General features: G+C 47.3%; 55 protein-coding genes and 1 pseudogene (1 of these 56 running past the window's edge). 19 read left to right on the top strand and 37 right to left on the bottom strand.

What is annotated here, in order from left to right; translation table 11 throughout:
- The 3 genes from ACFVTB_RS07940 to ACFVTB_RS07930 form a co-directional block, all read right to left on the bottom strand.
- Window positions 1-129, bottom strand: the start of a protein-coding gene (locus tag ACFVTB_RS07940; RefSeq protein WP_387747207.1) for a glycosyltransferase. It extends 525 nt beyond the left edge of the window; 129 of the gene's 654 nt are visible here — the first part of the coding sequence; the start codon lies at window positions 127-129; its stop codon lies beyond the left edge, outside the window.
- A gap of 111 nt (window positions 130-240) precedes the next feature.
- Complete coding sequence (locus ACFVTB_RS07935; RefSeq protein ID WP_387747205.1) at window positions 241-777, bottom strand: hypothetical protein; 537 nt, start codon at window positions 775-777, stop codon at window positions 241-243.
- Window positions 778-815: 38 nt separating this feature from the next.
- Window positions 816-1,265: a hypothetical protein gene (locus ACFVTB_RS07930; protein ID WP_387747203.1), complete on the bottom strand. Its 450-nt coding sequence runs from the start codon at window positions 1,263-1,265 to the stop codon at window positions 816-818.
- A gap of 645 nt (window positions 1,266-1,910) precedes the next feature.
- On the opposite strand from ACFVTB_RS07930, the gene ACFVTB_RS07925 reads away from it, so the two are divergent.
- Together ACFVTB_RS07925 and ACFVTB_RS07920 are read left to right on the top strand one after the other, a co-directional pair.
- On the top strand, window positions 1,911-4,910 hold the full coding sequence (locus ACFVTB_RS07925) for an amidase family protein (RefSeq protein ID WP_387747201.1): 3,000 nt from the start codon (window positions 1,911-1,913) through the stop codon (window positions 4,908-4,910).
- A 141-nt stretch (window positions 4,911-5,051) separates the two neighbouring features.
- Complete coding sequence (locus tag ACFVTB_RS07920) at window positions 5,052-5,594, top strand: TetR/AcrR family transcriptional regulator (protein ID WP_387747199.1); 543 nt, start codon at window positions 5,052-5,054, stop codon at window positions 5,592-5,594.
- A gap of 52 nt (window positions 5,595-5,646) precedes the next feature.
- Here the strand turns inward: ACFVTB_RS07920 and ACFVTB_RS07915 are convergent, their stop codons facing one another.
- From ACFVTB_RS07915 to ACFVTB_RS07880, 8 genes are all read right to left on the bottom strand, one after another.
- A complete protein-coding gene (locus ACFVTB_RS07915) occupies window positions 5,647-6,969 on the bottom strand; it encodes an NtaA/DmoA family FMN-dependent monooxygenase (RefSeq protein WP_387747197.1) in 1,323 nt (440 codons plus the stop codon).
- Between the two features lie 31 nt (window positions 6,970-7,000).
- The gene (locus ACFVTB_RS07910) at window positions 7,001-8,020 is read right to left on the bottom strand and encodes an LLM class flavin-dependent oxidoreductase (protein WP_387747195.1); all 1,020 of its coding nucleotides are present in this window, start codon (window positions 8,018-8,020) and stop codon (window positions 7,001-7,003) included.
- 62 nt (window positions 8,021-8,082) lie between these two features.
- Window positions 8,083-8,499 carry a MarR family winged helix-turn-helix transcriptional regulator gene (locus ACFVTB_RS07905; protein WP_387747193.1) on the bottom strand — a complete coding sequence of 139 codons (417 nt, stop codon included), beginning with the start codon at window positions 8,497-8,499 and terminating at the stop codon, window positions 8,083-8,085.
- Window positions 8,500-8,773: 274 nt separating this feature from the next.
- Window positions 8,774-11,071: an S-layer homology domain-containing protein gene (locus ACFVTB_RS07900; protein WP_387747191.1), complete on the bottom strand. Its 2,298-nt coding sequence runs from the start codon at window positions 11,069-11,071 to the stop codon at window positions 8,774-8,776.
- Window positions 11,072-11,194: 123 nt separating this feature from the next.
- Window positions 11,195-11,698 (bottom strand): DUF3600 domain-containing protein, encoded by a 504-nt coding sequence (locus ACFVTB_RS07895; RefSeq protein ID WP_387747189.1) that lies wholly within the window; start codon window positions 11,696-11,698, stop codon window positions 11,195-11,197.
- The gene (locus tag ACFVTB_RS07890; RefSeq protein WP_387747187.1) at window positions 11,688-12,251 is read right to left on the bottom strand and encodes a sigma-70 family RNA polymerase sigma factor; all 564 of its coding nucleotides are present in this window, start codon (window positions 12,249-12,251) and stop codon (window positions 11,688-11,690) included. The genes ACFVTB_RS07895 and ACFVTB_RS07890 overlap by 11 nt, the downstream gene beginning before the upstream one ends.
- Before the next feature lie 224 nt (window positions 12,252-12,475).
- A complete protein-coding gene (locus tag ACFVTB_RS07885) occupies window positions 12,476-12,712 on the bottom strand; it encodes a DUF6953 family protein (protein ID WP_387747184.1) in 237 nt (78 codons plus the stop codon).
- Window positions 12,713-12,731: 19 nt separating this feature from the next.
- Complete coding sequence (locus ACFVTB_RS07880) at window positions 12,732-13,058, bottom strand: hypothetical protein (RefSeq protein ID WP_387747181.1); 327 nt, start codon at window positions 13,056-13,058, stop codon at window positions 12,732-12,734.
- Between the two features lie 177 nt (window positions 13,059-13,235).
- On the opposite strand from ACFVTB_RS07880, the gene ACFVTB_RS07875 reads away from it, so the two are divergent.
- Window positions 13,236-13,961, top strand: a complete 726-nt coding sequence (locus ACFVTB_RS07875; protein WP_387747178.1) for a YheC/YheD family protein — start codon at window positions 13,236-13,238, stop codon at window positions 13,959-13,961.
- A gap of 569 nt (window positions 13,962-14,530) precedes the next feature.
- Here the strand turns inward: ACFVTB_RS07875 and ACFVTB_RS07870 are convergent.
- From ACFVTB_RS07870 to ACFVTB_RS07860, 3 genes are read right to left on the bottom strand one after another with little or no spacing between them, the layout of a single operon-like run.
- Window positions 14,531-15,931, bottom strand: coding sequence for a hypothetical protein (locus tag ACFVTB_RS07870; RefSeq protein ID WP_387747175.1), 1,401 nt, complete (start codon window positions 15,929-15,931; stop codon window positions 14,531-14,533).
- A 30-nt stretch (window positions 15,932-15,961) separates the two neighbouring features.
- The gene (locus tag ACFVTB_RS07865; RefSeq protein WP_387747172.1) at window positions 15,962-16,582 is read right to left on the bottom strand and encodes a hypothetical protein; all 621 of its coding nucleotides are present in this window, start codon (window positions 16,580-16,582) and stop codon (window positions 15,962-15,964) included.
- A gap of 39 nt (window positions 16,583-16,621) precedes the next feature.
- Window positions 16,622-17,695, bottom strand: coding sequence for an ankyrin repeat domain-containing protein (locus ACFVTB_RS07860; protein ID WP_387747169.1), 1,074 nt, complete (start codon window positions 17,693-17,695; stop codon window positions 16,622-16,624).
- Window positions 17,696-17,850: 155 nt separating this feature from the next.
- Between ACFVTB_RS07860 and ACFVTB_RS07855 the strand changes: the two genes are divergently transcribed.
- From ACFVTB_RS07855 to ACFVTB_RS07845, 3 genes are all read left to right on the top strand, one after another.
- Window positions 17,851-18,285: a LytTR family DNA-binding domain-containing protein gene (locus ACFVTB_RS07855; RefSeq protein WP_387747166.1), complete on the top strand. Its 435-nt coding sequence runs from the start codon at window positions 17,851-17,853 to the stop codon at window positions 18,283-18,285.
- 16 nt (window positions 18,286-18,301) lie between these two features.
- Entirely contained in the window at window positions 18,302-18,748 is a 447-nt protein-coding gene (locus ACFVTB_RS07850; RefSeq protein WP_387747163.1) for a DUF3021 family protein, read from the top strand.
- 443 nt (window positions 18,749-19,191) lie between these two features.
- The gene (locus ACFVTB_RS07845) at window positions 19,192-19,692 is read left to right on the top strand and encodes a CcdC family protein (RefSeq protein ID WP_387747160.1); all 501 of its coding nucleotides are present in this window, start codon (window positions 19,192-19,194) and stop codon (window positions 19,690-19,692) included.
- Between the two features lie 126 nt (window positions 19,693-19,818).
- Here ACFVTB_RS07845 and ACFVTB_RS07840 read toward each other — a convergent pair whose 3' ends face one another.
- On the bottom strand, window positions 19,819-21,744 hold the full coding sequence (locus tag ACFVTB_RS07840; RefSeq protein WP_387747157.1) for a hypothetical protein: 1,926 nt from the start codon (window positions 21,742-21,744) through the stop codon (window positions 19,819-19,821).
- 257 nt (window positions 21,745-22,001) lie between these two features.
- Here ACFVTB_RS07840 and ACFVTB_RS07835 point away from each other — a divergent pair, with 257 nt between their 5' ends.
- The 10 genes from ACFVTB_RS07835 to ACFVTB_RS07790 are packed head-to-tail and all read left to right on the top strand — an operon-like array spanning window position 22,002 to window position 32,644.
- Window positions 22,002-23,306, top strand: a complete 1,305-nt coding sequence (locus ACFVTB_RS07835; protein ID WP_387747154.1) for an AMP-binding protein — start codon at window positions 22,002-22,004, stop codon at window positions 23,304-23,306.
- On the top strand, window positions 23,303-23,581 hold the full coding sequence (locus ACFVTB_RS07830) for a phosphopantetheine-binding protein (RefSeq protein WP_387747151.1): 279 nt from the start codon (window positions 23,303-23,305) through the stop codon (window positions 23,579-23,581). Before ACFVTB_RS07835 ends, ACFVTB_RS07830 begins: the two co-directional genes overlap by 4 nt.
- A 3-nt stretch (window positions 23,582-23,584) precedes the next feature.
- Window positions 23,585-24,586, top strand: coding sequence for a Gfo/Idh/MocA family protein (locus ACFVTB_RS07825; RefSeq protein ID WP_387747148.1), 1,002 nt, complete (start codon window positions 23,585-23,587; stop codon window positions 24,584-24,586).
- A 2-nt stretch (window positions 24,587-24,588) separates the two neighbouring features.
- Entirely contained in the window at window positions 24,589-25,707 is a 1,119-nt protein-coding gene (locus ACFVTB_RS07820) for a DegT/DnrJ/EryC1/StrS family aminotransferase (protein ID WP_387747145.1), read from the top strand.
- A 60-nt stretch (window positions 25,708-25,767) separates the two neighbouring features.
- Window positions 25,768-27,135, top strand: a complete 1,368-nt coding sequence (locus tag ACFVTB_RS07815; RefSeq protein ID WP_387747142.1) for a glycosyltransferase — start codon at window positions 25,768-25,770, stop codon at window positions 27,133-27,135.
- A complete protein-coding gene (locus tag ACFVTB_RS07810; RefSeq protein WP_387747139.1) occupies window positions 27,122-28,969 on the top strand; it encodes an ABC transporter ATP-binding protein in 1,848 nt (615 codons plus the stop codon). The genes ACFVTB_RS07815 and ACFVTB_RS07810 overlap by 14 nt, the downstream gene beginning before the upstream one ends.
- A 38-nt stretch (window positions 28,970-29,007) precedes the next feature.
- Window positions 29,008-30,102, top strand: a complete 1,095-nt coding sequence (locus ACFVTB_RS07805; RefSeq protein ID WP_387747136.1) for a cysteine peptidase family C39 domain-containing protein — start codon at window positions 29,008-29,010, stop codon at window positions 30,100-30,102.
- A complete protein-coding gene (locus ACFVTB_RS07800) occupies window positions 30,099-30,374 on the top strand; it encodes an acyl carrier protein (protein ID WP_387747133.1) in 276 nt (91 codons plus the stop codon). The genes ACFVTB_RS07805 and ACFVTB_RS07800 overlap by 4 nt, the downstream gene beginning before the upstream one ends.
- Complete coding sequence (locus ACFVTB_RS07795) at window positions 30,371-31,747, top strand: ANL family adenylate-forming protein (RefSeq protein WP_387747130.1); 1,377 nt, start codon at window positions 30,371-30,373, stop codon at window positions 31,745-31,747. Before ACFVTB_RS07800 ends, ACFVTB_RS07795 begins: the two co-directional genes overlap by 4 nt.
- Before the next feature lie 18 nt (window positions 31,748-31,765).
- Window positions 31,766-32,644, top strand: coding sequence for a sugar phosphate isomerase/epimerase family protein (locus ACFVTB_RS07790; RefSeq protein ID WP_387747127.1), 879 nt, complete (start codon window positions 31,766-31,768; stop codon window positions 32,642-32,644).
- 30 nt (window positions 32,645-32,674) lie between these two features.
- On the opposite strand, the gene ACFVTB_RS07785 is transcribed toward ACFVTB_RS07790, so the two are convergent.
- On the bottom strand, window positions 32,675-33,751 hold the full coding sequence (locus ACFVTB_RS07785; protein WP_387747124.1) for a hypothetical protein: 1,077 nt from the start codon (window positions 33,749-33,751) through the stop codon (window positions 32,675-32,677).
- 142 nt (window positions 33,752-33,893) lie between these two features.
- Here ACFVTB_RS07785 and ACFVTB_RS07780 point away from each other — a divergent pair, with 142 nt between their 5' ends.
- Window positions 33,894-34,868, top strand: coding sequence for a class I SAM-dependent methyltransferase (locus ACFVTB_RS07780; protein WP_387747121.1), 975 nt, complete (start codon window positions 33,894-33,896; stop codon window positions 34,866-34,868).
- A gap of 157 nt (window positions 34,869-35,025) precedes the next feature.
- Here ACFVTB_RS07780 and ACFVTB_RS07775 read toward each other — a convergent pair whose 3' ends face one another.
- The 10 genes from ACFVTB_RS07775 to ACFVTB_RS07730 all read right to left on the bottom strand — a co-directional run bounded on the left by ACFVTB_RS07775 (window position 35,026) and on the right by ACFVTB_RS07730 (window position 47,091).
- Window positions 35,026-38,199, bottom strand: a complete 3,174-nt coding sequence (locus ACFVTB_RS07775; protein ID WP_387747118.1) for an ATP-binding protein — start codon at window positions 38,197-38,199, stop codon at window positions 35,026-35,028.
- Between the two features lie 357 nt (window positions 38,200-38,556).
- Window positions 38,557-38,853, bottom strand: a complete 297-nt coding sequence (locus ACFVTB_RS07770) for a hypothetical protein (protein ID WP_387747115.1) — start codon at window positions 38,851-38,853, stop codon at window positions 38,557-38,559.
- A gap of 240 nt (window positions 38,854-39,093) precedes the next feature.
- Complete coding sequence (locus ACFVTB_RS07765) at window positions 39,094-39,816, bottom strand: ABC transporter permease (RefSeq protein WP_387747112.1); 723 nt, start codon at window positions 39,814-39,816, stop codon at window positions 39,094-39,096.
- Window positions 39,813-40,658, bottom strand: coding sequence for an ABC transporter ATP-binding protein (locus ACFVTB_RS07760; protein ID WP_387747109.1), 846 nt, complete (start codon window positions 40,656-40,658; stop codon window positions 39,813-39,815). Before ACFVTB_RS07760 ends, ACFVTB_RS07765 begins: the two co-directional genes overlap by 4 nt.
- Before the next feature lie 142 nt (window positions 40,659-40,800).
- On the bottom strand, window positions 40,801-41,856 hold the full coding sequence (locus tag ACFVTB_RS07755) for a LytTR family transcriptional regulator DNA-binding domain-containing protein (RefSeq protein ID WP_387747106.1): 1,056 nt from the start codon (window positions 41,854-41,856) through the stop codon (window positions 40,801-40,803).
- A 125-nt stretch (window positions 41,857-41,981) separates the two neighbouring features.
- Window positions 41,982-42,560: a hypothetical protein gene (locus ACFVTB_RS07750; protein WP_387747103.1), complete on the bottom strand. Its 579-nt coding sequence runs from the start codon at window positions 42,558-42,560 to the stop codon at window positions 41,982-41,984.
- A 53-nt stretch (window positions 42,561-42,613) separates the two neighbouring features.
- Window positions 42,614-43,039: an NUDIX hydrolase gene (locus ACFVTB_RS07745; RefSeq protein ID WP_387747101.1), complete on the bottom strand. Its 426-nt coding sequence runs from the start codon at window positions 43,037-43,039 to the stop codon at window positions 42,614-42,616.
- A gap of 294 nt (window positions 43,040-43,333) precedes the next feature.
- Window positions 43,334-43,708, bottom strand: a complete 375-nt coding sequence (locus ACFVTB_RS07740) for a DUF6680 family protein (RefSeq protein ID WP_387747098.1) — start codon at window positions 43,706-43,708, stop codon at window positions 43,334-43,336.
- 1,877 nt (window positions 43,709-45,585) lie between these two features.
- Entirely contained in the window at window positions 45,586-46,611 is a 1,026-nt protein-coding gene (locus tag ACFVTB_RS07735; protein ID WP_387747095.1) for an FRG domain-containing protein, read from the bottom strand.
- 117 nt (window positions 46,612-46,728) lie between these two features.
- Window positions 46,729-47,091, bottom strand: a complete 363-nt coding sequence (locus ACFVTB_RS07730; RefSeq protein WP_387747093.1) for a MerR family transcriptional regulator — start codon at window positions 47,089-47,091, stop codon at window positions 46,729-46,731.
- A 115-nt stretch (window positions 47,092-47,206) separates the two neighbouring features.
- On the opposite strand from ACFVTB_RS07730, the gene ACFVTB_RS07725 reads away from it, so the two are divergent.
- Window positions 47,207-47,845, top strand: a complete 639-nt coding sequence (locus tag ACFVTB_RS07725; RefSeq protein WP_387747090.1) for a nitroreductase family protein — start codon at window positions 47,207-47,209, stop codon at window positions 47,843-47,845.
- A 103-nt stretch (window positions 47,846-47,948) separates the two neighbouring features.
- Here the strand turns inward: ACFVTB_RS07725 and ACFVTB_RS07720 are convergent, their stop codons facing one another.
- The 11 genes from ACFVTB_RS07720 to ACFVTB_RS07670 all read right to left on the bottom strand — a co-directional run bounded on the left by ACFVTB_RS07720 (window position 47,949) and on the right by ACFVTB_RS07670 (window position 57,261).
- Window positions 47,949-48,188, bottom strand: coding sequence for a hypothetical protein (locus ACFVTB_RS07720; RefSeq protein ID WP_387747087.1), 240 nt, complete (start codon window positions 48,186-48,188; stop codon window positions 47,949-47,951).
- Window positions 48,189-48,210: 22 nt separating this feature from the next.
- Window positions 48,211-48,915 carry an ABC transporter permease gene (locus ACFVTB_RS07715; RefSeq protein ID WP_387747084.1) on the bottom strand — a complete coding sequence of 235 codons (705 nt, stop codon included), beginning with the start codon at window positions 48,913-48,915 and terminating at the stop codon, window positions 48,211-48,213.
- On the bottom strand, window positions 48,899-49,822 hold the full coding sequence (locus ACFVTB_RS07710; protein WP_387747903.1) for an ABC transporter ATP-binding protein: 924 nt from the start codon (window positions 49,820-49,822) through the stop codon (window positions 48,899-48,901). Before ACFVTB_RS07710 ends, ACFVTB_RS07715 begins: the two co-directional genes overlap by 17 nt.
- Before the next feature lie 83 nt (window positions 49,823-49,905).
- Window positions 49,906-50,847: a sensor histidine kinase gene (locus tag ACFVTB_RS07705; protein WP_387747081.1), complete on the bottom strand. Its 942-nt coding sequence runs from the start codon at window positions 50,845-50,847 to the stop codon at window positions 49,906-49,908.
- A gap of 1 nt (window position 50,848) precedes the next feature.
- A complete protein-coding gene (locus tag ACFVTB_RS07700) occupies window positions 50,849-51,574 on the bottom strand; it encodes a response regulator transcription factor (protein ID WP_387747078.1) in 726 nt (241 codons plus the stop codon).
- 77 nt (window positions 51,575-51,651) lie between these two features.
- On the bottom strand, window positions 51,652-51,951 hold the full coding sequence (locus tag ACFVTB_RS07695; RefSeq protein ID WP_387747075.1) for a hypothetical protein: 300 nt from the start codon (window positions 51,949-51,951) through the stop codon (window positions 51,652-51,654).
- Between the two features lie 65 nt (window positions 51,952-52,016).
- The gene (locus ACFVTB_RS07690; RefSeq protein WP_387747072.1) at window positions 52,017-52,325 is read right to left on the bottom strand and encodes a putative quinol monooxygenase; all 309 of its coding nucleotides are present in this window, start codon (window positions 52,323-52,325) and stop codon (window positions 52,017-52,019) included.
- 9 nt (window positions 52,326-52,334) lie between these two features.
- Window positions 52,335-53,330, bottom strand: coding sequence for a helix-turn-helix transcriptional regulator (locus ACFVTB_RS07685; protein WP_387747069.1), 996 nt, complete (start codon window positions 53,328-53,330; stop codon window positions 52,335-52,337).
- Between the two features lie 77 nt (window positions 53,331-53,407).
- Window positions 53,408-53,905 carry a DinB family protein gene (locus ACFVTB_RS07680; protein WP_387747066.1) on the bottom strand — a complete coding sequence of 166 codons (498 nt, stop codon included), beginning with the start codon at window positions 53,903-53,905 and terminating at the stop codon, window positions 53,408-53,410.
- 130 nt (window positions 53,906-54,035) lie between these two features.
- Window positions 54,036-55,760 carry a methyl-accepting chemotaxis protein gene (locus ACFVTB_RS07675; RefSeq protein WP_387747063.1) on the bottom strand — a complete coding sequence of 575 codons (1,725 nt, stop codon included), beginning with the start codon at window positions 55,758-55,760 and terminating at the stop codon, window positions 54,036-54,038.
- Window positions 55,761-56,040: 280 nt separating this feature from the next.
- Window positions 56,041-57,261 (bottom strand): TerD family protein, encoded by a 1,221-nt coding sequence (locus ACFVTB_RS07670; protein ID WP_387747060.1) that lies wholly within the window; start codon window positions 57,259-57,261, stop codon window positions 56,041-56,043.
- Window positions 57,262-57,486: 225 nt separating this feature from the next.
- On the opposite strand from ACFVTB_RS07670, the pseudogene ACFVTB_RS07665 reads away from it, so the two are divergent.
- Window positions 57,487-57,671: pseudogene (locus ACFVTB_RS07665) on the top strand (IS3 family transposase); the annotation flags it as partial.

The raw sequence follows: 57,671 nt of genomic DNA, 5'->3' as shown, positions 1-57,671 counted from the left end.
CACTTTCGGACTTACACAAACCGGACCGCCATTCTCCATCACCTTTGCTTGCATCGACGCTTCTGCCGGATTCACATTAGAAACAACCGCAACAGTTACTAGCAACGCCAACAGCCACTTGTGCTTCATATTCATCAACCCCTCTGTTTGCTTGGAATAAAATAGGCGGTCTTATTATGTTTGATTTATCCGATTTTATACAGAGGGGGTTGATGCGATATTTTAACCTTTAGCTGCTTTTCAGATGTTATCTGGATGAACGCCATTTGGTTCATAGTCATTCATGCGAAGAAGGATATACTCCACTTCCTCAAGTGGCATTTGCATTTGTTGGCTGACCTCATAAAGTCCCACATTTTGCATAAGAAGTTCTCTAGCTTTATTCATCTTGCCGTTCAGCCAATTATTTTCCACCATCCAGCTTTTTAAATCGGCTAGAAATTGATCCTGTGCTTTCTGATCTGCATGTTTTTTATATTTTGCAATAGACTCCGTCATATAATTGTAGAGGTAAGTACCCAAGGCTTCGCGTTGTTCATTTTTAGACATTCGTAGATACTGCTCATGGAGAATGCTGATGTCTAAATCGAGAACATGATCCCGATTATCGAAGCGTCTGAATGTTTTGCGACCGTAGCTTTCGGGCAACACCCGGAATACGACACTAATGTCGTACGGATACGACCATTCTTCGGCTAGTTGCTCTAACGGCAGCAGCTCGTCTCTCAACTGGCCGACACATGTACCATGGGTGTCTAACAAAAAAGTTAGATTCATTAATGCCTCCTTACACTGCACATCCAAAGAGCTTCAGACTACGTATTGTTAATTTGAAATTCATACCTCTCAAATTGGTTGCTGAGATACTCTTCGTACGGTACCCACTCGAAATCGCTCCAGATCGTCAGGTTTGTCAGTTCCGATAGTTTATTTACAGCTTGCTCCGGGCTTGTAAGGCTGATGAAGCCGTTAAGCTTATCCTTATTCTGGATATCCAGTGTTTGGTGCAAATAGTCCTCATTCTGACATTCTTCTTGGAATCCGTAATCATCCCTCGTCCACGGCTCGCAGAAGGTTTTCTCCGCTTGAATGTCTCCATGCTGAAACAGCGACAATTCAAAAATCTCCTCATTCATGTAACCGCCGGTCATTACCGGTTCCTCGGTGAGCAGGGACAGCGCTTTTCCGAACCTCTTCACCGTACCCCATACAAAATAACTGTGGAGCACACTGATCCAATTCTCATTGCTTTTGCTAATGTACATGACTACTTTGGTCTCATGGTCCGCGTTTCCCGACTCCGTAACATCCGTATCCGACTCGTCTTGAGTAGACTCACCTAGTACTTTAGCATTCTCCTCGCTTAGCTTCCTGAGCGCGGCGATGGTCTTTTCAACGTTTTTCTACTTGATATGCAAATTGGCAAATGCTCTTCCCACAAGTGGCCTCCAATCGATTAGATTAGGCTAAAAATCGACCCTATTTATGTATTTAATTACCATTATAACAGTCGTTCATCTTGCGTCTTCCTACTTTTCTCCTGTTTATTGCTTATACAGCCGTATATCGATAATGAACATTTTCGGCGTAGATGTTCATTAATATAATTTTTAGTCTTGATTGTTAATTGACAGTTGCTCTTAATCTCTATACTATTTTTCGTGTAAGGATATATAACGTTAATATCAAAAATATCAAAGGAGGTAGAAATTTTTTAATATTTTATGTGATTATATTTAACATTACAGATGGGTTTATTATCGAAATTACTAGAATTAGCAAGTAAACATGACATGAACTCATCATCTAACGGTATTTTAACCAAAGCACACCGTAACAGTGATTGGGTTTCCATCATCGAGAAGTAATCATAAATTCGCTGTTATTTCGAATAAAGGATGGTGTTCATATTGAAGAAACGCAGCCGCAACCTTAAAATCCTCGTCGCTACTTTGATTCCTGCGTTGTTGTTTGGTTCTGTAAACCTACAACCTGTTTCCGCTCAGATTCCATCGACTTTCATCGACAAATGGACGGTTAACGACACTACCGCCCCTCCTGTCCTGGACACTGGGAGCGTTAAAAGCACTAGCAATGCACTCATGGGATATGGCGGAATTCGTGTACACATTGCCGGGTCCAAGAACCGAATGGATGGCGCCCTGTTGCGCGGGTTTGGCCTAACCTTCGATGGAATCGACACATTCACCAGTACTCGCTCTGTCGTCATCGATGGCGTCGCTGTGAAGCGGAATCTCAAACTCAACCAAGCCAGCAACTGGGGTCGCTTCTTCGACACTTTCACTAACACCACCAAACAAACGATCCAGGTTGACGTGGCATTCGGCGGTCAACTCGGCTACAACACCGGAAAAAACCAGAGCGCAGTCGCTTCCACATCGAGCGGTGACACTCTTATCAATAATGAAGATAGCTGGGTATCCTTCTACACGCCCTCGGAAGGAACGGGATCGGCGAGCAATAATGGACCGTCGGCTACCACAATCGGCACGGCCGGCTTCGACGGCAGTCTTGACAGGACGGGCAACTTTCTGAGAAATCCCTTCGCTAACAAGCTTGCCGAGTCTGGCGATGAGGCTAACCATTACGGATTTGTGTACAAGCTCGTAATCCCTCCTAATCAAACTCGGTCGTTGGCCCATTTTGTAGTGACTGGCCTTTCAGAGGTGAAAGCCCCTTCGAAGGACGAACCTGTGCCGGCGGCTAGATCTCAGGTTTCCTTAGTGGAAGCAACCGTTGCGGAGTTGGCTAAATCCCCTGAGTTCAGCGGCCTATCGACGAGAGAGATATGCTCACTAGCAAACTACAACCCTCTTGCAGTGCCTGGATTCTCTGCGAGTGAATGCGGGGCTGCCAATCAATCGCCGCTGCCAGGAGCCGCGTCGAATCCGGTAGTAACGCCAAGTATAGAAACAACCTCTCTATACGATGTGAACGGAAAGACGATCACGGAGATGCTGTCGGACATGAAGACAGGAAAAACGACCGCCCAACAGATCACTAAAGCCTACCTGGACCGCATCGCGGCCTATGATCAAGGTCCATTAGGTCTCAACTCCGTAATCACGGTCGCATCAGACGCAATGAAGCAAGCGCGTGAAGCCGACGAAGCCCGATCTAAAGGCGACAAACGACCGCTTCTAGGTATCCCGATCCTGGTCAAGGACATTATCGACACCAAGGACATGCCAACAACCGGCGGTTCCAAACTGTTTAAGGATTATACACCGACCAAGGATGCTTGGCAGGTAGCGAAGCTTCGCGAGGCTGGAGCCATTATCTTAGGCAAGGCAAATCTAGCCGAGTTTGCGTTTGACGGTCACTTTAGTAAAAGCTATTTCGGCCCTGTGTGGAACGCGTTTGATCCGTCACGGAGTCCGATCGGGTCAAGTGGAGGTTCAGCAGTTGCAGTAGCATCTAATTTCGCGGCAGCCGCACTAGGCACGCAAACCGGAGACTCTCTATGGGGACCTTCCGGGGCAGCCAGCTTGGTATCGTTGAGAGGTACCGACGGCATGCAGAGCACGGATGGCACCATGCCTCTCACGGTCGTTCAAGACTATACCGGTCTAATTGCACGTTCGCTCTCGGACTTGGCTCTTCTTCTGGAAGCAACGGCAGTTGGTTCGCCTAATGACCCGCTGGACGATGTTGCAGATGGGCACCGCCCTTCGAACTGGTCCTCTTATCTCCAAGCGGATTCTCTCAAAGGGAAGGTTATCGGGGTTCCAGCCAGCGCATTTAACGATCCATTCGGTACGACGGGTACTAGCGACGCCTTGCGCGCACAGTTTAAACACTTTGTCGCAGCAGGAGCAACGATCAAAGAAATCAGCGATCCGCCGGCCGCACCTGCTCGTACATTTGCTGGAGACACCTACTACGAGGGCTGGCGCCAATGGATTGAGTCCCACCCGGATAATCCTTATAAGAAAGTCGAGGAAATTATCAGTTCCACATACACGGGCAGTGGTCCAATGACCAAAGAAGCACTCAAGGCATTCCAGGATTACCGTGCCAACTATCGAAATCTCCTGGAGAACTGGATGGATGATCAAGGCGCGGATGTCGTGCTCTTCCCTACCGAATTGAGTGACATTCACCTCAATGACTCGATCCAGCCAAGCTTCGGCCGGCGTGACCCGCAGTCGTCTGCATCCGGGGTTCCTACTGTGATTTTCCCGGCTGGAGTTAACGACCACGGTCAACCAATCGGCTTCCAGCTTCAGGGCAAGGCGTTCTCTGATGCAGATCTGCTGGGCTATGCCTACGCTTTTGAGCTTCGAGCAAATGGACACGTAGAAACGACTATCACACCGCGACTTGGCCTGTCTACCTCTGTTGCGGCACTTACTGATATAAAAGGAAACTGGGCAGCTCAATATATTAGCGATCTCGTCGCAAAAGGGGTAATGAAGGGAACTTCCGCAGACAAGTTCTCTCCGAATTCAAAGGTTACAAGGGGAATGTTTGTAACGATTCTCGGTCAACTTGAAAAGATAGGAACCGCAGACCGCGTTACTGGTTTCAAAGACGTGAATGAGAAATCCTATTACGCACCATATATCAAGTGGGCGACGAACGCAGGCATTGTAAACGGTATGGGCAACGGCAAGTTTGATCCCAACCATGAGTTAAGCCGGCAGGACGCCGCCGTCATCCTCAATAAATATCTGAAACACAAAGGTCTCTTGCCTGCTACGACGACGGGAGACACTGTATTTACCGATGCGGCCAAGGTTTCTCCTTATGCTAGGGAAGCAGTGACACACATGCAGGGAATGGGAATTATGAATGGCAAGGCAAACGGTCTCTTCGCCCCTGCTGACGGCATTCTTCGCAGCGAAGTTACAAAAATGATTACCGTGGTGATGGACCTCAGCGTTTAGAAAATTGCTTTCCACATTCATGCTTTAAACCCATAGACTAAACACTATGAAAATAGTTATAGTCTATGGGTTATTTATTTTGGAATTGAGCGGATAATATAATAAGAGTGAGATATCGACCGGAAGTTAGGTGAAGACTAGATGACTAATGTAGATCGAAGAATACCCAAAACACAGGAAGCCTTACAAACAGCCGTTCTTCAGCTAATGACTGAGAAGAGCTTTGAAAAGATCACGATTCAAGACTTATCAGACAAAGCAAACGTAAGCCGAGGAACGTTCTATCTGCATTACCGAGATAAATATGATTTACTGGACAAACTAATTGATACTCATATTGAAGAACTCCGCGAAAGGTGCAAGGGAGTTGCTAATTTAGATTTTCCATCGGCTATACTGACTTGGACAGAATACTTCAATCAACACTATTCCTTTTTTTCGTTGATGTTGGCGAGCAAGGGAGCAACTTATTTCAAAAATCAATTCTACAATCTTCTTGTCGAGGAGTTTAGCGATAAGTTCAATACTTCCGAAGGTAAAAATAAAGATTTTAATACCGATTTAATCATAAGTTTTTTGGCATCTGCTTATGCCGGGGTAGTTGAATGGTGGTTCACGAATGAGAGGCCTGTTACTCATCAAGCATTAGCTGAACAATTGGGAGGATTACTAGAACGAATATGAAATAAACTAAACGGAATGCTAGGTTGCAGAGGTCTGCAACCCGTCCGCTGTTTTATATGCCTCCAGTACGTCCGTATTTATACGGGACGCCCATGTGCTCGCGTAATGTCGCTCCTTCGTATTCTTGATGGAACAACCCCCGCTTCTGCAGAATGGGTACCACTTCATCCACGAATACGGCTACACCGTCAAAGCTAACGTCCGGTTGAATGGCAAAGCCGTCACAAGCATCAGCCAAAAACCACTCCTCCATAAAATCCGCAACCTGTTCCGGCGTGCCGGCAATAACAGGATGATAATTGATTACGCCATGCGCCAAAATATCGCGAACAGTCAGACCTTTTAATGCAAGCTGCAGTACTCTTTCCGAACGGGGGTCCTGTGTAATATGGGCATGACGCAGCAGTTCTCCGGGTATAGGCTGATCAATGTCTCTATAGGATAGCGGAATGCCGATCATAGCGCCTAAATAAGATACTCTTCCTTCCAAATCGGCGAGATACTGATCCAACTGCTTACGGCGGTTCAGCGCTTCCCGCTCCGTTGATGCGATTGACGGAATTATTCCAGGAAAGACCTTAATATCGTCAGGATTCCGCCCAAACCTCTGCACTCTGCTTCGCACCATTTGCCGGTAGGCTTTCGCCCCCGGAATATCGTAAGGATTCGCATATACCCCTGATGCATATTTCCCTGCAAGGTCCAGTCCCTCGTTGCCACCGCCGGCCTGAAAAATAACAGGCTGCCCTTGTTCAGACGGCGGGATCGGCAATGGACCCCGCGATGACATATACTTCCCGCCGAGGTGGATTGGCTTGATCTTATCCATATTGGCATAGATGCCGCTTGTCTGATCTAGAACTAGCGCATCCTCTCCCCAGCTTCCCCATAGCGCTTCCACTATCTGAATAAACTCGTGAGCACGCTCGTACCTTTCCCGGCGGTCTGGCACCTCTTCTCCAAAGTTCAAAGCTGCCAGAGCGGTCGAGGTTGTCACAGCATTCCATCCTGCCCGACCATGGCTCAATATATCCAGCGCTTTTAATTGACGCGCGACATTATAAGGATGGTTGAATGTTGTGGATACGGTAGCCACGAGCCCAATCCTTTCTGTAGCACGTGCTATGGCAGTCAGTGCCAACAGAGGTTCCAACGGATAAGTCGGCGGCTGAAAGCTTAAATCTGCGCTCAGAACGGGGGCGTCTGCAATAAAGACCATTTGGATTTTTCCGCGTTCGGCTATTCTAGCAAATTCAACATACAGATCCATATCCGTCAGCGCTGCCGGGTCAGCACCCGGCATTCTCCACGCTCCTTGATCCACACCGTATCCAGCGCCCATTTGCATAACCAGTTGCATTTGTCTGTTATTCATTAGCTCACCTTTTCTTCATTTATTGCTTTTTTTAATGGAGGAATTCAGAAGCCAACAGCCGATAGGCCTTATGGCGGGCCGCTTGATCCGTATAGTATTCGAGCAGCATGAATTCATCGACCATTGCTTGTTCCGCCAATGCTTCCAACCGCTGCTTTACGCTGTTTATGCCCCCGATGATAAACTTGTCTTTATTTTGGGCTCTAGCCTCCGCTTCAGCAGGCGTGTAATGATGCCGGCTCGCTTCTTCCAGCGTAGGAAAGGTCGTGCCCAGATTGCCTGTATTCAGCCTTGCCCAGAACAACTCAACGGGACCCGCCAAGTATTGTGCTTCTTCATCCGTCTCGGCCGTTATCAATATTGTGGAAAAAATGCTTTTAGGCTCGGATGCATACCGCGAAGGCTTGGAATTTTCTTTATAGGCGCGAAGGACAGGAATAGCCAGATGCGGCGCCAAATGGGAAGCGAACACAAAGCCGAGCCCCTTCTCAATTGCGAATTGTACGCCTCCGTTACTAGACCCGAGCATATAGATATCGGGTATGCTTGTGATACCCGGGAACGGTATGATACGGCTGTAAGGATGATCGGAAGGAAAATCTTTCGAGAAAAAGCCAAGCATTTCATTCAGCTGTTCAGGAAAGTTATAAGAAGTAACAGCCTCCCGCGAACGCCTTAGCGCATAAGCGGTGAGTCCGTCGGTTCCCGGAGCTCTGCCTATGCCAAGGTCCAGCCGGCCCGGATACATCGCCTCCAGCGTTAAGAAGTTCTCCGCGACCCGTAAAGGGCTATGATTCGGCAGCATAATGCCGCCTGAACCTACGCGTATATTTTTCGTATTCGCCGCTGCGTGGGCACTCATTAATTCTGGAGAGGTACTCACTTGAAAGGGCGTGTTATGGTGCTCGGCAAACCAGTATCGGGTATATCCCAAGTCATCCGCCAGCTTGGCAAGGGATATAGAATCTTGCATCGTTTCAGAGGCGGTCTTTCCGTTCATGATGGTGCCGATATCCAAAATGGACAATTTAATCGTATTCGAGCTTTTCATTAGTACAATTCCCTCCGCCATATATATTTAGCCTGCTAAATATCTAGTTAAAAAAAGGGGAATCACGAAAGATTCTCCTCAATCTGACTCAACAGCCTGCTGAGCAACAAACGATCCTCCGGTAGAAAGCCACGCAGTAATTTGTCTTGCTCATCTCTCCATATTTTCCGTATAGGCTCTTGAATTTCTTTACCCTGCTCGGTTAAATACACTCGGCTTACTCTAGCATCCGCTGGATCACGCTGCCTGTACACATAATTATTTCTCTCTAAAGTATTTAGCATGTTGGTAACGGTTGAAGGCTCGCATTTCAAGTGCTCGCAAAGCTGTAATTGCGTGACGCCTTCTCCCTTCCATAGACGGCACAGTAGATTATCCTGACCTACGTGCAGATTAAATTCTCTAAGCGCATTGGAGTAATCTCTGCGCATTCGCGCCCCGATTTTATCCAGCTTCTCTCTAATCTCATCCTCAATCATTAAATCGCCACCTCGCGATTAATTAGCCTGCTAAATAATAGGATTGTAACACATTAACATACTGTGCAACAAGGCACCCAGGCACCCGCATGGCTGTTGCCTCCGTCTCGAAGATCCGTTCTCGAAAGAGGCGTTGTCTCGTTATTTTCAAAAATAAAGGCGTATGAGTAATATCTACCCATACGCCCATGCCTGTACTATTTATCGGGCTCAAACTAAAATCAGTGCGCTTTCCCTCACTTCAAGTCATGCACTGATTTCGGTTTTGAGCCATTTATTGTTCAAATAATATTTTAAGACTTGAATCTAATTCTAATGCATGCAGTATTATTGTAAGAGCTTCTGCTCGAGTAGCATTGGATTGCGGTGCAAAGCGATCCGTTGACTGACCCTTTACTAGTCCCATTGTAGCAGCAGCCGTAATCTGATCTTTATTCCAGATCCCATCGATGTCTTTGAAAATATCCTGACTAGGATTTGTCTTGAGAACAACTAATTTAGAAATAATTGAAATCATTTCAGCTCTAGTAATTGGTCTGTCGGGTTTAAATGTTCCATCTGGGTAACCGGAGATAACACCATTAGAGGACAATGCTATAATCGATTCTTCAGCCCAATGACCTTTCACATCTAATAATTCAGTAGAAGTGGAATCCGTCAAACCAAACACTCTATAAATGATAGCAGCAAACTCTCCGCGAGTAATACTGTCATTAGGCCGGAATGAACCATCCTCGTATCCTTTTACAACTCCAAGCTTAGTAAATAGCTTAATCGTTTTATTTGCCCAGTGAGAATCCGCGTCTTTAAAATTTATAACCAATCCCTTGCTGTCTTCTAACTTCTTAGTGAGTTCTGAGATAACCTTTGCAGTATTAACAACCGTAGTGAATATTGGAGAAGCACTAGCTGGAGGCTCTACTACAGTAATGACTTTACTACCGTGAATTTGAGTTCCATCCGTCGAAGTAGCTACTACGGTTACAGTCCCATTAGCAACACCTTTCAACAAACCAGAAGGACTAATCGTAGCTATGCCCGTACCTGGCTTTACAGACCAAACCACAAGACTATTGGTCGCTGATTTGGGTAGTACTACTGCAACTAAACTAAGCGTGCTCCCTTTGTAAACGGAATCTGTCACTGAATTTATAGTCACACTCGTTACTGCAATTGCAGGAGTAGAGTTAGAACTATTATTACCATTTGAACTAGCTGGGTTGGTAATAGTTAGATTAATATAATCCGAGATTGCTGAATCACCTGAATACGTTGCTTGTACTTTTACAGTGCCTGACTGCAGTGCTGTGATCACCCCATTGTGAATGGCAACTTTGGAGGGGTCATCAGCTGTCCAAGTAACTAGAGAAGTCACATCTTGAGTAGTGGCGTCACTCATAGCAGCAGTAGCTGCTACAGCGAGCGTATCCCCAACTTGCATTGTTCCGGTATGCTTGTCTAAAGACATCCCAATTACTGTTGGAGGAGTACTTGCAAGCGTCGTAAAGCTAATATTATTTCCGTAACTTGTCCCTACGCTATTTGTAGCAAATGCACGAACGTGATAGGTTGTTTCTGTTGTAAGCCCAGTCAGATTCGATGTGTATTTCCCTGTCTTACCAGCAACGATAACCTTCGTATCCGCCACTGTTGGATTACTGCTCGTCGAATAAACAATCCCGCGTTCGGTTACCGCCGCACCGCCGTCGTCCGTTACATCCCCGCCTACGTCTGCCGAGGTTGAAGTAACATTCGTTACTGGATCCGTCGATACCGTCGCAGCATCAAAAGGAGCGTTGACGAGCACTCCTGCCGTACTGCCTATGCTATTTAATGTTAATGAGGCATCCGTGTTGCCATAGGAATTTTTAATCGTACCTCCATTGAGAACTAACGCTCCGACAGTTATACCGTTCGAGTCGGAATCACCTCTTTGAACCGTGTAACGAAAACTCAGCGCGCTGCCTCCCGAACCGGAAACATAACTGGCCCTAACCACCTTCATTCCGATCACTAGTGAAATAGTTGGTGTACCATTCGTCGTATCCACATAGATTGCCTGATCAAAATTCACCGTGAAGGCAAGATCTTGCCCCGACGAGTAAGTCCCATCCGCTGGCACACTTACAGAAGTAACCTGCGGTGCAGATGGCACAGCATCCGTGGTTGTCGTTACAATAGCACTTCTATCGTTTGCTGCACTAATAGCCGTTACATAGAAAGAATAGGTCGTGTTAGGATTCAGACCTCCGACGGTTGCTGTAGGAGTTGCAACCCAAGCAGCCCAACCTCCGTTAGAATACCATATCTGATAGCCAGTGTTCTGATCGACACCTACTACCGGATCCCACTCTAACGTTATTGATGTATGTGTAACACCAGTAACCTGCACATTCTGCGGAGCAGGTAACGGACCAGCCGCCGACGCTGTCGGAACTAATGGAAAGTTGAATAAGCCAAATACAATAGCAATGCTTAGTACTACAGCTAACATTTTGGCGTACTTATTGTTAATCTGCTTGTACAATTCATTCACCTCTAATTCAAAATTATTAATCGTATAATCACGCATCCCATTCGAAATCATCCCTTAATATACCATTATAGCATTTGTGCAATCTAGGCAACTAAAGTTTGTTTGAACCACAAAAAACAGGGACCCATTCCAAATCGGATGGGTCCCTGCTGCATTTTGTTACGGCTTGGCGGTTCCTTGTATCTTCTCGAAGTATGGAGCCAGCTTGGAGGCGAGCTGCTCAAACTGCTGCTGCTCTTCTTTAGTCAGCTTCTCCTCATGTTTAACTCCTTTATCATCGGTGATCTTGAGCTTTAACTGCACTACCTGCTTAGTTAGCTCCATGTACTCCTTAAATTCGTCTTCCGTGAGCTTGCCTTTTGCTGCCTGAAGCATTTCATCAATTTCTTCATAGTCTTCCTGTGTGCCACCTTGCTGTTCAATAGTCGCAGCAGAACCGAAAATATCATCGGCCAGATAGGAAGCAGCAAATACGGCTGACGGAATCAGAATGGCTATTGCGACAATACCTGCCAACATGCGTTTTTTCATGGAAAATCCACCTCTCTTTTCGTTTACATAGTGTTGATACGACTGTCGGACACGACCATACAAATCGGGCGGGCAGTGCATTGAATCTGCCGCCTGTTGTAGTTCTTCACGCAATTCCTTGTCAATGGACATACGCGTCTCCTCCCGTCATTTCGAAACATTTTCGGAGTTCTTTCAGTGCCAAATGATGTCTCGATTTCACTGTGCCAACGGGGATCTGCAGCATGTCTGCGATCTCTTCCAGAGCATAGTCGTGAAAATAGCGCAGGACGACGACCACACGCAGTTTGTACGACAACTGGCGGACATGAGTGAACAAATCATGCTGCATTTCAGACTGCAGGACTGCTTTGTCCGTCCACTCGAACTGTTCACAGGTCATCTGGCGGTTTCGTTCAAATAGACGAATCCGCCGCCAGGCCTTTCTTTTCCAATCTTGAACCTGGCGTACTGTGATCCCGTGCAGCCAATACCGTAACGGCCGGTTCCGGTCATACGTGTGAAACGACCTCCACATGCGCATATAAACTTCATTCACGATATCCTCAATATCCTGTTTGTTGTAGATGAGAAAAGCAACCGTCCGATAGACGTCTTGATGAGTCGCCTGATAGACAAGCTCAAAGGCGGACTCGTCGCCCAACGTTGCTTTTTCAAGCCACGGTAGTAACTCTTTATCATTCATGGGGGCCCCTCCCTAACGTGTTACAATCCTTAATTCGCTCTCGCTATGAAAAAGGTTCAGTAAGAGAATAACCTTTTTTGACGTCATTGGCTTGATTACCATAAACAAAACCCGCCGGAAAGAGTTCGACTCTTAACCGGCGGGTTCGTTTATACTTTGCTATTTACATCTAACTTTCGTTTCTCCCAGAGTGCGCTGCCCCGTGGGCGTGTGTCGTTTCGGCTTTACGTCCAAGCCCAGAAGAAACCATCCCTGTCCCACGCGACACGTCCTGCATGCAGCTTGCGGAAGGCTTTCTTCACATCCTTGGAGAGCGAAGCATTACCGTTCTCATTGACAAAGACATGCTCTTCCCCGAAATGTGTGCTTACATATTCAATGGCATCGGCTTGATGCAAATTCCCTTTTTCCTTAATCTCGCTAACCATCCATGTCGCCGCTTCCAGTGCCGTTCCGGCCATCCTCGTTCACCCTTTCTATTTACTGCTCCTGCTTGTTAGGCTGTTGTTTCTGTTCCTGAGATTTAGCAAGCTGCTGCCGCAGCTCGGCATTTTTCACAGACAACTGCTTCGTTAGTTCCGTTTGTGCGTCGGTTAACCGATTTACTTCGCTGTCTAATTTCTTGAGCTGACTCTCTTTGCTACTCACGTCAGCGGACAATGGACCGCGTTTGATATCCTTTTGCAGTTGTTTGATCTTGGCGAGCGCTTTGCCGATTTTAATTTTATCGTTGCCGATGCGTTGTTGAATGTCGGCGATCTCTCTTTTTAACAGACTAATCCTGGATGATGTAAAGCTGATTGGCATACGGACACCTCATAATCTTATTGTACATTGTGTGCTCATTCTACTATAAAACAAACCATGGCGCGAGCAGTCCTAACCATCAGAGAGAACTGTGGCGGTTCATAAATATAGACGAATGATCACTTATGCTGATCACTAATTTTAACTTAGAATTACCCTATAAGATTGGAAAAGGCTGTGATTCGAATCAAAAGAGACAAATGGCTGCAATACCGCATCCTTCGCCAGCGCTCTTCTCTCGCCAAACGTTTGCCAGAAACACGGTTGCTCCAGAAGAAAGCTTTATCGAAGATGCTGCTTCAATATCAAAGCGTCGTACTGAAGCCTCGCAACGGCAGTTACGGAAAGGGAATTGTGTTCATTAATCGGAACGGCGCGAACGCCTATCGTATGCATAACGAAAAGAACGCAATCACCATGAGAAGCACCGACAAAGTACTCGAATGGACCCGCAAAAAAAACCGCGGTCGTGGATATATTATCCAAAGGCGTCTGCAGCTTGCACAAATTGGGCATAGGCCGTTCGACATTCGGATCATGGCTCAACGTAAAAAAGGCTCTTCATCCACCTGGAACGTGACCGGCTCATACGCGAAAGTGGCGGCGCAAGGCTATCTAGTCACAAATGTGACTAGTCGCACCATTCCAGTGCTTGAAGCATTAAAATTAGCCCGAATCGGCGATCGGAGCTTGCTTGTCCAAGCGGAACAGATTGCATTAATGGCTGCCAAACGACTAGGAGAGCGTTACCCTAAGCTTAGACAAGTCGGGTTCGATATCGGCATCGACAGAAAACGTCGGATTTGGATCATCGAAGGCAATTATCATCCGGACTTGCGCCCCTTTCGGCTCTTAAAGGATTCCTCGATGCATCGCAGAATATTATGGTATAAGAATCATTGAAGCAACAAAAAGACGACAGGCATTTTAACCTCGGCCTGTCGTCTTTTCGTGTTTAGTTCCTATTCCTGATCATGCCCTGCTTGGGATGTTACTTACGTCCCTTGCCACTAACAACGCGCGTCACTTGGAACTTATTTACCCCTACCTGTATAATGGCAAACCGACTGAAAGAAGTGCCGGAAGAAGTATACGGTTCCGCTTGAATATTACCACTCGGCGTTATAACCGTTGCGGTGATTCTAGTCACCAAACAAACTCCACGACCAGAAGCTCTCCAAGTTTGGTCACGCTGTACACTATAATTATCGTCGCTACAAAAGAAGGATGCATACTCAACTTTCCCAAACGCGTTAAACGAAGTGGAATTCGTGATCTGCACCGGGTCATAACCGTTAGGTCCTCTATTTCCCATTCTCAAAACCTCCCTATTATTGATACTGTTCAGTAAATGCAACTGAATCGTTTTTAGGAAGGTATAAATGTGGACAAGGAAAAAAAGTACGTTTGTCTGATGATCGCGAGGATATGGTAGTTTATCTAGGCTGGCGAATCAGTTGGTAAAACACTATCTACTCGTTAACGTCCCCCGCCATTTCCTTGGATATAAACTGCTTGAACCTCATGAAGAAGCGTTCGGATGCTTCCCAGCGTCTGGAGTTTAAATAAGAAATGTCTTCGCGCCCATACTGATTTGGAGGCTGATAATGCCGGGAGACATATTTTTCATTGTCTAAAGTATAGAAATAGTAGGCCCCATCAGGGGTTTGAATTTCAATTCGGGCGTTCAGATCGTCTCCATCCTCGTCCGTATGCGCCTGACGAAAGGTATAATACTTGGAGCCGTCCCAGAACCCATCGTCCTCCTCACCCGACGGATCTAATGCCTGAACGACAGGATGCTGCAGAACCTCCTCCAAGTAACTTCTTTCAATGACTGGCAAATACAGCTCGGCTACATTGGCGCAGTTCAGCAGCGTGGTCCAGTAATACGTAAAATCCGACAGCTGCTCCAGCGGCACATGGGTAATGTCCTCCCATTCCGCCCCTTCATCCATCGTTTTTCTTTGCAGGCTAACGGCTTGCTCCTCTTCCAAATAAATAAAATAGTGATTATCGTCATCCTTTATGTAAATGCCCGGCTTCAATATGTCATTGTCCGCATCCACATACTCCCGATTAACTCTGAAGTAGACCTCGTGCTCTTCGAAGTCAAAATAATGCTTGTCATCCGGCATCAGAACAGACCGGGTCAATTTCATGATATTATCTTCATTTAATATGTTATCCGTAAAATAAGGGTGAACAGCACTCTTTCTCTGGAGCGCCTCATTTAGATTTTTTAATGCAGGGCGGCTTTTTCTTAGAACGGATACAAGCATACCGAAGGAAAAGCCGATATCATCATCGTCGTCTTCTACATCCAGGAAAATGTCATCGACGAGCACATCCCGGATGTCCACAGGAAGCTCCTGGCACACGCCGTCCCCCTCCCAAGCGTCTACCGTACAGCCAATCCATTGGTTCCCGCTCGTCTTGAATCGATATTCATCGTCTCGGACTAACGCTGTTGCATGTAGATTGCCTTTAACAATCGTTTCTCCATGGTTATACGAGCCGCACAGTATTTCTTCTACCAGCAAGCTGCCGCCGATGTAGATTTCCTGTCCGCCCACAGCCATATTTTTTGCAGTCAGGTCTCCCATTACCATAAGCCCTATGGCGCCATCCGTATTTTCATTATAGAGATTGCCCACCGTAAGATTGCCGTCAACGAAAATGAGTATCGTCTCCTGCTGCTCTGGAAAAGGCTTCTCCCAATCCAGATCGAGGGATGGCAATGTTAAATCCCCGTCATAGCAAGCCGCAAGAGTATCTTCGCTAAAATCTTGATAGAATCGTGCCCACCAAGAGTCCTCAGGGAACTTTTCTTTTAGTTGACTAAGCGATACGAACTGAAAGTTGTCGTTCATCATTTCTCTCCTTCGGTTTCCGACTCAATCCTATTTGTTAGGAATAACAAGCTTATACTTCTTAACCATCCAAGAATTCATCATGTCATTCACTGCATTTTTACTTATGCGAACAGCCGGCTTTTGCTCCTGCAAGGTATCTGCATCTGTTGCATAGGCCGAAAAACGAAACGGCTTTGTGATTTTCTTCATATCGTTCGTTACTTCATCGAAAAATGCATAGGTTTGCGGCAGATGTTCCCGAATATCCTCATAAATGTAGTACTTCCCTTTTTCATCTTCCAAATTGATTTGAAAGCCTTTGGGTAAGGAAATCATGACACAAGGTAATTCATCCTCTGCCCATTGCCCGAGATGTGGAAAGCTGATGCCTTCATTTCTGGCAAACAATCCAGAGCTTTCATTAGCAGCGGCAAAAGTAATTGAATATACGAAGAAAGGGTGGTAATCGGGCTTTTCTTGCATCGTAAAATACTGATAGTATGTTTTATACGCCTCATACACCTGATTCTGATCATGTTTAGTCCGGTCATAATTTGTACGATTAAATTGTGCCTGGTTCTGCTCAAAAAGCTTCAACACACTTTTAAATTCCTCTGGCGTTATAAAAAATTTAAGCTTATAGAATCCGCTGTGTTTCAATCTATCCATCTATCTCACCGCCAAATATAGACTCAACTATACCAATCTCTACTTGTAGATCTCATCAATCGGCATACCTTCCAACAAGTGCGTGACAACGATCGGCAGCTTCTTTATAAATTTGCTCCACTTCACACCCTCAAAGGCGAACAACTCGTCATGCTCAACATCAAGGCTGCCTAAACATTTCTGATCGGGAATCCAGACGATAAAACCGGTGGCTCCATAACCTTCGACATCTTTCGTAAAATCAAGGAATACTCTGCCTTGCCATTCGATCGGCTTCACATCAAAGATCGTTTCAAACTCGATGTAGGCTGCTGGGCACTCCTCGGCAAGGTCAATGCGACGATTATCCATTCCAAGCCACTTAATGATGTCTGACGGCATGCCCATTTTTTTAAGCTCCGCCGCCCTCTTATCCGCTTCGTGCCAGATAGGCGGTTCAAGCTGTTTAATATACGCCATCATTTCCACATTCTTTTGCTGCTTCGCCTCCAAAAATGCGCGGCCCCCGTACTTATCTCTAATCGTCACGTCCGCACCCTGAGCAATCAAATATTTGACGATTTCAAAATGGTTGCCGGATGCAGCCATTTGAACGGGCGTCGTACAATACGGAAATACTTGATCCGCTTCATTGAAATTGACATTCGCTCCATGCTCGACGAATAACCGGACCATTTCCATATGACCCTTCCAAGCTGCGGAACGGAGAGCATTCCCGCCGGAGTAAGACTTCATATTAAAGCCTAGCTCCAGCAAAGCGCGGACTCCTTTATAGTTTTCAAAAGCAAGCGCCCTCCCAACAGCAGAATTCTTCACCCGTGTCATCGCGTTAATATCTGCGCCGAGCGCTATCAGTTTTTCAAATGTCACCTTATTCCCATATCGTGCAGCTGCAGCGATGATAGGTTCATCCTTGTCGTTCAAAGTATCAATACTGTATCTGTTTAGGAGGTCGAACGCCCAATTCCCTCGGTTATAGTCAAAAGCATTCTCCACAACTTGAAAAGGCAATATCGCCCCTTCAGGATAATTGTACTTTTCCAATATATTCAAAAATTTCACATGATCGTTTCCCTTTAAACCTTGCTTGATTTCTTCTAAAAATTCCTTCATATGCCCCCTCCATTTTTCACTAGTAATTGTTTCCATTATATCAATAACCCCGCTATCTGAAACCGAAGTTTTTTCATCGCATAGTAGTGTAAGCCTCATCCATCGTTTAAAATAAAATCCAGCAGCCTATATTTCCACAAAAAGAGAGTGAGCCCATGAAAGTTTCAATAGAAGAGATCAGTAAAGATCAGGAAGAAGAAATCCGAATCAGGTGCCACGAAGCCAATAACGAAATATACAAAATTGCCAACAAAATTAAAAACGAAACCGTCACCCTAATTGGCTATCTCAATGATCGAATTTACAGAATTAAGTTGACCGACTTTTATTATTTTGAGGCTATCGACGGGAAGGTTTTTGTTTATTGCAAAGACCAGGTTTTCGAGGTGAAACAAAAGCTTTATGAGCTAGAGGAGATGTGCAAAGGCAAAGGCTTTCGCGCGTCTAAATCAACGATTTTGAATCTAGCTAAAATAGCATCCGTCTCACCATCCATCAGCGGCAGATTTGTAGCCGTACTTGATAACGGGGAACGCGTGGTCATCTCCAGGCAGTATGTGCCTGTTCTTAAAAAAATGCTTGGTTTGTAGGAGGAGGCGGGGAATCGTGTACATTTCAGAATTTATAAAAAAGGCCTTTCAGCAATTCTCTATTATTTTAGCTTCAGTCATCATAACCCTTACGATTTTAGGACAGTTGTTTAACCCTGACCTGATCTTCGATTTGAAGTCCATCTATATCATCATGGTATTTTCGCTCGTATCTGCATTGGTGAGTTTTGTTTTGTATGCGCCCGACAATATTAGCGAGAAGAGTATGCGCATAAGAAGAGTAATCCATTTTTTAGTGATAGAAACTTTATTGATTTCGCTTGGATATGCATTCGGTATCGTGGACAGCACATCAAGTATCATTACCTTAGCCGTAGAAATAGCGATCATCCATGGCTTCGTCCGTTTGGTCTCTTGGCGTAACGATAAAAAAGTATCCAATGCCATTAACGAAAAACTGAAGTCCTTGAAGAATGAGGTAGAACAATCCTCCATAGAATGATTGAGAAAGAATGATGTAACGGCAAATTGGACGGTGAGCTTTTGGGGCTTAGCGTCTTTTTTTGGCTCAAAACCGAAATCAGTGCATGACTTGAAGTGAGGGAAGCGCTGCGGGCCAGAGGGTTCTTCCGATCGCCATTAAAGCCTGATTCCTTTATTTGATTGAGGTTTGAGGTAGGAATCATGCTTTAAAAGCGACCACTATCGTTTCTCCAGAATCCCTCTGACCCTCCACTTATTCTCCTTTTCCGTCAAGCATTGATTTTAAGTTTGAGCCTCTTTTTTTGCAACTTACCGGCCTGTAAATACAGCTTATTGCGATTTTATAGACATCGCCTGCTCCATTTTCTATGCTGAAATTACAACTAACGGACATGACGATAATGGTCGGCAACACGGAGTGAAATAAGGTTGAACTATTAAATCGTAGAGGTGAATTGTAAAATGGCCGGAAGCAGTTTATATGTGATGATCGCTGCTATAGCAGCGCTGATATTGTGGAGAAGAACGAGAAGTATGTACCGCCCTATACGAGGCAACGGAATCCGGTTGCTGATTCCTATGGTTTTCATGCTGCCTGGAACGATGCTGCTTTTTAACCCCGATGTAAATGTCCCGGGTTGGGCATATGGCGCCGCTCTCGGGGTGGGTGTTGTGTTCTCGATCCCTCTGATTTGGACAACCGATTATGAGGTGAGAGAAGACAAGCAAATTTATGCGAAGAAGAACATGGGGTTTTTCGTTGCTTTCATCGGCGTTGTGGCCGTTCGGTTTGCTCTTCGCCAGGAGCTTTCCAGCCTAGACCCCCAGAGCTCCGCAGCACTGTTTATGACAGTCGCTTTCGGTTATATCATCCCTTGGAGAATCGTATCGTACATTAAATTTCGCCGCATAGCGAAACAGTCTTCAACAAAAATGAGTGCTGTCCCGCCAAGCATAGACTGACGCTAGTACCCATATACAAAAAGGGTCCCCACAGCCTAAACACTTTTTCTAAGTGTCCGGTCTATGGGGACCTGTTTAGTTGCCGGTTATCTCACTTCATTCCGTAGTGAATGCCGGTCTATTTGATTACCATTTTACTTCAAACGCTGTGCCATTCTCTCCGGTATACCGTTTGCTTCCGTTTTCGTCGGAGACGACGAGCTCGATGCCGGATGGCAGCGCATTGACAACTACGTCAAAAGAACGGCCAAAGGCTTGTACGGAACGAAGCGCCATCGTGCTCCATCCCTCTGGCAATCTAGGCGTGCAGCTGAACGAGGACAAGCCGGTTGGTTTAATGCCGAACAGCCCTTCCGTAACGATCCGGCAATAAAGCGCACTTTCTGCGGATAGATGGCGCTGGTTGCCTTCCGGATAAGCTTCTACCGCATAAGGAACATGATCGCCCAGCAGTCGACGGCCGGAGTAGGAGGCCAGATAAGCAGCTGCCGTCTCCGTTTCTCCTGCGGCAAACATGCCGCGCAAGCCGTAAAGCGTGGAGCGGTCCCAGAACGTTTTATCCCCCGCTTCCGTAGCCAGTCCGTCTTCCGTCCATAGTCTCGGCGAGAGCAGCGCCTGAATCGTTCCGGCCTTGCGGACGTTAATGCCCACCGTCAGCGGAATGCAAATCCATGAACGCAGCACGTCGTTGCCCTCGTAATAACGATACGTCTCAAAGCCCTCCACCGTAGCGCCAAAGAACCGTTCAATGGCATCATAAAGCGCCGCAGCCGCGGCCTTGTACGATTCCGCCACTTCCTTCTTGCCAAGTGAAACGGCTAAATCCGCTGCATACAGGTAAGCGGCATACGCCAAGCTCGAAGTCGATAAGTTAGCATCGCCGCTAGGGAATCGGTTCTCCAGCTCGTCGGAATCGGAAGCGATAACGCCTGCTTCGTTCTTCTGACGATCGCAGTAGGCTAAGCACCATTCAATGGCAGGCCACAGTTCGTTCGCGACTTCCGTATCTCCCGACGACAAAGCAAAGAGTGAAGCGCCGTACGCATACATCGCTGCATCGCCTCGGTCTCCCGCACCTTCCCAAATATCGATGCCTTCGGCAACGATAGAGCTTGGAATTGGTTGAAAATCTGGACCCATAAAGTTCGTGTATAACCGGAGCGCGTTTAGCGTCGCTTCATTACCCGGTTCATAGCCCAGATAAGGGAATAAAGGTCCGGCGTATTCGACCTGATCATTCGTCCATACCGCCGCATAGTAATGACCGCCGCCCGGGCTGTGCATCAGTCCGTTTCGGGTCTGGAATATACTTTCCGACGTTCTCAGCTTGGCAAAAGCAAACATCCGATCCAACACCTGATCCGGTGTCTCCAGTCGCAGATGGCTGCGGCTCTGCTCAATGAGCTGCTGCCGTTTGCGCTCTTCTTGTTCCATATCAATTAGGCTGTCCGATTCTTTCAATGCTTTGGCCGTTATCCAAATGCCGAATTGCATCGATTGACCCGGCTGAAGCGTCTGTTCGCCATTGGCGTCATGCGCCACATTCAGCAGATAGATGCCATAGGCACCTTTAACGGATACACGTTCAAAACGGTCCGCCGCCTGCACCGTAATGACCTGACCGGACTTATTCGTCACTACCACCTTCTCCAGCGCCGCTTTCGCGTCGGTCGACGGGAACAGCGTTCTTTCAATTAATAAGCCGTTCTCGGCTTCGCTTGCGATTCGAAGCATACCGTCAAATTGAATGCGCACCGGCCGCTCGCTGTCGTTTGGCTTGCCGTTTATTCGAAGGAACGGCATCGAATCGAGCTCAAAATCATGCATAAGACTGCCATGCGTATCATTAGGAATCGTCCGCAGTCCCGGCCACACCACTTTGCGGGACAATACGAGATTTCCTTGCTCATTCACGCCGTAGCGCACAATCATGGAAACTTGTTTGCCGCTCATCTCCAGATGATCTTCATGAGGCTGCTTGCGGTCCTGCGATACCTCCCATACAATTTCGTCCTTGCCTAGGGTCCATCTTGTATCCGTATGTCTCTCCATCGTTGTTTCTTCCTCCGTTGTCAGTTGATACGCTTTACCCTTTTCATTGCACCGTCAGCTCTGAATGAGTGTTGAAAGCCAAACGGTATAAATGAAATTATTCCATCTTGTTCGGCGTCTGGCAAGTTTTCTCTCTGCTAACTCTGCTTCCGTTTTTCACACCATCCTGAGGATGTGTATTATTACGAATACTGTAAGCGTTTTTACTGGAACACACTTACCTATATTCCACGAAGTTCCATGAGGATGATATTCTATTGACGATTCCATTCTGGACCGAAAGGAGAGCTGCACGAGAAATGTTCTCTATCGACAGGCAAAGCTTCAGCAGAGAATGGGTTGCTTCCGAGATCAATCGGATCAGCGGACAGCCGGCCCTCCGGCAACCATTCGGCAAGCTGTATGCTCTATGCCATCGTCAACCGCTTCACTTGCTCCTATTGGTCCTGTATTTAAAAGAACAAGGCTCCGGCGTGCTATTGATCCCCGGAGATACGCCCTACGAAACGGCGCTTACAACGGCCCGGCAAGCGGGTGCCGACTATTTGTCTTTCGGCGAGCTCGATTCTTTCACGAGCTTATCGACAGGAGACAGAACGGCGCCCGAGCCGGGCCTGTATCAGTACAGCTCCGGCACGACCGGCGAGCCCAAGCGGATTCGCCGGCCATGGGAAGCGATCGATCGGGAGATCGCCGCTTACAATGATCGGATAGGCGGCCTAGGGACCGGTCAACCGATTATTTTGGTCCCAGTCTCCCATTCCTTCGGATTGATCGCAGGCACCCTGTCCGCAATCGCCAGAGGAACGGAGCCTCGTATCGTGCAGGAACAGAACCCGAAATATGCACTTCGCCTGCTTCGGGAAAATCCTTCGCATCTCCTTTATGCGGTCCCGTTCCAGCTCCATCTTCTGCACTCGCTGGCGAAGGACGAGCTGCGGCTCGATCAGTTCATCAGTTCCGGCGCACCGATGACTGAGTTACTGCTCAGCCGCTTGCGGCCGCAGTCCTCTAGAATCTGGCAGCAATACGGCTGCTCGGAGCTGGGCTGCATCGCGCTGGGCGCAGATCCGGCCGTTCCGTCCGAGGTCGGACGGCCTCTCGGGCATTTGAGTGTGGCTTGTCTGCCACTGGAAGACGAGAGTGGGGGCGAGCCGCTGCAGGAAATCGTGGCTGTACAGGACGGGAATACGGTCCGAACCCGCGATGTCGGGTTCTTCGACAGCAAGGGGTCCTTGCACGTCAAGGGAAGAGCCGACGATCTGATTAATGTTTCCGGATTTAAAGTGCTGCCATCGGAAGTTGAAGCCGTTATCGGCCGGATGAATGGAATAAGCGAGGTTGTCGTCCATCGTGCCCGGCACGTGCTCTGGGGAGAAGCGGTTCAGGCCCTTGTCGTGGCTTCGGGAGAAGTCCATGAGAAGGAGATTAAGTCGCATTGTCTTCGTGAGCTGCCCAAGTACAAAGTGCCGAGCGTGATAAGGCTCGTTGACGAAATACCGAAGCTCCCTTCCGGCAAAATAAGCCGCAAGCAATTACAAGAACTGGAGGAATCATTATGAACGAACAAGTAAAGATGAACAGAGAAGAGATTCTGGCCGCTCTCAAGACGATTATCGTCGAAAACCTGGAGCACTCCATTCCCGAGGACGCGGGGGAAGACGCTAAGACGCTGGACGATCTGAACATCGATTCGATCATGATGCTTCAACTGATCGTCTACCTCGAGGAAACGTTCAACGTGAACGTTCCTGACGAAGAAGTCGACCCGGCTTACTTCGAGACGCTGGGCAGTCTAGTTACCTTCGTGGAACAGCTGCTTGACGCCAAGGTATAGACGATGGATCGGAGATTACGCCTCGGCATCGTAGGCTTCGGAAGAATTGTGGAGCTCATCCATCTTCCGCTGCTGAAGAAACTTCCCGCCTACGAAGTCTGCGGCATTTACGATATGACCCCGGAGAGACGAAGCCTAGCGGAGAAACGCGGGTTTTCCGCATTCGATTCACTCGAAAGGCTGTTCGAGCAGTCTTTGGACGCCGTGCTCGTCGCCACGCCTCCCAGCAGCCACTACTCGATCGCCCGGGAAGCGCTCTTGCGGGGCTTGCATGTCTTGATCGAGAAACCCGTTACCCAGACAGCGGAAGAGTCTGAACGACTGCTTGCTCTTGAAGCTCAGACCGGCAAGTCCGTCACGGTCTTCCACAATCGCCGCTTCGACCCGGATTTTCTGCTTGTCCGGCATGTGCTTGCGGAAGGCTGGCTGGGAGATATTTTATTCGTCGAAAGACGTCACCACATGTTCGGCTCGGGGGCGTCTTTCGGCGTCAAGTCGTTCCGTCCGGAATGGAGGAACGAAGCCAAATACGGCGGCGGCGCCCTGCTCGATTGGGGGGTCCATCTGGTCGATCAATTGCTTCGGCTGGAGTTGGGCGACTATGAACGCCTCGTATCCGCGGGAGTATCGTCGCTCCGTTGGCAGCAGGGGGACGTGGAGGATTTCGTGAACGCAAACTTCCAGCTGCACAACGGCATCCAGATGCTCTTCGAGGTGAACTTCGGCTCCCATGCCGCTGCTCCCTTCTGGATTGTCGGCGGCGATAAAGCAACCTTGCAAGTCATGCCGAATAATGAAGCGCTGATTTATGAGAAAGGAAAGACCGTCCGCAAGGTGGAGATTCCACCGGGCGTGCGGCCCGGTCCAGAGATGATCTATGCCAGCTTCGCAGACTGCCTGCTTCAGGGAGCCAAGCCAGCCGTTACGCTCGCAGAAGCAGCGCAGACAATGAAAATACTCGAAGCCGTGCGAGATGCATCGGCAATCACGACGAAGGGGTTGTAAGCATGGGGGTATTGTTCAGCGGCCCGCAAGCGGAGTTCGCAATTATTCGAGAAGAATGGCTGAAGTCTGTCCAAGAGTCTGGCGAGAGAGGCGTGCTCGTCGGCGGGGTCAAAGTAACGGAGTTCGAGCAAGCCTTCGCCTCCTATCTCGGCGTCCCGGCCACAGTAGGCGTTGGCAACGGCACCGATGCGTTGTTCCTCGCGCTCAAAGCACTCGGTATCGGCCCCGGCGACGAGGTTATAACCGCCGCCAATACATTTATTGCTACCGTCGAGGCGATTCATCATACGGGAGCTTTGCCCGTGCTGGTCGATTGCGACCCGAACACGGCTCTCATCGATCTTGAAGCCGTAAAAGAACGGGTTACCCCTCGAACGAAAGCGATCATTCCCGTCCACCTTTACGGACAGATGGTCGAACTGGAGCCATTCCTTCCTTGGGCGGAGCAACACGGCATTGTCATTATTGAAGACAGCGCGCAGGCCGCCGGAGCAAGGCTGCGAGGCAGATCGGCGGGCAGTCTCGGCGCGCTTGGCTGCTTTAGCTTCTATCCAGATAAAAATCTTGGCGCACTCGGAGACGGAGGGGCGATCGCCGTATCGTCGGAGGCCCCTCTGTCTGTCCTTCGCAAGCTGCGCAATCATGGGGGCGAAGTCCGCTATCAACACGATATTCCCGGCTTCAACAGCCGTTTAGATCCGATTCAGGCCAGCGCTTTGACGCTTAAGCTGCGTTATCTGGATGAATGGTCGAACAAGCGAAGAGAGGTCGCCGGCCTTTACCAATCCCATTTGGAACAGACGGATGCCATTCGACTCCCCTCGCATCGCGGCGACGAGAGCCACGTGTTCCATCTCTATGTTGTAAGAGTGGATTCTGGAGCCCGGGATGAGCTGCGCAAGCATTTGCAGAAGAAGGGTATTCTGACCGCGGTGCAATATCCGGTCCCGGTTCATCTCACCCCCGCTTTCGCGTATCTGGGATACGACAAAGGATCGTTCCCGAACGCGGAACACCTCGCTGGAGAAATTTTGTCTCTTCCTATGCACATTGCGATGGACGAAGCCTCCGTCGCGACGGTAGCCAAGGAAATCAAGGCTTTCCTGGGCGTTCACGTCTGATCGCGACCGGCCCTGTCGGGACGCGGCCGGTCGCAAAACACCAAGAAAGGGGGACAACTAATGGACGCTGCTGGCCATTCGATTCGAATCGCTTATATTGGCGGGCAACCTCGCCGAATTAACGAACGCGTCATCGACGGGCAATGGATCTCGTATTTGGAGGAACACACGGAGACGGTGCGAATTCCGCCGTTATCGCTATTGAAGCTGTTTGGAGGGGCGGAGAAGGTGTGGCTTTCCCGGTTCCCACACTCCTTGGATTCGCTTGCCGAAGGGTTGGAAGGGCTGTGCCTCAAGTATCGGGTCGACACCGTCTACATGAACTTACCGACCTTGCTGCCTTATCTGCTGATGGCTCGCAGCTATGCCGGCCTAAATATCGGATTTGTATTCTTAGCGCATTCCGTCGGTTCTGAGTCGTGGCTGAGACAATGGATCTTCAACGCTCCATTTTTGTCCGACAAGGACACGCTTCTCGCCGCTACAAGAACCAGCAAGCAGGCGCTTCTACATCTCTCGCCCCGGTACGGGGCGGCGGAGTGCATTCCGCTTAGCACGAAGCTTCCAGGCGATGCGGCCTTCGGACCGATCTTCGAGGGACGCCGAGGCGATCATCTGCTCTCCATCGGCCGACTGGAGGAGGTCAAGAACATCCATGTGCTGCTCGAATGCTTCGCGCGCATGCGCGAACGGCTTCCTCGCCTGCGGCTGACCGTCGCCGGAGAGTACACCGGCAGCTCTGAACAAATCGAGACTTACCGGGCGACCCTGGAGTCGATTGTCCTGCGGCATCGGCTGGAAGAGTCCGTTGCCTTCGTTGGACCTGTCGACGGAGAGACCAAAGAAGAACTGTTTCGTTCGTCCGATCTGTTGATCAATCTATCTACCGATCCCGGAGAAACCTTTGGCTTTAACCTGCTTGAGGCTAAAGCCAAAGGACTGCCCATCGTGTGCACGAGCTGGGACGGGTTTCAGGAGCTGGTGAACGACGGCGAAGACGGTTTTCTCGTTCCTGTCGATTGGGAGGAAGGGACACCGCAAATTGATGAAACGAAGACGGTCGAGCGCTGCTTGCAACTACTTGAAGATGCTGGGCTGCGCCGCACCCTGGCTAGTCGATCTTATGAATCCGCTCAAGCCTTCGATTACCGCCGTCATTTTCCGGACATTATCCGCGCCGCTGCCGTACGCTCCCGCAGGGATATCGTTGCGATGCCGGATGCGGTCAAGCTAGCCGAGACGAGGCTATGCGATCTGCCGAGCTTTTATGAACTGGATCGGCTCCGTGAGCTTCCCTTTTATCAGGATTCACTTCTATCTATCGTCTCTGGCAACAACTCCATCATGACCGATCCAGCGCAGTGGATGCCGTTCGCAAAGCCGGTGATTCATCATTTTGCGGGGAGGGGCGAGCATGCAAAGCTATAAGCTGCTGCGAAGGCTGCTGCCGCTCATTCATGCCAGATGGCCGCTTGTCCTGTTCGGCTATTTTTGCACACTGCTCGGGGTAGCGTGCTCGCTCATTCAACCTTTGTTGTTCTCCAAGCTGATCGACAACGTCTTGTACGCTGGAGAACGGTCGATGCTCGTCCCGATTCTGCTGCTATCGGCTGGCTTTGCGCTTCTATCGGCTTTACTGGGAATCGGTCGGGGCTTGATTTTCCGATACCTTGACGTTCGGCACATGCTGGACCTTCGGGATCGTGTGCTCGCCCACTTGAGAAGAATTCAGGTCCCCGAGATTGAGCGGCACGGACCGGGGAAATATTCCGCCTTGCTCGGATGGGACACGACCGTCGCCTCCAGCTTTATGAATCATGTTATCGTCGAGCTTCTTATTCAAAGCATGACAATCGTGGTCGCGATCGCGATGATCTTCTATATGGATTGGAGGATGGGACTCGCCGCCGTTCTCATCGTCCCACTTATTTTCCTCATTCCCCGGCTGTACCAGAAGCCTCTGTCGCATTACTCGCGCACGATCCGCTCCCATAACGAGGAGGTCATGACCTTCATGTACGAGACGATTCAGAGCTCCCGGGAGATTCGCGTATTCGGGCTGGAAAATTGGGAGAAGCAGCGGAACGAGAAGCTCTATCGCAATCTGCTCTCCAACAGTATGCGCCAATCCGCATTCCAGATGTTAACCGGGCAATCCAGCGCACTGGCCATCGGCCTTCTGATCGTCCTGCTTTACGGCTTCGGCAGCGGACGAGTGATGGACGGTACGCTTTCAATCGGCATGTTAGTTGCCGGGGTGCAGTATTTCAACAATCTGCTGCAGCCGATCGTCATCATGAACCATCTTAACGGCGAGATCAAGTCGAGTGAGGTAGCGGTCGAGAAGATTGAACAATTTCTGGCTATCGAAGAAGATGTCGCTCTATCGTCACCGGACCGCCAGCCTCAGTCGGCTTCGGCACAGACAGCATCAAGGTCCGGTCTGACGCCGGAATCGTCGCCAAGTGCGGAGCCAGATTCAGATTCAGAGTCCGAACCGGTACCGGGGATCACCCCGAGGGCAGTACCGCCTCTACTGGAAGCGATCCAGCTCAAGGTCTTCTACGAAGACACGGAGATTCTCAAAGGAATCGACTTCTCGATTCACGCCGGACAGCATGCGGCTTTCGTAGGTCGAAGCGGTTCGGGCAAGACGACCTTGTTCAAGGCCGTCCTCGGCCTCGCACACGCGGAACCTGGTTCCCTGCTGATTGGCAGCCCAGATCATGGCGATAGTCCTCCATCTATGGGAGCAGTGTTTCAGGAAACATTTATTTTTGCAGGTACGCTGTATGAAAATATTGCGCTCGGGCAGTTATCCGCAACGGAGAAGGAAGTTTACGAGGCGGCCTGCCAAGCGGGCCTGCAAGCTTATGTAGACAGCCTGCCGGAAGGACTGCACGCCCGAGTGGACAATCAAGGCTTTCAATTGTCGGGAGGGCAGCGCCAACGGGTCGCACTCGCCCGGATGTTTCTCCGCAGGCCGGATATCCTCATTCTAGACGAACCAACTTCCGCGCTAGACCGGGTCACGGAGAACCAGGTGCTGACGTCTTTAAAGCAGCGGATGGAAGGACGAACCGTGCTCATCTCCACGCATCGGCTTGATACCATCCGTTCGGCAGACGTCATCTACGTCATGAACCAAGGCCTGATCGTCGACTACGGGACACATGAAGAGCTGTCCGTCCGTTCGGAGCTATACAAAAAGCTGCTGAGCGAGTCTTACCAGAACAGAGAGCAAGAGCTGACGACCGCGTAGTCCTCTCCATGCGGCAGTCAACAGAAAGGATGATCTGGATGATAAACCGCCGACTTCCGTCCGCCGCTCCCGAGCATCTCGTCATGCTCGCGGCCATGGAATGTTTTACTTCTTGCGTGCTTACGTACGTTCAATTGCTCGGCGAAGGGCGTTTGCTTCCCATGCCCGATTATTGGAATCTCAATTATCAATTCCGAACGTTGCTCTCGAGCAAGGACGCGAAGCATTTCTCCCTACAGTTCCACTATGGGATTCGAATGAGCTTCACTCGCGGAGACAGCGAGCGGCTGCGAGAGACTATTGCTGGAGGCCAAGCGGCCATTCTGCTCTGCTCGGCCTCCCGTTTGGCCTACTTTCCGCGACATATGCTCGGCCTAGAGACGGCGGGGTTCCAGCATAGCATTCTCATCAGCGGCTGGGACGAACAGGCGGGCAGCTACCGAATTGCCGATCCAATGGTCGGTCATGTCGGCGAGGCGACGCCGGACGAGATGGAACTGGCCGGAATGCGAAGCGGCCGTCAGGAATTGAACTATTTTACGCTCGAGCCTCCTGAACAGGACTTCTGTCCTCCATCCGCCGCCGAAGTGTTCCGTTACAGCAGCGAGAGGAATTTGAAGCTGTTCGATTTGGGCGCTGCGGATCCAGCCGCCGCTGCCCCCTCTAAAGCGGCGGGGCCAGTACCCCAAGACGATAAGCGCCAAGCCTGGGCGGAGTGGTTTGGCGGTCGGAACGGCGGGAGCCGGGCGTTCGAGCAATGCCGCTCGGAGTTGGCGGCATTGCCAGACTGGGAGCCAGCAGCAATAAAGCGATGGTGCGATCGGAACAACCTGACCGTCACCTCCATTTGGAAGGTTCGCCAGCACGTCTGGGACTGCTTCTGCCGGCTTGGAGTGATGACCGAAGCGGAGACTCGCGAAGCAGGCGATGCCGTTCGCCGAATCGTTCGCAGGTGGCAATCCTTTAACTATCAGCTGTCGCGGGTCAAAAAATTAGGCGCCGCCTCCCCGGAGGATGCCGCTGCCTTAGGCGGCATGCTGGCCGAGTTGTGCGAGGAGGAGCGATATTTTCTAAATTGGATGAATGATCTGGGGCAGACTGTCGAAGCCAGAAAGGAGAAGATTGAATCATGAATGTGGAGAGATTGCTTCTGGACCTCATCGTGCAGCATGCCGCTGTTCCGATTGCACAAGAGGAGATTGTGGAGGAAACCGATCTGATTCAGGATCTGGGGCTAGACTCGATAGCGATCGTCAATCTTCTCGCCGATCTGGAGGAGACGTTCCATATTGAAATAAACGTGCAGGAGCTCGAACGTCCTATTCTTAATCGCTATCAATGGCTGAAGGAATATGTCCTCTCCAAGCTCGAGAGCCTGCCTTCCGAAAGGAGCGGTTCGGTATGACAGCCATCGACTGGCTTTTCCAGCGGATGGAGGACTACGCAGAGCGGGAAGCCCTTATCGCCGATGGAGCGGTTGTCCGATACGATGAGCTGTCGGCCAACTGCGAGCGTTGGCGAAATAGGCTGGAAGAGTGGCAGATTCGCCCAGGGGAAGCCGTCTGGCTTGAAGGCGATTACGAATTGAATGTATGCGGCGCCTTGCTCGCGCTGATCGCCAATCGCAATATCGCGGTCCCTGCGACGAAGGCTTCCGCCTTCCGCGCACCCTTATTGCAAGAGATGGCCGGGGTTAGCGTCATTTTGCAGAAGAGAAACGGCGAATGGGAAGCGGAACGGCGCGATGCCGCTCAGCAGTTCTCCCATAAGCTGCTGAACGGCATCGCGGCATCCGGCAAGCCCGGTCTGGTGCTATTCTCCTCCGGCAGCACGGGCGAGCCCAAAGGAATTGTTCACGACCTGAGCAAGCTGCTCGAGAGGTACCGCACACCCCGAGCTGCTTTCCGAACCGTTTCCTTTCTGCTATTCGATCACATTGGCGGCCTGAACACCCTTCTCCACACGCTTTCCAATGGCGGCTCTGTCATCGTACCCGCAAGCCGCAAACCCGATGATGTCTGCTCGGTGGTTGAAAGATACCGCGCCGAGCTGCTGCCCGCTTCCCCAAGCTTCCTTCATCTGCTGCTGCTATCCGATATCCGCTCGAGATACGACCTGTCTTCGTTAAAGGTCATTACTTACGGAACGGAGGTAATGCCGGCAAGCACGCTGGAAAGCTTGAATCGGCTGTTGCCGGACGTTCAATACCGCCAAACCTATGGACTTTCTGAGCTTGGCATTATGAGGGCGAAGAGCGAGAGCTCGGACTCGCTCTGGATGCGGATCGGCGGTGAAGGCATGGAGACTCGCATCGTGGACGGAGTGCTTCATATTCGTTCCGATACGGCGATGGAGGGGTACTTGAACGCGCCCAACCCGTTCGACGAAGAAGGCTGGTTCAACACGCAGGATCGAGTGGAAATCAAGGGAGAGCTTGTGCGTATTCTTGGACGCCAATCGGAGCTGATCAACGTGGGCGGTCAGAAGGTATTCCCGGCGGAGATCGAAAGTGTGCTTTTACTTATGCCGCAGATCGAGGACGCGGCAGTCGTCGGACGCGCTCACCCGCTGCTGGGGCAAGTGCCTGAGGCCATTGTGAACGTACGGAATGGGGAAAGCACGGACCCTATGACGATCAAGAACCTGATTCGAAACCATTGCCGGGATAAGCTGGCCCCCTTTCAAATCCCAGTATATGTAACCATACAGATAGAGCCTCTTCTCACCGAGCGATTCAAAAAAATACGAAAATCAGCCTCTTCCGTCAGCAAAGATTAGAGAGGAGTGAACCGGCTAATGAACTATCATCTTTGCACGATCTCGTTCCGTCACGAGCTCGTATCATTTCGACAGTTGCTCCGCTTCGCGTGCAGAGCCGGCTTCTCCGGCATTGAACTGTGGGGGGTGCACGGGTTGGCGCTTCTTCGCCGGCCCGCCGAGCTTCCCGAGCTGCTTCAAGAGATGAAAGAAAGCGGTATTCGCGTAGCCATGGTCAGCGATTACCTTAATCTGAACGCAGCTGTGGAGGATTATGCGGAGGTCGAGAGAAAGTGGGAGCAGTTGATCCGGCTGGCTGTTACGTTCGGAGCGGGTAAGATCCGAATCTTCGCGGGTCAGGGGAGCAGTGAGGACGCGACTCTCTTCGATTGGGAGCGAGTAGCAGGCAGATTGAGGGGGTTGGCGGCTAGAGCTTTCGAAGTGGGAATTCACACGCTAATCGAGACCCATCCGGATACTTATGCAGATCGATTGGATGCGGCTGTCCGCCTGATCGGTGACGTCGATTATCCCGGCCTTGGAGTCAACCTGGATTTCCTTCATCTCTGGGAGTCCGGTACTTCGCCAAAGGAAGCCTGGGAGACATTGAAGCCTTACGTAAAGCATCTGCATCTGAAAAACGTTCAAACGGCCGAACAGCTTCACGTCTTTGCTCCCGGCAATGTTTACTCGCCCAGCGGAGAACGTTCGCCGATGGTACCTCTTGCGAGCGGCGCTGTAGAGTATTTGGACGTGCTTCACCTGCTCGCCCAAGCGAAAGAGCCGCTCGATGCGTCACTGGAATGGTTTGGGAACGGACCGTTCCGCTATCTGCTGAAGGAGATGGCGTGGCTGAAGCGGAACGGCCTGCTCTCAGAGCGTGCTGAGCTTTCGAGAAATCCCGCAACGGTCCGTTAATATAATGGATAGCCTAACGGTCGATGATGTTCACGGCTTACAAATTCGATTCAATCCAGCGTGAATGTCTATCAGCAGAGCTTTCTCCTCAGAAACGATTCTCTCCAGCATTTGATGGAGACTGGAGAAGGCTTGCTTATCCCTGATGTTGAACCGGCTATTAAACCCGGTTTCGGACATCGCGTGCCGCAGGAAGAGCAAACGCAGCTTCTTGTAATCGTTGTGGACGGTCGCATAGCTTTCCATCATCGCAGACAGCTTTCCGTCCGGCTTCACGTAATTGCGGACGAACAGCAGTCTGTCCATCAGCAGCTCGCTGTGCTCGGCGATAAAATGAAATGCCGTATAGTTGACCAGATCGGCGCGTTCCCCGTTCACCTTTCGGCGCATTTGCTCAAGGATACCCTCTTTCACTTGGAAACCGAAGGCCGCTTCGCTCTCGTCGGCCAGCGAGAAGTACAGCTTCCCGTGATCGGGCAGTGAGTACACGAGCTTCTCCAGCTCTCGCACAAACGAGCCCGGATCGAATCGGTATTCCCGTCTGAGCGGTCTTCTTTTCATTAGTTGCAGCGACTCTTTAAGGACCTCTGGGGCATCGGCAAGCCCTCTCTCGAATGCTTGCTCGAAAGAAGCGTAGCCTGTCGTGAATTCACCAAACTGTCCGTTACGCTTATAACCGATCAGATCGAACTTCTCCGTCCGATCATCAAAGCCGGTAACGAGCAGCTCGTGAACCAGATGCTCCCGATGATACTCTTCCGTCTCCGGCAGATAGTACTTATCGAGCGTAAATACGTTCACGGCGTAGCCTTCTGTAATCGCCGAACGGAGGAAGGAAATAATGCTTTGGCGCTGAACGATTGCCCGCGTCTCTTCAATAGAGTGCGCATGCCGTTCCAGCAAATCGCCGAAGTAACGGCTGGAATCCGCGTAATCGGTTCTAAGATAATAGCCGTACCACTGCTGGGAGTAAATATGCACAAAGCGCTCATAAAACCAATTTTCTAGCTTGGGCTCAGACAGGATAAAGAGCATTGGATAAGCGATGTTGAGATAGGAAGTGATCTTTTTCTGCAGCGGAATTTCCAGTCGGATCGCACTCGTCATCAGTAAGCCTCCATTGTCGTATTGGCCGTAGGGGTGCCGGACATGTACCTCTTATCTTAATGCTTCCTTCCCGCAAGGGAATATTTATTTCTACTCGTTATAGGCGCAATTCTACTTTAATTGTCGAAGGGAGAGCAAAATCATGTCTCAAGAGAAGTTGGAGCAAATGGGTGACCGGTTAAAGCAAATTATCGAGAGGTTCGATGAGACGGGGCGCAATCATTATATGCTGCGCAATTTCGACGACTATTTGTTCACGAGAAGACATCTGGATAGGCTGATAACGATGGTGGATTTGCTGCTGCCTCATTGTGGGAAGGATACGCGCATGGCAGACTTGGGAAGCAACATCATATTCCCTTATCTGGTCAAGCTCCAATCGGATTTGCAATCCTGCGACGGGATTGCGAGAACCTTGAAGCAAAGCGAACGCTTCATATTCCGCGAGGACGGCACTACATCCATCCAGCCGTTCCGTTACCCCTATACAGAGCCTGAAGAGGAGAGCGGCATCACGGTTCCTTTGATTCATTGCGATCTGTCCAAGGACAAGCTTCACTACGAAGACGATTCGCTTGATGTCCTAACCTGCTACGAGACGCTCGAGCATCTCAGATTCGATCCAATGAACCTAATGGAAGAAGCCAATCGCGTCTTGAAGCCGGGCGGTCTGTTCATGCTTACGACACCGAACGCGAACTCCATCTCCAACTTGAAGCGTATGGTGCATTTTGAATCGCCGAATTTTTATCCGCCGTATATTCGCAATATGGACTGCATCGAGCACGTCAAAGAATACTCCATTAAGGAAATCCGCGTACTGTTCGAAAGCGCGGGCTTCGAGATCGAGACGCTGGAGACGTTCAACCATGTCGTCACGGAGGATTTTAATCATTACGAGGCTTATCAGATCGACTACATCGACACCAATGACAATTCTTTACGGGAATTACGGGAGCAGGACAAGAAACTGGAACGCGGCCTGCTTAACCTGCTGGAGCAAGAGGATCCGTCATCGAGCCGCTACCGTGGCGATTACATTCTGGTGTTTGCCCGCAAGGCTTCGAAGGTCAAAGACCGTTACTGCTTCCCCATTTACGAAAGATTTGCGCTTTAAAGCTTGCCGGCGGTGCATCCATAAAAGCTATCGCTTGCCTCGCCTCTGCGACTCTAATTCACATTGTCGAAAAAGGGCCTCCGATCTTTCCTCGGAGGCCTTTTTTGCGTTAGATTGCAGATAAAACACAAGCATTCTGCTTATTGCACCGTTCAGCTTAATTACCGCTGTTCGATCCGTTAGGCACATAGAAAGTTACCTTTGTACCCTTACCCACCGTACTTTCGATATGCAGTCCGGTGCCGAAATGTCGTTGCAATCGTTGGTCCGTATTGATCAGGCCGACGCCGGATTGCGTATCTGCTTTTCTTTCTAATAGGCGCTGCAATTGGACCTCGTCTATTCCGTCGCCATTGTCTTCAACCGATATCTCGCTATGGGTTCCGCTGGCAGCAACCCGAATCACCACTTGCCCTCCGTCTCTGCGCTTCATGATGCCATGTGTGATCGCATTTTCAACTAGTGGCTGAATCGAAAGAAAAGGGATTTTACTATTGTTGCAATCGTCGGCGATCTCCCAAACCACCTGCAGCCTTTCTTCAAACCGAACCTTTTCAATATATAAATAAGATTGCACCAGCCTTAATTCTTCTTTGACCGGAATAAGCATCTCCGCGTTGCGGAATTCAAACTTGTTACGGAGCAAATAGCTGAACTCGCCAAGCAATTCACGCATCTTATCCAAATTGACTTCACTTAAAGCCGTCACCGCATTGAGCGTGTTAAATAAAAAATGCGGCTGAATCTGCGCTTGCAGCCATGCGGCTTCCAATCGAAGCTGTTCGCGAACGGATAGTTTAATCGTCGTTAGCGCCTCTATCCGCGATTTGATCTCGAGGGCTTCTACTGGCTTCTTCACATAATCGTTTGCTCCCGCTAGAAAACCGCTTTGAATATCTTCTGGCCCGCTTCTTGCTGTAAGGAGAAGAATAGGAAGCTCCGTCAGCGTAAACCGCTCGCGAATCCTTCTCGTCAGCTCGTAACCGGACATCAGCGGCATCATAATATCCGTGATGACCAGATCCCATTCTTTCATGTCCAGCACAGCCAGCGCCGCTTTACCGCTTGTCACCATGGTTAGATCATAATCTTCCGCCGGCAGTATCGATTCAAGCACTTGCAGATTAACAGGATCATCGTCGACAATTAATAGAACCGGACGATTACGGCTTATTTCGGATGAAGCTGCTGATTCCGCTGCGGCCAAAATATTTGAGATATTCGACTCACTCGCGCTCATCGCAGCATTTTCCTGAATCAGCTTGTCTTTCAAGGCTAGCGGCTCAAACGGGTTGTGTTTATCACCTTCATCTCCCGCTTCCTCCAAGCCAGCCAGCTCTAATGAAAAGGTGAAGGTTGAGCCCTCTCCTAAAGCGGAAGACACCTCTAACGTACCGCCATGAAGCTCGACCAGCTGCTTGCTTATACTTAAGCCTAACCCAAAACCGCCTTCAATCATGGTATCACGTGCGCTCGCTTGCTCGTACGGGCGGAATAGGCGCTTCAGCATTCCCTCATCCATCCCGATCCCAGTATCGGCGATCACGATATAGGCTCGTCCGTCCTTCTCATGGGCATGAATCGAAACGACACCGTCATTCGTAAACTTCACCGCATTATGCAGCAAATTGAATACGATTTGGATGACTCGATTCTCGTCCGCTTTTACCGGAGGAAAGTCTTCATCCATTTGATTGACGAACTTCACAGATTTCACTTCGGCATTTAATTGCAGCATATCCAGCACTCCGGTCACGATTGGCTGAATAGCAATGGTTTTGCTCTGTATGCGAGGATTGCCTTCCCGTAAACTCATTACATCCATTAAATCATTCAACAATAAAGTCATGCGGCGTCCTACCGACAAAACTGTTTCAAGCTCTTTGATACTCCTCTCCTGCAGCAGCGGCCGTTCCCGTTTTAATACCGATTGCGAAAGGTTAAGCATGCTATGAAGCGGATTTTTAAATTCATGCGAAGTGTTGGCTAGAAACTGATCTTTACGGTCATTTATTCGTTGCAGCGCTGCCGCAAGCTCTTTCGTATTGGCATGCATAATGAAATAGTCTTTAAACCACACAGAGGCTAAGCAACCCATCGCAATAATCAGATCAAACGGATAGTAGACCAGACTATAACCGCTTTCCCGCCAGATCATCATCCAGACAAAATGATGAAACAGCGCGAGAAAGGAAACGAACAATAGAAGATTTCCCTTTCTATCGTTGCGCGCTTTATTAATAAATGTAACCATTGCAATGACACCGGCAATAACGTAGAGCAAATAATAAACCGGGAAGAGCATAATGACCTGGTTGGGAGCTAAAAACATCGTAATGCCAGCCGTCCCCAAAGCCATCGCCTTATAAAAAGGAAATATCCTGCGCCAATACGGGAGATGGCGTTGATTCATGCACTCCACTAAAGCATAGGCTCCAAGCACGGAAGCCGCATTAGTCAGCCGGAAATCCCACGAGCTCCCAATATAAAAGATTTGATGGAACAGCTTCTCATCATTGCTTAGTAAATTTGTAAGCGTTATAGATAATGTCAGCAGCGAAAAATAAAGCAGCCTCTTTTCTCTATTTCCGACTAAATACAAAATAAACGAATAAACTGCATGGATCAGAAAAATAATCGCAGCCAGAAGCTGCATCGAAATGGAAGCCTTCATTTCCTTTGCAACAGCTTCCTCGGAACCAAACTTAATGGACCGGACAATGCCGCTATCCCGGCTGTCCACGTAATTGGCCGCCTGAATTACGAGGTCGATTACGCCATTTTCACCCGCTGTAAAAGTAGTGGAATAAGGCAGGTTTTTTGCCGTATAGGCGTCTTCCGATTCCGCCACACGACCGGATTTTGCAAGCAATCGGCCATTGACGTATACTTCCGATGCGGTGCGCACGCTGGGTACTCGAATGCTATAATTTAGATCCTGTTCCGGATTCACATAGAGCCGCAAGCGATACGAGCCATATCCATATGGCGTTGACTTCTCCCCATCAGCATCAGCTTGTAAAGCCTCATTCCATTTTCCCGGAACCTGAATAAGTTGCCGTTCATTCTCGATTGTTCCTTGTTGCTCTCCGCCATTTAGCAGCAATTGCGAGGGATAGAACTCCCACTCCCCATCAAGAAAAACAATATCGCCGTCTTCAGCATTCCAGTTCCGCAAATCGAATTGCCCGTTTTTAATCGGCTCATGCTGTTGGCCCTGAAATATTTCCATCCACAGCAAGCGCGAACCGGATAAAATAACAAGGATTAACCCTAGTAATAATAGAGCATGAGCTGTTTTCATTTGTTTTTTTGGTGAATGTTCTGCCAAGAAGACATCCTCTCCTAGTCATTACCTTCTAAAATATTCATATTTACGCAAACTCATCAATTTATCCATGGTAGGGATTTCCTTATGTCTATTATACTATTATATTTGAGTGCTTAAAGTCATAATCATAGAATGCCGTGCAATCAAAACTGAAATAAGTGCATGACTTTATTGAGGGGAAGAAGCGCTGCGGGTCAGAGGGTTCTTCCGATCGCCATTAAAGCCTGATTCCTTTCATTTGATAGTTGTCTGCGGTAGGAATCATGCTTTAAAAGCGACCACTGTCGTTTCTCCAGAATCCCTCTGACCCTCCGTTGCTCTCTCCTATTGCGTCAAGCACTGATTTTAAATTTGAGACTAAATAATAGTTACGACTGCAATGTTCCTTCCCGCCCAAAGATGAAAGCTATAGCCTGATTCGAGCTTCTCCCAAGGGGCCTCGTCAACGATGAACGCTATGTCCGCGTAGGTATCCCACGTACCCTCCATTTGTCTGGTTATCCTAACTAGCACAGTCCATGTATCGCCATAAAATGTTTTTTCTTTAATTGGACCGTAGGTTACAACAAAATCACGCATCCATTCATTCAATGGGCACATGCTTGGATCCCTATCCCATTTAATAAGCGCTTCTACAAATCTTTTGTTGCTCACAACAATCACCTCTTAAGCATGAGTAGTCAAATGACCTTGATACTGCAAGAAGCTGCTTGTCGACAAGCAGCTTCTTGCAGTGCCAAGGTCATACTTTATCGAACAGACCGATAATTCCATCGGGAAGCCAAAGCCATCTCACAAGCAATACGACACCGAGTACGATTACGCCAACGATCACATTTTTCGTCCCTTTGTTCATCCGCAGTCCTCCTCCCTTGAAAAAGTTGGCTAACGGCACTACTTATCAAAACGTTTGCCGCCATAAACCAGGAAGGCTAACAATACGGAAAGGACCGTCCATACGAGCAGGTTGCCTAGGCTCGGCCAGAGCTGTCCCAATGCCTCTCCCCGAACAAGGCCAGAGAGCCCCTCCATGAAATGATACGACGGAATGAAGCTAATTACGTCCATAATGAAAGTCACTTTAAGGCCTGGCGCAAAAATCGGACCAAAGACGAAGAACAACAGAATAGGGAGTCCTACGATGGACGTCTCTGAAGCTGTACGAGAGAGTAAACCAATCGACGTGCCCAAAGCCATAAAAATCACTAACAACAGTACGATGAACAACGCTAGAAACGCTATATTGATCGCCGGGATCCCGGTAATCAGCATACAGACGATCATTACAGCAATGGTGTACACGGTGGTCATGGCGCTCTTGCCCAGCAGCACCTCTATCGGCGAGGCGGGAGACAGCATCAGCGCGCGCAGCGTGTTTTTCTCTTTCTCCTCAGAGATCATCAGCGCCTGAACAAACGCACCGACTACCGCGATCGCAATCATAATTGGAACGGTAAAGAAGTCGATGGCGCCGCCATCAGACAGCTCCTCTCGCCCCTTGAGTAAAATGGAGAATACAATCGGCATACCGGCCATGAGCAGAATCTGCGGATTTTTGACGGAATCCTTCCACTCCTTCCCGGCAATCGCAAGCAGTCGGTTTAGCGAGAACGTCATTCCAGGCCCCTCCCAGTCAATTTTACAAAAATGTCACCAAGCGTCGGCTCATTGGAGTGAATCGTCAGCAGCTCCCCGCGACCAATCAGCTCATTGATGCGGATAGCCCCCGCCGCATTTTGCCCCACAATCTCGGTCCCCTGCGGTGTTGTCAGGGTTATCGTTTGATCTCCGTGCTGCAGCCTCAATTGCAGTGGCGTATCCAGCGCAGAAATTTCCCCGTTGTTCAAGAAAGCAACACGATCGCACAGTATCTCCGCCTCCTGCATGTTGTGCGTCGTCAGGAAGATCGTCGTCCCGTCCCGGTTCAGTTTCCGCAGCGTCTCATGAATCTGCAGCACATTGACAGGATCCAGTGCAGAAGTCGGTTCGTCGAGGAACAAAATTTCTGGACGGTGAAGAATAGCCCGTGCGAGTGTGACTCTCTGCTTCATTCCTTTGGATAACTGCTGCACCAGCGTATTCCGATCTGCCGAGAGGTTCACATCAGCTAATACGCCTTCGACCGATTGTTCAGGTACGCCATACAATCGGCAGAACAGCGCCAGATTGGCGTAGACGGTTAGACGTTCGTATAGACCGCTATTGTCTGTCAAAACCCCAATACGACCTAGAAAATTAGCCTTGCGGCTGCGGCTCGGATCCATGCCGAATACCGTTACCCTCCCGGACGTCACACGCAACTGCGAAGTCAAAATTTTCACCGTTGTCGTCTTTCCCGATCCGCTAGGTCCGAGAAAACCAAATATTTCTCCCCTCTGCACCTGAAAGCTGAGACTCTTCAAAGCCTGCTTCTTCTGATACGTTTTCTCAAGCTGATCTACCTCGATGATGCTTTCCATGGTCTCTCACCCACTATGTCTTAGTAGCCCTTACAAGCTCACGGCAAGATTATCGAGAATAAGGCCGAGGAGCAACAAATCCCCCTTGAAAAGTGCAGTCAGGGGGATGAATGAAGTCATTTTAAGGTTGAATAATCGGACCTTACAGGCCAACAATGCTCTTTATTTCCTCGAATCGGGTCTTGGACATCGGGATCATCGACTTCTTGTCGTCACGAATCACCAGACTGTAGCTGTTGCGCGTCCATGTAATTAACTCCGATGCATGATTGAGGTTGACGAGGTACGAACGGTGACAACGATAAAACTGATACGGGCCAAGCCGCTCCTCCAGCTCCGTCATCGTCCAAGCCGTCGTGAAGACACCTCCATTGGTATGGAGATGAGAAAGACCGTCATTGCTTTCAATATAATAAATGTCACCGGGATCGACGAAGACGAATTTATCCTCTGCTTTAATCATCAGCTTCTCTAGCTTAGGGAGCGTTGGACGAGCAATTAATTGTTCCCCTTCTGCGTCCGATTCACCTATTCCCTCTGCCGTCTGCTCAGCGGCTTCCGGCTCATCCTGCATCGCAACTAGGTGCAGTCCATCCTCCGTTAAGCGGTAAATATGCTCTGAAAGGAACAGGGCTTGCTCCATCGTCGAACAAGTGATGAGCACCACCTTGCCCTGGTCGACAAGAGCGGTAATCATTTTTCTGAGGATGATGCAGCTCTCTAGATCGAGATTTTGATCCGGATTCTCCCATAGGACAAGCTCGGGATTGTGGACGAGACTCCTCGCCATGCTAAGCCGCCGTTTCTCTGAATAGCTTAATCTAGAGATCCGCGTCTTAGCTCGCTCTTCAAGTCCTGCCAACATCAATAAATCGCCAACTGGAGCAGTCGTTGTATAAAGACGCCCCCAGAAAGCCAGATAATCGGCAACCTTCATCCGTTCGTACAACCCGTCGTCCAAGAAACTGCAGCCGATCCGCTGCACCAACTCAGGGCGGCTCAACTGAAGCGACTCCCCTCGATACATCGCCTTATAGTTTAACGAAGTGGTCTCTCCCAGAACAGCGTGGATGAATTGACGGCCATGCTCATAGTTGCACTGCACCACCGCACACTGCCCTGCGGTCAATTCTAGTTCAATGGGCGACGGCGCAGAATCATTTTTCCCTGCTTCTCTTTGTATTTGCAATACGTTCATACGTACCCAGCCTCCTGTATGCTCTCTCCTCTGCGAAGTAGGTCATTACCATACACAATATATTCGGACGATTGCTGATAAAGAAAAAAGAAAAACTTCCTCAACCGTCACCTCAATTAGGTGCATTATTCTTCAATGTACTTATTCTTCTTTTCCTTATGTATAATTCGTCCAAATTGCTCTGTGGGCGGAATCACCTTCAGTATCCTCTTTGCTGAAATGGATTGGCTTAATACGATTTGATAATCTTCAAGGATATATTCCATAAATCTCGCGTCAGATAATACTTCCTGATATAATTCCGGTCTCTTCCTTATTTCTTCTTTTCCTGCTCTTAAGATATCTTCATTTCTTAGTCTCATACCGTATCCTAATAACCGCTCTCCAATTCGCCAAATAATTGTTTCTTGTATTTCTTCGCCTAGTTTTTTGAGTGTATCAATTGGTTTATCAAACTGTTCCCTGGTTGTTGCCCCAATAAAATGTCCAAAATATGCGGGTAAATCGTTCTCTTCTAGTCTAAAAATAAATCCGTTGTATTTCTTTCCATCCCTACGTGATCTCTTTAGTTCCTTCATCCACCACTTGTCTAGCGATTGATGCCCCGTTAATGGAAAACAATACACTCCGTTTCGATTCTTTCGAATACCGTTATTTAATATATTCTTAGAATGTTTCACTGGAGCCCAATGAATGGCTAACATTCTGTCACCTCGTAAGATTTATGTATCGATTCCTGCCACTTCTTAAATTACCCTCAAATGTTCATCCCATCATTAAAAACAATGCAAAAGGGATGCGTTTCAGGCTTTAAGCAATATTCGATTCTTTGTCTAAAATCTTTCCATTCTACTTTTCTGAGCGCCTCTTCGATCGGAAAGAAACCCGAATCCAAGCTTTCTTCCGTTTGTATTAATTGTCCGCCAATGGGTCTGGCTAAGAACAACGTATTACAAATGGAATTGGCCGCGTTTTGAAAAATACCGCAAAATTTAATGATTTCAATATCGATTCCCGATTCTTCTTTGGTTTCCCGTATTGCGGCTTGGATTAACGATTCTCCTTCTTCTACTTGTCCGCCAGGCATTTCCCAACCTCTTCTTGGCCCTTTGATAAGCAGTATTTCGTTATTATCATTGATGACTATCGCGGCTGCCGAAACAATATGTTTGGGAGGGTTCATCGGTTTGCTCCTTCTACATTGAATGATTTTTTCTTTAAGATGATTCGCAGGTTTCATCTAACGTTTTATTTACTTATCGTACGCATCCCATGCTGCCTGTAACAAAAAGTTAAAGGACACCTTATTAAAAGGTGCCCTCTAACTTTTGCCTGAAGGAACCCCAAACATAGCCTTGAAGTCTCAAAGAGAATCGAGGAAAGCGTTTAGGGGTAAGAAGGTTATCATTTCTGCGTTTAACATGAAATCCCTCCTCTTAGAATAAAGTACCAGATAATTTGGTTTATTAGTAGTTTATTATGAGAAAGGTCTTAAAAAAACATGTTCTTCTAATTGCTTTATATGGAGGCTTTTACACATTGCAAAATATATCTTAATAAGACGCCTGTTCATCTCATCTGTTCCAGGCTTTTCATAGGTTGCTCCGTCTAATAATTTGGTTAAAGCTTCTATTACTTCTTTATCATTTCTAAAAACAACATACATTTTGTTCAATGTACCTAAAAACTCTTCACCGCTCGCGTTATTTCGATACTGCATAAATTGTAAATAAGTTTCATATCGATCGCGCTTTCCTTGACGTATCGAGGTTGTAACTAAGGTTACAATAACTCCAACCAAGCCAGAAAAAAATACTAATACCGCATATAACCATCCTGGTACGCTGCTCACATCTCCACCTCCTTTGAATACCGCTCTATCTCAACATAAGAAATAGCTACTTTATTTGAATTAATTTCAAAATATCATTTTCCAAGTTGATTTCCTTTATTCATTCATTTTTGTTTTCCATTTTTACATAATTATGATATTACGAAGAATCAAGGAAAGTAAAGATTAAATAAAACACTAACAAATTAAATATTTCTGGCATACACAGAGGGTTATCAAACAACGCCTTCATCTTCATTTTCAAAAACTATTCAGCAAAAAGCCTTTCGTCAATCATGATACCGTTATGTAGGTAAAAATAGGTATGATTGTTGAGCAAGAAAAACAGAGCACAGGCGCTTCCCCCCGTTCTCCGCAACACTCTTTTTTAATACATTTAAGTGACTACTGCCGTGAAAGACTGGCAATCGAATTAACAGCAGAGGAGATCTGTTGAGCTGTTAATTGGTCGTCAGGTAAACAATCACAGGTGAAGGATATAAGTTCTCAAACTCAGCATGGAGGATAAGTACGATTTGGTTAGGCAGGCTAGCTTGAGCACGTAGAATATGTTGCCAAAGTACAGTGTAGGAATCGGTTTTATCCAAATTAACGGCTTCGATGCCTTGCGTTTTTAATGGCGAGCTTCCAGCGTAGTATGTGATTTTGGTTGTTGAAAGGGAAGGGACGGATCTTTCTTTTCCTGGAACGAATAAGCATCTCCCACAAAAAGATGCAAATAGCAGGAAGAATGACTGTTATCTTTTTCGTCTTAGCTGTATTTGTTGCTATTAGTCGTTTTAGGGGTATATTATTCTTCCAAAAATTCTTCATTTATTACCTTTCCGTCAACTAAGTCATGATCAACCCCCAATTTATACTCGTTAAGTTCCATTGTTATACGATGAACAAAGTTCCAATTCTGTTATGTTAGTCTCTCTTAAAGAATTGTTCGCCTGAACAGTTTTCTAAAAATCCCTCCGATCAGCTTGTATACGATATGTCGAAGTTCCATTAAATTGATTGAATAAAGTCATTCAAACGATTTGCAATAATAGTATTAATAATGCTCACTAGAATAATTGAAATAGGAACGGAATATTTTTGTAGTTGCTCTTTTTTAATGTTTTTTTTGATCAAAAATATATCATCCCTTTTATAAATATATGAATTTATTTCAGACAACACCTCAAAGTAAACATAGAAAACCGTACACAATACCAAGATTGAATCTTGATCTATTGAACTTAATTTAGAGAAGGTAATAATTAAAACTATCCATACAGTTAAAAGCAATCTAAACAATGACTTAACAATCAGTATCAAGAATTCCAAGTTTACATAACAGACTATTGATGAAAAGAAAATTGATAGTTGTACGAACTGAGCCAATTCCTTACTTATCTCTTCAAAGCCATTTTGAGATAGATTAATTTTAAGATATATATTTGATAAATAGAGAATGAAATAACTTATTATGAATAGAATAATTAGTAACGGGATTCCTAATACTCTCTGCTTAAAATCCCTCTTAATTCTGTTACTCTTTTCAACTCTTGTTTCCATGAGCAAGTCCTCTCAAAAAATGTAACTTTTTTTCACAAAGTCCCTAGTAAAAGTAGTTTAAAAAATTCCAATACAAGCCTTCCACACACCACAATCATACCATTCTAATGGAAAATGTATTATCTCAAAACTCTATCCACTCAACAAGTGCGTCAAGCATCGTTACAGTTCCAAATGTACTCTCCTCATTAGGCCTCAAAAAAGAATCGCCGAGGCCTCGTGCGCTGTTTTCTCCCCAAGTGGACTGTTGCACGCGGATACCACACAGCACGTTTATACTTGGTTCACTCAAAAAACCTACCACTACTTGTGGTAGGCTCTCTGTAAGACTCCTAAGTACAGTTTAGTTTTTTATAATATACCATGTTGTCTTTAAGCATTTGAGAAATACCTTCAAAACCTGTAAATAATCTGTCTGCACCATAACCTATCTTAAGTAAATAATCATAAATTTTTAAAGACATAGATTTCGGTATATAAAACTTATAAATTAATGGTTCCTGTTCCTCAATGCCCACTCCTCCCCATGAGATTCTATTTTCTTCAACATATTCTTGAATAAGAACATCAAGAGATTTGTTATTTACAAGAGGAACCAAAAAGTCTTCTGGTCTTTCTCCTAGAACTTGATTTTGCTGTATTAGATCTCGAATGTAACAAGTTTTATATTCCCATGCACTCAATATGCCTTTTTGATAGTTCAAGTTTGGATTTTTATAATGCTCTGGAACTATTAATCTTAAAGGAATTCTATTAATAGTTGGTTTTAAAAATTCAATAGTAAAATAATCTAAAGCATATAAAACCATATACTTTGAATCATCATCTGAATGCAATGCACCAGAACTTGCAAAATATAAAGATGTATATAAATCCTTGCTCCAATCAATTAGTCTTGTAGGTAGTCCATAATGTTGTGCCAACGCAGATATTTCTAAAAAATGGTCCGGAATCCACTTATCACCTATCTCATGTCTTAAAGTATCAACAGAAAGATGCAATTCTAAGCTGTGATTTCTAAAAAATGATACATCAGGTAAATTCAAACCTTTATAGTTGGCCGCTCTATAAAAATTCATAAGAATATTCAATTCTGCTGACTGATAATAAGATTCAAAATTATGTTGTGGGTGTGTTGTGTCCATCCCAATGAATCGAGCAAACCCATACAATTTTTCAACACTATTATTATCTTCTCTCAAAGATGTGGGTAATAATTTCGTAAACTTTTCTGTTCTTTCTCCTCTAAAAATAAATCTTTCAAATAAAAATGAATACTTTCCTACCGGAGAAAAGTCTCGAAAGAACAAATCATTATCTTCTATCCAGACTTCTTTTAAAACTTTTGTAGTTACCAACTTTATATCCTCCCATTTTAGCTAATAATTTTATATTCTAGGAATAAACCCGCAACTCACTTACGATAAGACTCCCCTAATGCGTTGAAACACAAAGAAAAAGATAGCAAACCTTCCTTAACACTTGGTCTGAAAACTCGCTTTTCCTTCCAAGATGGCCTTCAGAAACTTTTTCGACTTGCTCAACTGCTTCTGGATATCTTCAATTTCTTTGATTTTCTGCTCCACCACTGTTTTCTTTTCCTCATAGGACAAATCAAGCTGTTGATCAACGAGCATGCTTAACTCCTCGATAGAAAACTCCACGGATAAAAGTGCCTTCACATCATTTAAATATTCAACAATCTCTTCCGAGTAAATCCGATAATTATTGGCATCTCTCTTAATAAACACATCTGGAATAAGGTTTTTGCGTTCATAGAATCGCAAGGTGGATATCGGCAAACCGGTCAATTTTGAAACGTCATTTATTTTCATCATGGGACCTCTCTTTAACCTATTGCTATAAACCTAGGTTCATAGTTCATACTGCGAATAGGATAACCAATGACAGACCCCATGTCAAAAACTTAAAGTTATCCAAAGGAGAGATTCTATGTTCAGCCATATCCAAAATAACGATTTTGCCAGTATCGTCAAAGGACGGCGTTCCGTTCGTCATTATGATGAGAACTTTAAAATATCGAAAGAAGAAATAAACGAAATGATTGCGGAAGCCAGCTTGGCCCCGTCCTCTGCCAATATGCAACCTTGGCGTGTAGTGGTGGTCGACACTCCTGAAGGGAAAGCAAAGCTGCGGCCTCTTGTTCGGTTCAATACGGAGCAAAACGACACTTCATCGGCCATGTTGTTAATTTTCGGAGATACTCAAAGTTATCTATATGCCGAAGAAATCTACAATACAGCAGTTGAAGAAGGGAAAATGCCAGCTGAAGTACGGGATAGACAACTTCATACCATCCTGTCGATGTACCCGGCTCTCCCTCATGAAATAAAAGTTGAAGTTGCAAAAGTGGATAGCAGCCTTTTCGCCATGCAATTCATGCTGGTCGCTCGTGCGCATGGATATGACACGAACCCAATGGCAGGCTTTGAAGTCGACCAGGTAGCCAAAGCGTTTGATTTGGATGAAGAACGCTATGCTCCGGTAATGATTATCTCACTAGGAAAAGCCAAGGCGGAAGGCCATGAATCGGTTCGGTTAAGCTCGGACAAGATTACATTTTGGAGATAATCTCTTAAGAAGTGGCACTTATAAGTTTGCTTCTAAATGAAGTTAAATATTACGCCGATGGGAAAAGGATAGTTCATTCCATACAACAGCGGCAGCTTCGGACTTATTTAATCGTCCATAGCTGCCGCTGTCTTTTTTCATTAGTATCGGCGAAAATTCGCCCTACCTTCTGCTTCTCCTTCCTTACGAACAATAGCCAGATTGCGGACAAGATGCCTATTCCGGCAGCACCATACGTATTGATGAGCACTTCCCGGTTCCCCGTTCCCCAATACAGCAGTCCGTTCAAGACCAACGAAACGACGCAAAGCAGTAATACCCATTTTAATATTTTATTTCTCATCCTAAACTTCTCCTCCGATCCACTACTTTAGCAAGTCGACATGCTCGATATTACGGATTGATAAATAGGCGAATGCCAAGCCGATAAGTGCCAGGCCAATCGGTACCGCAATGACGGAGTATAAGGTGAAGCCGTCGACGTTCTGGCAGACGAGCAACACAACGATAAGTGATGACAGAATGGTCGTCGTGCCGGAATGCTTGCGCATGCCGAAGTATAGCGGAATCAGGCTCATGCAGCTGGTTGCCAACGCGCTCATGATGACCGTTACCAGTGATTTGTATGCAACGGACCAAGTAAACGGCTCCGTAACAACAGACGCGAACAAATTCAATATATAAAAGCCAACACCAACAAACAGGTTCGCAGCAATATCCGCAACGAACGTAAATAATATGACGATGAGCAGCTTGGCTGCGATGAGCTTTTTGCGATTGATCGGGTACATGAACAGCACCGTGATCGATTTGTTACGGAACTCGTCAATGACAAGCCTGGAAATTAGCACCGCTGCGAACACGATATACGTCCCTCGTACGAGCGTATCGATGAGGGAGAACGCTACGTCATAGCCCGTAAAAGACATTGCTTCTTTAATTTCGGCGTTAAGACTAATAAAGCAGAATAAACCTAAAATCACGACGTTGGCAATTATCGCGGCCCGAATATAAGACCCTATGCGAAACTTGCGCATTTCGAGCTTCATCAGCTTAAGCAACGATACCACCCCCGTTCAGGATGGACAGGAAATAGTCCTCAAGCGACCCTTTTTTCTTATGAACCGCTTCGATCGCGACATCGTGCAGCACCAAAGCCTTCATCATCTCATTTTGCGGAATGCGGCAATCGTAAATGCGGATTTGGCCACTGTCAGTAACGCGAACATTGGTTATATGTAAATGGTTTTCCAGCACGTAAGCCGCTTTACTGCATTCGTTCGTCGTGATTTCGATATATTCCGCCGTTTGCTCAGCGATATGGTTCATCGAAACCTCCTGCAGCAGCTTGCCGTCGTTCATGACGGCGATCGTGTCGGCGATCAGCTCGATTTCACCAAGAATATGACTCGAAATGAGAATCGTGATCCCATATTGCTTGCAAAGCATTTTGAACAAATCGCGAAGCTCCTTGATGCCTAATGGATCGAGACCGTTAATCGGCTCATCGAGAATAAGCAGCTCCGGTTTCGTCGTGATCGCTCGTGCAATGCCAAGCCGTTGCTTCATTCCCAGTGAAAACTCCTTAACCGCTTTATTGTCGATCCCCTTCAAATTCACCAGCTCGAGCGCTTCGTCAATCGACTTTTTGTTATTGTAGCCCATGTATTCACAGTGCAGCTCTAAATTATCGCGGGCCGTCAGCTTTTCGTAAAAAATCGGGTTTTCGATGATCGTGCCCATCCGTCCCAGCAGCCGGTACGACGTATCGGTCAGCCGCTCGCCGAAAAGTTCGATTTCACCTGCCGTTGGCTTCACCAGGTTAGTCATCATTTTCATAACCGTTGTTTTGCCCGCTCCATTGGGACCCAGCACGCCATATATTTCGCCTTGCTTGACGTTCATATTGACATTCGAAACGACTTCCTTTCCCCTGTAAGCCCGGGTCAGTTGTTTCGTCCTTACGATATTCGTCATCATTCGATGCCTCCTTCGTTCGTTACAGACTTTATTGTAAGAATCGATTTTCTCTTTTTTCTTACCTGATTCTTACAAGTTTCTTAAGCCGCGAAGGCGATTCGTTTCAGCTTGACGGTAAACACCGTTTTAACGTAAGGCTTGCTATGGATACGGATCGTCCCTCCTTGCACTTCAACCATCCTTTTCGCAATGGTCAGACCAAGACCGCTGCCCTGATAAGATTTGTTGCGGGAGTCCTCCAGCGTGTACATCCGCTCAAACACCCGGTCCTGATGCAGCTCGTCGATCCCTTTGCCTCGGTCCCATACGTCCACGTACACAAACTCGTCATCGCCCCGCAAGGTTAATCCGACCGCCCTTCCCTCCCCGCCATGCTGAATCGCATTGGCGATCAAATTGTTCAAGACGCGGTCCATTGCATCCTCGTTCCCCGACGCAAGCAGCGGCTTATCCGGGATCTCGATGACGACTTCGAAGCCTTTGACCGTCAGCGTGTCGTAGAAGGCCAGCATATTTTTCCCGCAAATATCGTTCATGTGAATCTGAGAAAGCGGAATCGGCTTATCCCCCGACTCGAGTCTCGCCAAATCGAAAAACTGACGGATCAGTCCCAGCACCTCGTTTGCCTTGGCATGAACCTTGGACAACAGAACCTTTCTTTCCTCCGCGTCCATATCGGGGTCCAGATTGATCGTTTCGATATAACCAAGCACGACGGTAAGCGGGGTCTTCAAATCATGCGAAATGTTCGAAACCATTTTCCGCATTGACTGCTCCATCTTCAGAAAGTTCGCCGCCCTCTGCTGGTTGTGCTCTAGCAAATGATTGATTTCGATTAAGACCGGTATCAATGCGCGATCATCTGTAAAAACGAGCAGCTTCTCGCTTGTGCCGCCCATAATAATTTCGTTTAATTTGATGTGAATTTGCTCTAGGTTAGAGTTTCTTGCTCGATAGGCACGGTATTGAATCGCGATCACGGCAGTTAAAATAATGACGAGCACAGTTAGCGCGATCACCATATCATTGTCCTTCCCACTTGTAACCGATGCCCCACAGCGTCTTGATATACCGGGGCTCGGACGGCTGGTCTTCTATTTTTTCGCGCAACCGGCGGATATGGACGTTAATGACATTTTCATCGCCGTAATATTCGTCATTCCATATAAAACCGTACAGCTGCGCCTTCGTGAACACGCGATTCGGGTTCGAGGCGAACAGCTTCAGGATTTCGAATTCTTTGGCCGTCAGCTTCAGATCGACATCGTTTTTCGACGCTGAAAAATTGTCCAGATCAATGCGCAGCCCGTTGAACGTCAGCACTTTAGCCGCGGGAGGCGCCTGACCCGCGACCGCGGTGGTGCCCGATTCAACATTCGAATATAGTGTAGCGCGGCGAATCGCCGCTTTGATCCGGGCCGATATTTCAATGAGGGAAAACGGCTTCGCGATGTAATCGTCGGCACCAAAGCCGAGCCCGATCGCCTTATCGACGTCACTGTCCTTCGCCGATATAATGAGGATCGGCACCGAGCTGTTTTCCCGGATCAGCTTAATTACCTCAATACCGTCCAACTTTGGCATCATAATATCGACAATGATGATATCGAAACTGCTCTGCCGGAACAGGGCGATTCCGTCCAATCCGTTAAACGCCGCCGAGACGTCGTAGCCTTCTTTGACGAGATAATTTCGCAGCATTTCGACGATTGGGGCATCGTCCTCAATCAGTAATATGTTGTGTGACATGATTTTCTCCTTCAACTCATCAAATCATAATTTCTTCTATCGGCGCGTATTCTTCAATATTTATTAGCCGTGTAGTCTTATTCTTCATCGCTTTTGTCCATTCCTCTAAAGTTTCTTCGTTTATCAAACTCCTTCAGCGCACTTATCTGTGTGTCCCTTTGTTCTCGAGTCACTTCCAAAAGCTTTAAATAAAGAGAAAAACAAACAATGCCCTTTTGCTTCCCATTAAGAAGTCGAAAAGGGCATTGTTTGTTTTCCGAGGCAGCTGCGGTGAACATTGATTGACTTTGCCCTCCAACCGATACAGGACTTACTTCGCATTTATCTCGATTATAAAACAACGCTACTGACAACGTGTTGTCGGTAGCGTTCAGCATTTTTTGGGCTTCCTCACGAACCCTCATTCGCAATGATTGGGGTGCAATTAGGCCGCCTTATACCGTTATACTCCCATTCCCTTGCCACCCACAGGTCTGAGCCGAACCGGCTCTACGCCTGCGATTAAAGGCCGTGCGCGTTGAATGACGGCCTGCACCTTTTCATTCTGGAGAGAATCGGCATGTGCTTGGGCATCCCGCCACAGCTCCGTAACCCAGACCGCATCGGGATCATCTAGGGATTCATTGATAATATAGAGCTCACAACCCTCCACATTATTCAGGCTGCGCGAAGCTTCCAACAACAAGGAAACGAGTTCATCCCGTTTCCCGGGGCAGGCCGTTAATTTAACGTACATCGAAAACTTGTTCATTCCGACTCTTCATCCTTCCTTGTCCTCTGTCTTTATTTGCTTTGCTTCATAGTGTTTAAACATTTCGAGGCTGACCTCCGCCATTCTATCGATCAGCATTCGCGGCTCAAGGATATTGAGAGCCCTCCCGTAAGGAAGCAGAAAGTACGGCACGTATGTTTTTAGAGACAGCTCCCCTAGCTTAAAGAGAGCTTCGCCAGACTGCTTGCGTTCGATTAGCCCATGGCCGAATAGCCAATGCTTGCATAGCTCGTTAAGCGCATGTTCATGTCCCTGAATCCTTACCGCAACTAGCGTCTCGGCGTCGAGCGAACCTGGGAGCAAAGAACGCAAGAGAAAATCCCGCGCGGAAAAAGCAGCCGGCCGTTCGAAGCGAGTATCCGCAATCTCCAAACGGACGATGCGATCCACACGGAAGCTTCGGATCTCTTGCCGCAAACGGCAAAAACCGACAACGTACCATATCCCCTTCCAATGCACGATGCCGTAGGGATCGAGGACCCGACGGCTTGGTGTAAGCTCCCGCCCTTTGGCATAGTCCATACTCAGCGACTCTCCTCGGGCGGCAGCCTCCTCTAACCATTTAAGCCATTCAACTTCTCTCGAGTCCGTAGGAGTCTGGATGACGGCAAGCCCGCTGTCATGTCTGTTCATCCATTCGAGCTGCTCTTCATTCGTATATCGCTTCAGCTTATCGATCGCTCGGACAAGCGCGTCTGTGAACGGATAGCCCGCTTCCCGAGCGAATATAGACGCATGTACGAGCGCCTTCTGCTCTTCCAAATCGAAGAGCAGCGGGGAATCGACGAATTCGCCAAGCAGCCGGTAACCGCCGTTTGGGCCTGCATCGGCAATAATCGGGGCACCGCTCGCGCACAGCGAATCAATGCAACGGTATACGGTGCGAACGTGAATTTCCAAATCGTCTGCGAGCTGTTTCGCCGTCACCCGCTTCCCCGAACGAAGCAGCCATAGAATAGACAGCATATTATCCGCTTTGGACAAGACATTTCTCACTCCCTAAGCCGTTATCTTCAAAAGCATTTAGCTTGTCGCTTCTAATAATTCCATTTTAAAAGAACTTAGAGCAGCGGCGCCATCTCTTTCTCGATCCATGTATCGTAAGTTGGGCCATATACATCAGGCAATCGAAGACCGGCCTGTCGCATGAGAACCGTCATTTGTCCACGATGATGCGATTGGTGCATGATCGTAAAACGAAGGGAGCTTCCATTCTGCCAAGCCTCATCGTAAATCATGACCGATTCACGCAACGTTTCGTCATTCCACTGTGCTTGAACCGCTTGCAGCAAATCCTTGCTGATTCGCCGATACTCTGAGGCGATATGCACAGCAGAGTCCGGAGCTTCTTCGTCTCCAGAAGGAGCATCGAACACGAGCCCCAAACTTGCCATGTAGTGCAGCGAACGAACCAGATGCCAGGCGATTTGTCCAAGCGTTCGTCGACCTTCGATAACCTCCTGTTCAAGTGACTCATCCGTAAGTGCATCCAGTACGCTAGCGGTTAACTCTGACTCACTAGTCCATTCTGCAGCAAAGTCTTCAATTCTCGTAAACATCCCTATTCCTCCATTTCATTATTAGCTGATGCTCGACAAGTATACAAAAAAACCACTGACAGCTACGGTCAGTGGTTTCTCCTCAAGCTGAGATTTTTTAAATAAATGCGCCTAATCTATAGCTTCATCCTCATACCTTAAACGTCGCAATTAACAATTGTAATTCATCTGCCATTTTACTCAAATGAGCAACTGCAGACGAAATTTCTTCACTCGATGCATTTTGCTCTTCTAATGAAGCTGCCACACTTTGCGTGTTTTTGGTAGATTCCTGCAGGATCTCAGCAATTCGTTCCATCCTGCTCACCGTTTCGTGGGAATTGGCATGGACTTGTTCTACGATGGCCGATACCTCTTGAGATTGCGATGAAATCTGGCCAATAGCACTGGAAATATCCTGGAAGGCAATGCCTGATTGCTGTACCTGATGCATTCCTTGTTCAACTACCTTCGTCCCGCGGCTCATGGCAAGCACCGCTTTGGATGCATCAGCTTGAATTTGTCCAATTAGCTCACTGACTCTCTCTGCGGACTGCCCCGATTGATCAGCCAGCTTCTTCACTTCCACAGCGACTACAGCAAAGCCTTTGCCATGTTCACCTGCATGTGCAGCTTCTATGGAGGCATTGAGGGCTAATAGATGGGTCTGATTCGCAATCCCTGTAATAACAACAGCAATTTCATCAATTTCTCTGGATTTTACTTCTAGTGTGTGAATAATCTGTGAGGCAGCTTCAACTGTTTGTTGCACTAGATTCATATGGTCTATACTCTGTGCTACAACTTGAGTCCCCATGCTTGCGTTATCATTAGCAGCCGCGGAGAAATCCGCCATATTCTGAATCGCATAAGCAGCCTGATCCATTCCTTTAGAGATCTCTTGCACGGCTTCGGTTGAATGTGTCATGTCATTCAATTGTTCGACTGCTCCTGTCGCTATTTCATGAACAGCTAGATTAATTTCTGTGGTAGCTTGGCTCGTTTGTTCTGTGCTTGCGGACAGCTGCTGTGATGAGGACGCAACCAGCAAAGAAGCCTCTTTCACCTGCTTAACGACAGTACGAAGATCCCTCGACATCTTATTAATAGACTGTATCAAAATTCCCGTTTCATCCTTACTCTTCACTTGCAGCTCTTTAGCCGTAAGATCGCCGCCCGCTACAGCTTGAATGAGTTGGACTGATGCTTGAATACGTCTAAGGATTGGACGAGTAAACAGATAGAATAGCAAGAAGGCCACGACTAGAATAATGGCTCCTTCGACAATCATCTTTACTCTCATATCTTTCTTGACTTGTTGAATGCGTTCATTCGCATCAGGTGCACCCACATACCACATACCAATAACCTTACCACTGGAATCATGGATTGGCATGTATGCAGCCTGATAGGTATACCCTACAACATTAGCTTTGCCTAAGTACCTTTCACCCTTTTGAAGAACATTTTCAGCAACAATTGCTGACGCTTTCGTGCCCACTGCACGTTTCCCATCAACAATAACATTTGTCGTTACCCGAGTATCGCCTAAAAAAATAGTAGCTGTATCCCCGTTCGTCAACCGACTCATGGAATCCACAATTTCATCATTATTATTGATTAACGTCTCGCCTTTATACAACATGTTCTCTTTGACATTCCAGTCCCCGGGGTATCTCGCATTTATCAGTTCCATGCCTACCAACAAATCAGATTGTGCTTTTTCCAGTGCTTCCCCTTGGATCACGGTAGTTATATTCACACCTTGCTGATAACCCAGAATTACAAATGAACCAATCAAAATAATTAAAGTAAGAAGAAAAAGACGTGTGCGAATGGACAATGTTGAGATCTTTTCTGCAAATAAACGTTTCAATTGTTGTTCTCCTCTGGTTGTGTATGAGTAGTGATCAATTTTTTTCATCTATGTATATCTAGATATTACCTAAATGACTTTCCACCTTCAGCTATGATTTAACAAACTCTGTTAACTATAGCAAAAAAACAAGGTGTAAATTGTGATCTACATCACATTAATGAAGTCTAGTACAATTGCCAAAAAAACCACTGACAATTACGGTCAGTGGTTTCTCCTCAAACTGAGAATTTTTTTAAATAAATACGCCTAATTTATAGCTGATAAATATAATGCTAATCTACTTGTAATCGTTTATTGGTCCTTCATCCATTATAACTTCTACCATATTTGAAGACCCCATCCTAAGTATAGGTCTGCACTCCGAGTTCGGTTCACTATAAAGCTCTAATGGATTAATAATAACTCCCTCTTGCGTATTATAAAGAATTCCAGGTACACAGGAATAAATGGTGTCATTGTTATTTGCATTCTGTGCAAATATAGTAACAGAGGTTCCATTATGATTATCTATACTCATAGATACCTTGTATCTGTAAAAGGAGCCTGTTCCATTTGACTGAGCAGAATAAACTACAGGAACAACTGCAAGAATATTATTATTCAATCTTAATTTAATTACCTCTGTCTTAGTTGATTGAAAATTCCTGCCAACATCCCCCATATGTTCAACGGCTCCGTTGTCGAAACTTCTTAGTGGAGGCACTCCTGATGCCCCAAACATAGCTACATCTATTTGCCTGCCATCCTTTGTGTAGACTAAAGCATATATATCATAATCTGTACCCGTCTCCCACGATACCGTAGCCGTAATTTCTGGTGTTTTATCTATAATTACAGGCTTTTGACCTTTGTTAAGACTGACAGTCCCCCTGACCTTTTCAAGGTTTATCGGTGACAACGTGTTTGGAATCTTATCAGGCTCTTTTGGTGTTTGTTTTTGAATAGTTTGAGGTGCAGCAGGCTTGTTCTCCGCATTAGATTCAACCTCAACACCATAATTCCTGCATAATCCTTCAAGCCCAGAATCAAATCCACGCCAGATTGATCGTGCCTTTGTCTGACCATTCCTGAGATACAGCTCTAATACTACAATTCCATTTTCATTTGTGAAGCTAGATGGGACTAGCTGGATAATCATGTTATCCGCATGTATCTCAGCCTTCAAATTTTTTACATTGGAAAATCCCGTGTTATTGTCTTCTGTAAGTGTTATAGCCACTTTAGTAACACCTGCTGAGGCTTTACTCATGTCAAAATTAAGTTTATGGACGTTTGTATTGCCTACTTTCTGATCTGGTGTAAGGGTAGCTATACCGGAAGCACTTTGCGGCTGATTATAAAATATAATCCCACTATCTCCTTGTACCTTGTCCGAATCCGTTAAAAGAAAAGCAGTTAAGGAAATATCTATTGAATTAGAAACTTCATAGCTAACCGTTACACTACCTCTTGGGGAATTTAAAGTTGCATTTGCGCCCATCTGCAGAAATTGATTCATTTAAACACTCCCTATTTTCATATATGTACCATCTCAAAGTTTTTCATAAATCACTATAATATCCGCCTATATCCTTTTATGGACAGACCTATATTAAAATATGTTAATAAAAACCACTACACCCCGTGAACTGTAACCTGTAAGATGGACACTTTGAAAAAAGTGACCTCTTATGGGTTTTTGTGTTTTAATCATACTATCGAGAATACACGGGGAATGAACATCATGAGGAAAATTAGAACAGGATTTACTGAAGCAGAGATTAAACTGTTAGAGTCCAATCCGAATGTAAGCCGCATATCGGGTAGGAACATTACATATGCTCCAGCTTTTAAACTTGCAGCAGTGCAAGCTAACCAAGCGGGAGAGCCGCCAATGGAGATTTTCTTGAAGGCAGGCTTTAGTATCGA

Source organism: Paenibacillus sp. NPDC058071 (assembly GCF_042885235.1).
Lineage (GTDB): Bacteria > Bacillota > Bacilli > Paenibacillales > Paenibacillaceae > Pristimantibacillus.
The sequence above is the reverse complement of the archived record's forward strand: the minus strand, read 5'-3'. Positions and strand labels throughout refer to the sequence as shown.

Coding starts and splice junctions, on each gene's coding strand:
- ACFVTB_RS07935 (WP_387747205.1), bottom strand. CDS start 777: ATGAATCTAACTTTTTTGTTAGACACCCATGGTACATGTGTCGGCCAG.
- ACFVTB_RS07930 (WP_387747203.1), bottom strand. CDS start 1,265: ATGTACATTAGCAAAAGCAATGAGAATTGGATCAGTGTGCTCCACAGT.
- ACFVTB_RS07920 (WP_387747199.1), top strand. CDS start 5,052: ATGACTAATGTAGATCGAAGAATACCCAAAACACAGGAAGCCTTACAA.
- ACFVTB_RS07915 (WP_387747197.1), bottom strand. CDS start 6,969: ATGAATAACAGACAAATGCAACTGGTTATGCAAATGGGCGCTGGATAC.
- ACFVTB_RS07910 (WP_387747195.1), bottom strand. CDS start 8,020: ATGAAAAGCTCGAATACGATTAAATTGTCCATTTTGGATATCGGCACC.
- ACFVTB_RS07905 (WP_387747193.1), bottom strand. CDS start 8,499: ATGATTGAGGATGAGATTAGAGAGAAGCTGGATAAAATCGGGGCGCGA.
- ACFVTB_RS07900 (WP_387747191.1), bottom strand. CDS start 11,071: ATGCGTGATTATACGATTAATAATTTTGAATTAGAGGTGAATGAATTG.
- ACFVTB_RS07895 (WP_387747189.1), bottom strand. CDS start 11,698: ATGTCCATTGACAAGGAATTGCGTGAAGAACTACAACAGGCGGCAGAT.
- ACFVTB_RS07890 (WP_387747187.1), bottom strand. CDS start 12,251: ATGAATGATAAAGAGTTACTACCGTGGCTTGAAAAAGCAACGTTGGGC.
- ACFVTB_RS07885 (WP_387747184.1), bottom strand. CDS start 12,712: ATGGCCGGAACGGCACTGGAAGCGGCGACATGGATGGTTAGCGAGATT.
- ACFVTB_RS07880 (WP_387747181.1), bottom strand. CDS start 13,058: ATGCCAATCAGCTTTACATCATCCAGGATTAGTCTGTTAAAAAGAGAG.
- ACFVTB_RS07870 (WP_387747175.1), bottom strand. CDS start 15,931: ATGAACGACAACTTTCAGTTCGTATCGCTTAGTCAACTAAAAGAAAAG.
- ACFVTB_RS07865 (WP_387747172.1), bottom strand. CDS start 16,582: ATGGATAGATTGAAACACAGCGGATTCTATAAGCTTAAATTTTTTATA.
- ACFVTB_RS07860 (WP_387747169.1), bottom strand. CDS start 17,695: ATGAAGGAATTTTTAGAAGAAATCAAGCAAGGTTTAAAGGGAAACGAT.
- ACFVTB_RS07855 (WP_387747166.1), top strand. CDS start 17,851: ATGAAAGTTTCAATAGAAGAGATCAGTAAAGATCAGGAAGAAGAAATC.
- ACFVTB_RS07845 (WP_387747160.1), top strand. CDS start 19,192: ATGGCCGGAAGCAGTTTATATGTGATGATCGCTGCTATAGCAGCGCTG.
- ACFVTB_RS07840 (WP_387747157.1), bottom strand. CDS start 21,744: ATGGAGAGACATACGGATACAAGATGGACCCTAGGCAAGGACGAAATT.
- ACFVTB_RS07830 (WP_387747151.1), top strand. CDS start 23,303: ATGAACGAACAAGTAAAGATGAACAGAGAAGAGATTCTGGCCGCTCTC.
- ACFVTB_RS07825 (WP_387747148.1), top strand. CDS start 23,585: ATGGATCGGAGATTACGCCTCGGCATCGTAGGCTTCGGAAGAATTGTG.
- ACFVTB_RS07820 (WP_387747145.1), top strand. CDS start 24,589: ATGGGGGTATTGTTCAGCGGCCCGCAAGCGGAGTTCGCAATTATTCGA.
- ACFVTB_RS07815 (WP_387747142.1), top strand. CDS start 25,768: ATGGACGCTGCTGGCCATTCGATTCGAATCGCTTATATTGGCGGGCAA.
- ACFVTB_RS07810 (WP_387747139.1), top strand. CDS start 27,122: ATGCAAAGCTATAAGCTGCTGCGAAGGCTGCTGCCGCTCATTCATGCC.
- ACFVTB_RS07805 (WP_387747136.1), top strand. CDS start 29,008: ATGATAAACCGCCGACTTCCGTCCGCCGCTCCCGAGCATCTCGTCATG.
- ACFVTB_RS07800 (WP_387747133.1), top strand. CDS start 30,099: ATGAATGTGGAGAGATTGCTTCTGGACCTCATCGTGCAGCATGCCGCT.
- ACFVTB_RS07795 (WP_387747130.1), top strand. CDS start 30,371: ATGACAGCCATCGACTGGCTTTTCCAGCGGATGGAGGACTACGCAGAG.
- ACFVTB_RS07790 (WP_387747127.1), top strand. CDS start 31,766: ATGAACTATCATCTTTGCACGATCTCGTTCCGTCACGAGCTCGTATCA.
- ACFVTB_RS07785 (WP_387747124.1), bottom strand. CDS start 33,751: ATGACGAGTGCGATCCGACTGGAAATTCCGCTGCAGAAAAAGATCACT.
- ACFVTB_RS07780 (WP_387747121.1), top strand. CDS start 33,894: ATGTCTCAAGAGAAGTTGGAGCAAATGGGTGACCGGTTAAAGCAAATT.
- ACFVTB_RS07765 (WP_387747112.1), bottom strand. CDS start 39,816: ATGACGTTCTCGCTAAACCGACTGCTTGCGATTGCCGGGAAGGAGTGG.
- ACFVTB_RS07760 (WP_387747109.1), bottom strand. CDS start 40,658: ATGGAAAGCATCATCGAGGTAGATCAGCTTGAGAAAACGTATCAGAAG.
- ACFVTB_RS07755 (WP_387747106.1), bottom strand. CDS start 41,856: ATGAACGTATTGCAAATACAAAGAGAAGCAGGGAAAAATGATTCTGCG.
- ACFVTB_RS07750 (WP_387747103.1), bottom strand. CDS start 42,560: ATGTTAGCCATTCATTGGGCTCCAGTGAAACATTCTAAGAATATATTA.
- ACFVTB_RS07745 (WP_387747101.1), bottom strand. CDS start 43,039: ATGAACCCTCCCAAACATATTGTTTCGGCAGCCGCGATAGTCATCAAT.
- ACFVTB_RS07730 (WP_387747093.1), bottom strand. CDS start 47,091: ATGATGAAAATAAATGACGTTTCAAAATTGACCGGTTTGCCGATATCC.
- ACFVTB_RS07725 (WP_387747090.1), top strand. CDS start 47,207: ATGTTCAGCCATATCCAAAATAACGATTTTGCCAGTATCGTCAAAGGA.
- ACFVTB_RS07720 (WP_387747087.1), bottom strand. CDS start 48,188: ATGAGAAATAAAATATTAAAATGGGTATTACTGCTTTGCGTCGTTTCG.
- ACFVTB_RS07710 (WP_387747903.1), bottom strand. CDS start 49,822: ATGACGAATATCGTAAGGACGAAACAACTGACCCGGGCTTACAGGGGA.
- ACFVTB_RS07705 (WP_387747081.1), bottom strand. CDS start 50,847: ATGGTGATCGCGCTAACTGTGCTCGTCATTATTTTAACTGCCGTGATC.
- ACFVTB_RS07700 (WP_387747078.1), bottom strand. CDS start 51,574: ATGTCACACAACATATTACTGATTGAGGACGATGCCCCAATCGTCGAA.
- ACFVTB_RS07695 (WP_387747075.1), bottom strand. CDS start 51,951: ATGCTGAACGCTACCGACAACACGTTGTCAGTAGCGTTGTTTTATAAT.
- ACFVTB_RS07690 (WP_387747072.1), bottom strand. CDS start 52,325: ATGAACAAGTTTTCGATGTACGTTAAATTAACGGCCTGCCCCGGGAAA.
- ACFVTB_RS07680 (WP_387747066.1), bottom strand. CDS start 53,905: ATGTTTACGAGAATTGAAGACTTTGCTGCAGAATGGACTAGTGAGTCA.
- ACFVTB_RS07670 (WP_387747060.1), bottom strand. CDS start 57,261: ATGAATCAATTTCTGCAGATGGGCGCAAATGCAACTTTAAATTCCCCA.